We start from the raw sequence: 56981 nt of genomic DNA, 5'->3' as shown, positions 1-56981 counted from the left end.
CGCGGCGTCTGCTTCAGCTCCATCATTTCATCATCTGTAAAATAAACCTGAATGGTCAGCTTCTCCGCCCCCGTTTGTTGCGCACCAGCTTGGGGATCCCCCGATTCGCCGGTACCGTTGACCGGCCCTTGCACCTCTTGCATCTGTGTTTCACTTTGCTGCGCCCCGCTGCTTAGGGCGGTTTCCCTTAGATGCTCATTCTCCGGAGGTGAAGCCGCCGGCTTGTTTCCGCACCCTGCGGCAACCCCCAGCATAGCCACCAAAGCCAGCAATACCGCCACTTTTCTTTTCATGCCGCTCCCCTCCTTGTCGTTTCGGCCTCTCTTATCGATTATAAGCCCAGATATTCTTTAATACCCGCGACAATACCTTCTGCAACACGCTGCTGAAATTCCTCCGTGTACATTAATCCGGCATCGGTCTTATTGCTGAGATACCCCACCTCAAGCAGCACGGCCGGCATCTTCGTTTCCCGTGTTACATGCAGGCTGCTCTTTCTGACGCCGCGATCCGCCAAGCCCGTTGCCTTCACCAAATGCCGGTGCATGACATTGGCGAGCGGAATGCTCTCGTCCCGGGTGTAATACGTTTCTGAACCGCTGGGGTTGCTTGGAGGATCGATGCTGTTTCCATGGATCGATACGAACACCGAAGCCCCGCGATCGTTGGCCACCTTAACCCGGTCTTGGAGCGACATGGTGACGTCCGTCGTACGGGTCAGGATCACCTCCAACCCGGCTTCCTGCTGCAGCAGCGCCTCGACTTTCAGCGCCACAGCCAGCGTAAACTCCTTCTCCTGTTTCTTGGTGACGCTGATTGCCCCAGGCTGGCTCCCGCCATGCCCCGCATCGATCACAACCAGCGGTCGGCCGCTTCCGCCCGTGCTGGTATTCGGTACGCCTGCGGCTGCTGTCAAGTCGACGGTTACAAGGCCATCGTCAAGGTTCGTGGCCGTAAACTCAACGCTCCGGTTCAAATCGATTACAATCCGAACAGTAAACGGCGATTTGCTAAACAGCGAATAGCGGATCTGGGAGACGTCCGGATAATCGCTGACGGCAAATTGACCATTCCGGCCTGAGTCCAAAGGATGAACGTCCCCGAAGGTCGGAGCAAAGTCGGCGTTGGGAATATCTATGACGAGACGTTCGGGACCGCTCATTTTAAATACGTTCGGGGTGACGCTGCCGGAAACAGCAAACATCAAACGATTTTCGCTAAAGCTGATGCCTTGGATCAACGCGATAGGGCTCTCAGCTTGGTTCCCGGTTGAAGCTCCCGGGTCGTATGTATCGTCATCCCCCGCTATTGGCTGCCCTCCCGGAACAGAGTTCGGAGTCTCCGACCCTGGGGCTTGGCTGGCCGTACCCGGAACAACACCGGCGGCGGAACCTCCCGCAGGACTGGTTAAGTAAGCGGATTTCGTGGCATTATCCCAGCTGACCTTCATGCCCATCTGTTCACCAACGAAACGTAGCGGAACAAGCGTTGAGTCTCCCTGCAGAAAAGGAGCATTACTCAGCTTGACCAACTGACCGTCAACATAAGCGGTGTCCTGACCCAGCGTGAGCTTGAGCTCGGTGCCCTCCTGCGTGATCGTAATCGTGCCGCTCTTCTTCTCCCAAGCGACTTGATAACCCAAACCTTCGGCAACGACGCGCAGCGGCACCATCACGTTGCCCCTCACGATCCCCGCTTGGGCACCGGCAGGCTGCTCAAGCTCCTGGCCGTCCAACACGATATGTGTCCCGGATGACTCCGCCGAGGCGGCGTAGGCGTTGTTCGCCAATCCCGGAAACACGAGCAAACCAACCAACATAAACATCAATAAGCCGAGTTTCTTCATCCGTAAATCCCTACCCCACCCTCGTATTTTGCCGAATCAAGAATCTCATTGACGGATACGCCACCAGAATGGGATCCAGCGAGCATTGTAAACGCCAACATTCCTAAAACGTTGCTAATTACTTCCATAATATCAGAAAAAACACGGGGCTGATAGACTTATATTTTCATAGATTGACAAAAAAAGCCCCAGCTGCATGTCGCAGCCGGGGCTTCCCGCCAAGTTCAGACGGTTTAAGCCAAATGCGCAAATTTCTTCTTCTCGTATGCCGCAATCAAATCTTCGTGCTGGAGCGTCAAGCCGATATCGTCCAAGCCTTGCAGCAAAAACTGGCGGCGGTGCTCATCCAGATCAAAACTGATGTTCAAGCCGTACTCGTCGGTGATCGTTTTTTGCTCCAGATCCACCGTCAGTTTATATCCCTCATGGGCTGCCGTGCGTTGGAACAGCTCCTCCACTTGTTCTTCCGACAGCTTAATCGGCAGGATACCGTTCTTAAAGCAGTTGTTATAGAAAATATCCGCAAAAGACGGTGCAATCACGCAACGGAATCCATAATCCAAAATGGCCCACGGCGCATGCTCCCGCGAGGAGCCGCAACCGAAGTTGACGCGTGAAATCAGAATGGACGCACCCGCGTACCGCGGTTTATTTAATTCGAACTCCGGATTGGGGTTCCCTTCCGTGTCAAACCGCCATTCATAGAACAGAAACTGGCCAAATCCAGAACGCTCAATCCGTTTCAGAAATTGCTTAGGTATAATTGCATCGGTATCTACGTTAACACGGTCCACGGGACCTACGATTCCAGTATGTTTCACAAATGCTTCCATCGTCGATTCTCCCCTTTTCCCTCGATTAGCTCAGGACTTCACTCTTGATTTCCCATTCACGCACGTCGACGAAATGACCCTTGATCGCCGCTGCTGCCGCCATGGCTGGAGAAACCAGATGTGTTCTGCCGCCGCGCCCTTGCCGTCCTTCAAAGTTACGGTTGGAGGTCGAAGCGCACCGTTGACCCGGCTGCAAGACATCAGGGTTCATGGCCAGACACATACTGCAACCTGCGTCACGCCATTCGAATCCCGCTTCTTTGAAGATTTTGTCGAGACCTTCTTTCTCCGCTTGCAGCTTCACGCGGCCCGAGCCTGGAACGACGATCGCCGTAACTTTGTCGGAAACCTTGTAGCCTTTAGCGATTTCCGCTGCTGCACGCAGGTCTTCGATCCGGCCGTTCGTACAGGAACCGATAAAGACATAATCGATCGCGATATCCGTCATCGGTGTACCTGGTGTTAAGCCCATGTATTCCAGCGCTTTCTCAGCGGCTTTCCGTTCATTCTCATTTGCGAAGTCGGCCGGGTTCGGCACCACGCCGTTGATCCCCGTACCCATCCCAGGGCTCGTTCCCCAGGTAACTTGCGGAATCAGCGAATCCACGTCGAATTCGACGACACGGTCGTAAGTTGCACCTTCATCGGTAGCCAGCTTCTTCCACTCCTCCACCGCCTGATCGAACGCTGCACCCTGCGGCACATGCTCGCGGCCCCGCAGGTAATTAAACGTCGTTTCGTCCGGGGCAATCAAGCCTGCTCTTGCTCCAGCTTCGATCGACATGTTACAGATCGTCATCCGCTCTTCCATGGACAGCTCCCGGATCGCTTCACCCGTATACTCGATAACATAGCCGGTAGCAAAATCCGTGCCATACTTGGCGATAACGCCGAGGATCATATCCTTTGCAGTTACCCCTGGTTTACGTTTGCCGACAAAACGGACTTCCAGCGTTTTCGCTTTCGCCTGCTGCAAGCATTGAGTTGCCAGTACGTGCTCAACCTCACTCGTACCAATCCCGAAAGCAAGCGCACCAAACGCACCGTGCGTGGAGGTGTGGCTGTCGCCGCAAACGATCGTCTTGCCCGGATGTGTCAGGCCCAGCTCCGGCCCCATAACGTGCACGACGCCTTGGTCAATCGTGTCGAGGTCGTACAAGGTGATGCCAAAATCGCGGCAATTCTTGGCCAGCGTATCGATCTGCTGCTTCGAGATCGGGTCGGTAATGTTATAACGGTCTTTGGTAGGAACGTTATGGTCCATCGTAGCGAAGGTCAATTCCGGGCGGCGCACCTTGCGTCCGCTAAGGCGCAGACCTTCAAACGCCTGCGGTGAAGTCACCTCGTGAACGAGGTGCAAATCGATATAGAGAATGCTCGGCTTGCCTTCCTCTTGATAGATGACGTGGTTATCCCAAATTTTCTCGTACATTGTCTTTTTGCTGCTCATGATCAATCACCCCACAGAAGGATTCGTACACGTGATCAAGGCAAAAGTGCAGATTGCTGCTCCCTCCGGCCTTGAATGTTGAATCCAATATAACATGATCGTGTTAATTGTTCCAAGATATAATATCTATAAATGCAATAGGTTTAACTTATAAGTGGCACAAAAAAGAAGCGTCCGGTCATTGAACCAATCCGCCCCGCAGCGCCATCACAACCACCTGTGTCCGATCTTCGCAGCCGAACTTCTGCAAGATTCGGTGGACATGAGATTTTACCGTTCCTTCGGTAATAAACAACTTGGCCGCAATTTGCTCATTACGAAGCCCGTAGGCCATCTCCTGGAGAATCTCCCGTTCGCGCTCGGTCAACGGTTCCAGAAGCTTTACTGCCTGCACGTTGTGAGGAGCGGACGGCGATGCGTTGGCAATCGCTTCCTGCAGGGCGCCGGAGGCGAGTTTCGTCTTATAGATGGCTTCCCCGCGATAAGGCGGCACGGATCGCTTCGATCATGTCGCTTGCTTCCGCGTCTTTTAAACGTCGTCAAAATAACGATTTTAACCCCTGCTTGCTGCTTCATGATCCGCTTTGTCGCTTCGATACCGTCCATGAACGGCATCTGTACATCCATCAGAATGACATCCGGACGCAGTTCCTCAGCCATTTTGACCGCATCGTTCCCATTTCCCGCTTCACCAACCAACTGCAGATCGGGCTGCAAGCTGAGAATATCGCCAAAGCCTTGACGAATCATGTTCTGATCGTCGGCGAGCATCACTTTAATCCGGTATGATTCTGTCATGGGGCTCCTCCTTTCCTTCCGTATACTGGTGGTTTGGCTCCTGCTATACTTTGTCTCCCAGATCCCCGTCTGGCAGCTCGTCTTGCATCACGCAACGAATTCCGGATGAGGCTTCCAGCCGTGACAACAGGGCGTTTAAGGCCGTTTTGCCGGAGAACGAGGCGTCATCAGCCAGCGCATGGACGGAGTTGCGGATGTCTTGAAGCCCCTGGCGCGCTACGACCAACATCTCATCGATCGTTTGCTCCGCTCGTCCTGGATCCTGCCGGACCATGAACCGCAGCGCTTGGAGCTGGACGATCAAGGACGTGAGACTATGACCTATACAGAATCATGGATGTCCCTCGCGATGCGCGTACGTTCCTCCAAGACCGCAAAACGCATGGACGTCACGGAAGCCTCCTGCAGTTCATCATACGCCTTCCGCAGCTCTGCCATATAGGCGGAGATTTCGCTCATGCATTTCTTGACGCAGCATGCGCCGGCGAATGACGGAGTACAGCAGGATCGCAAGGGAGATGTAGCTGATGATACCCGTTAGGTTCAAGGCGCCGTAGTGTATGAAAAGGACCGCCGTAATAAGCAGCGTCAGGAGTGCAGGCCACAGCGGCTTCGGCAAAATCAAACGGAACAGCGCATAAAACACGACGAGGATTAGGAAATATACCAACTCCCAATCCTGATACCATACCAAATTCACTCCAGTGATCACGAGGAGCAGGCCCAATGCCGCCCGATCCGGTCATTACTGGACGAGCACGATCAACGCCGGCAGCGTCAAAAAGGAAGCGAGGGTCGTCCATACGATACATTTGGACACTAGACCAGGAGCGGCATCAAACCGCTCGGCCAGCACAACGGCATTAACCGCAACCGGCATACAGGCTTGAATGAACAGGACGGAAAACAGCAGGCCCGAAATGCCCAGCAGCTTTAATGCCGCAAGAGCCACAAACGGTGCCAATAACAAACGGATCGCCGTGCCCGTCCAAAATGCGGCTGGCCTTACCTGCTTCGCCTCAGGCCGCCCAACCTTCATCATTTGTGCGCCTAAGATCGTCAGCACCACCGGTGAATAAGCGTCCGCGACCATGGCAATACCTTGCTCCAGCCCGGCGGTCAGGTGAAGCCCAAAGCATTTTAGAAACACGGCCAGCGCCGCCGCATACACCGCCGGCAGGGTAAACACCGATTTTACTGCGTTTTGGACAGAAAACTGGGAACGTGCCGCGAAATAAACTCCTGCCGTATTTACAATGATCATTTGTGTGATGACGTATACGGAAGCTTTATCCAAACCCAGTTGGCCAAAGGCCAGCAGCACGAGCGGCAGTCCGTAATTGGCGCTATTCGTTAAGGTGGAGATCAGCGTCAGGCCGGCTTGCTCCGCCGGATCCAGCCGGGCGATCTTCCCGATCGCTTGGGCAATGCCCCACATGAGCAGCAGGTTAACGAGCGCGAAGCCGATCGTGCTGTACAGCTCATCCGAGGAAATATGAGCATTTCGCAACGTGTCGAAGATGATAGCCGGGCTCAGCACGTACAAATACAACGTGAGCAGCGGCTTCGTGTCCCAGGCGCGAAACCGGGCCAGCAATGCCCCGGCGGCAACCGGAACTGCAAGCGGCACCAGGACGCCTAGCAGCGTCGATCCAACCGATTGGAGTATAACAGCACCCCCTTCTTTGAATTGCCTCCTATTTTAACGGCCGGATAAAGCCATCGTCCAAGACTAGAAAACAATATAGTTGATAGACAAAACCTATACCTCATCCCCAATAAAAAAAGAGCAACCCGTCCGAGAAACTTCCCGGCTTCGGATTGCTCCATTACCTCTGCTTCTAAAACGAATCGATCCCCATCACATGATCAAGCGGCACCGGCCCGATGCTGCGGCTGTCGTTGCTGTTGTTCCGGTTATCCCCCATCACAAATACGTGATTCTCCGGCACATGCCATACCTGCGCCGCGCTTGGATCCATCTGCTCCTTGATGTAGGGTTCCTCCAGTTGTTGTCCATTGCGGAACACGTGTCCGTCCTTCACTTCAATCGTGTCACCGGGCAAGCCGATCACGCGTTTGACGTAAAAAACATCGTCCTCTTCCCTGCCGGAAAGCCAGGTAATGATCGGATGCTCCTTCACGTCGTCCCAGAACGTACGGTTCCGGTCTACCCGGCTGTCGATAATGACGATGTCGCCATAAGCCGGCAGTTTCTCCAGCACATGCGTAAATTTCCAAGCGTAAATGCGTTGATTGTCCGTTAAGGTTGGTTCCATCGAATGACCGTCAACTTTATAAGGTTGAATGATAAAAATGCCGATAATCATGCTAAGTACAAAGCCTAGGACGATGGAGAAGCCCCATCCGCCGAGTTCTTTCCACCATGTTTTCCGTTTCAAGCGAAAAACCTCCACACTCTTGATGTTTGTCTCTTATTATAAAGGCAAGTCACATACCAATACAAACATCTATATGATATAGTGGACTTATAGGTTATACTTATAAGATAAAGAAGGGTTATTTCTTAAAGAACCAAAGGGGTTATTTCTATGGAACTTCGTCAACTTCTATACACGTTAAAAATCGCCGAGGAAAAAAACTTCTCCCGGGCCGCCGACAAGCTTCATATCGCCCAGCCGTCACTAAGCCAGCAGCTGTCCAAGCTGGAACAGGAGCTCGGGGTGAAGCTGTTCCAACGCAATACGAGTACTGTTGAGCTAACCTACGCCGGCGCCAGCTTTATCGCGCACGCGCAAAAAATCATGGACGCCGTTGCCCAGCTCCGTCAGGAAATGGACGACATCTCTCAGCTCAGAGCAGGCCGCGTTGTGGTCGGCAGCATGCCGATTACCGGCTCTCACCTGCTCCCTTACGTGCTCCCGGCGTTTAAAGCGAGCTACCCGAACATTCAAGTGACTCTGTTGGAAGATACTTCCTTGAACCTGGAGAAACTGACGGCCGAAGGCGGCACGGATCTCAGCCTCCTGTCGCTGCCGTTGCTGGAGCCAACGCTCTCCTACGAACCGATTGGCGAAGAGATCATCGATCTGGCGGTTCCCCCGGACCATCCGCTGACGAAAACGCCCGGGGTGTTGGAGCAGGGCGTTGAGATGAAGCAACTGGAAAATGAACCGTTTATCGTGCTCAAAAAAGGCCAGGGATTCCGCAAAATGACCGCCGACTTATGCCGGGAGGCCGGGTTCGAGCCCAACGTCGTCTTTGAAAGCAACAATATCGAAACGGTGCAGTCGCTGGTTGCCGCCGGGATGGGCATTACGCTGGTGCCACGGTTTATCGCCCGGGCGAAACGCAGCGAGTTGATCCCGGCGTATTTGCCTCTCGCCGCTCCGGCCCCAAGCCGGACGCTGGTCATCGCCTACCGCAAAGGACGTTATCTGTCCAAGGCAGCGGAGGCTTTTATTGAGACGTTTAAAAAGACGATGGAGGAACGCCAAACGCTTCATCAATCGTAAGCCAGCGGACGGCGGTCATCGAAGACGGGAATACGGCGGCGGACTTGATCAACCAACGTCAAGTCAATGCTGCCGGTGACAATTTCCTCCGCTTCACCGCCCTCGGCCACAATCTCGCCCCAGGGGTCGATGATCATCGAGTGGCCGAAAAATTCATCGCCGCCGCCCTTCCCTGTCCGGTTGCAGGCGATGACATACATTTGGTTTTCGATCGCCCGCGCGATGAGCAGCGTGCGCCAGTGGTTGAGCCGCGGGAGCGGCCATTCCGCCGCCACGAACAGCAGCTTCGCTCCGCGTAACGCCAAGCTGCGGGTCAGCTCCGGGAAGCGGATGTCGTAACAGATCTCTGCCCCAGCCGGCAAGCCATCCAATTCAAACGTTACGCTCCGTTCCCCCGGTTGCAAATACTTCTCCTCTTCCATCAGTCGAAACAGATGAATTTTAGAGTAAGCAGCCACCTCTTCACCGCTGCGGTTAAATACCAGCATGGTATTGTAGACCTGACCGCTGCGATTTTCGGCAATCGAGCCGCCTATGACATGGATCCCATGACGCCGGGCGAAGGCAGCCAGCCATGCCCGGCTGTTTTGGCCCTCTGGATCGGCCAACCGGCCAATTTCCGTCAAGGCGTATCCCGTATTCCACAGCTCCGGCAGCAGGATGACGTCCGGCTTCTCCGCAGCGCGAGCTGCCCGATCCATCGCCGCCTCGAGCTTGGCCCGGTTCACTTCGGGTTGCCCTAAGACGATATCGCATTGAATCAGGGCGATCCGCCATCGGTTAGAACGAGAAGGATCTTGGTTTTGGGCTTGGTTTTGCACATGGTTTGACTCCAAATTCACCGGCATCCCACACCGCCTTTCGTACGCTTCGATTTACTAAGTCTCATCATAATGGCGACCCTGCGGATTCGCAAGACGGACGCGAATGGGAGTGGAGGATGCGATGGTTACGCCATTTCGGCGCTTTTCCCTTTGCAATGCTAGGGGACGCGTGGTATGCTTACATTAAATGAGAACCATAAACGGACTTTTTTGAGAAAACGCATTGACGGGACCAGTACGAAAGCACGCGGCGAGACAGAGAGTAAATTCCACCGGCTGAAAGAATTTACATGCTAGCCCTTTCCGAATCCTATCCCTGAGCGGCCGGCCGAACAAGCCGGACAGCGCCCCTGTTACCGGGCATTGAAGTTGGATGAGCTCGTCTCATCAATAAAGGTGGTACCGCGGAAGTCAAAACTTTCGTCCTTTGCATGCAAAGGCGAAAGTTTTTTTTATTTTATTCATCGTTTGAGGAGTGATCCCCATGCTGCGACGCATCGTCGTCAAAATTGGCAGCAGTTCGCTGACATCGTCGGAAGGAGGATTAAACCGGGAGGCGGTTGCGTATTACGCATCCGAATTGGCCGGGCTGATTCAGGCCGGTTACCAGCCATTGCTTGTGACCTCCGGCGCGGTGGCCGCCGGGTTCCGCGAAATCGGCTACCCCGAACGGCCCAAGCTGCTGTATGAGAAGCAGGCTTCGGCTGCCGTTGGTCAAGCGCTGCTGATGCAAGCTTATCGCGAAGAACTGGCCCGTCACGGAGTAACCGTGGCCCAGGTGCTGCTGACCCGGTCCGATTTTCAGAACCGCAAGCGAACGGGTAACGCCAGCATGGCGATCGAAGAGCTGCTGAAGCGAAACGTGTTGCCGATTATTAACGAGAACGACACCGTCTCGCTCGATGAGTTGAAATTCGGCGACAACGATACGTTGTCCGCCCTCGTCGCCAACCTGATTCACGCCGATCACCTGCTGATCTTGACCGATATGGACGGACTGTACACCAAGGATCCGCGCATGGATCCGCAGGCCCAGCGCATCAGCCGGGTCACGGAAATCACCGGCCAGATCTATGCCATCGCCGGCGGCGCCGGCTCATCCGTCGGCACAGGCGGCATGCGGTCGAAAATCGACGCCGCGAAAATCGCTTCGCTCGGAGGCGTTCCGGTCTTCGTCGGAAAGGTCGCCTCTCCTGGCGATCTGCTGGCCGCTTTGCACGGCGACGGGCACGGCACCTATTTCGAAGCTCATGGTGCCTCGCTGCCGCGGAAGAAGCAATGGCTGGGCTTCTTCTCCACCCCGATCGGGACGCTGACGGTGGATGCCGGTGCCGAGGAGGCTTTGATCCGCGGTGGACGAAGCCTGCTTCCGGTCGGCGTCAAAGAGGCCAGCGGACAGTTCCATACCGGCGACGTCGTAGAAGTCGTCAGCTCAGGCGGCGAGGTACTGGGACGGGGCATCGTCAATTATGATGCAGAACAGCTCCATCACATCCTCGGGCTCCCCAGCACCGAGGTCTTCAAGAAGTTGGACAGCGTCCATCGTCTGGAGGTCATCCACCGGGACGAATGGATTTCGCTAAAAGCATAATCACCCCATCCTTTTTCACTGGATTTTAAGGAGGTATACCTAAATGAGTGAAGTGAGAGAAAAAGCGAAGCTGGCCGGAACGGCCGTGTCCGTCCTAAATCGTTTGACAACGGCGCAAAAAAACGAAGCTCTGCTGGCAGTCGCCGATGCGCTGGTACGCAATAGCGACGCGATACTCGCGGCGAATGAAGAGGATCTGCAGCGGGGACGCGACAACGGGACGTCTTCCTCCATGCTGGATCGCCTGGCATTAACCCATGAGCGCATTGAAGGGATCGCTGAAGGACTGCGGCAAATCGCCGAGTTGCCCGACCCGGTTGGCGACGTGCTGGAGACGATCGACCGTCCGAACGGGCTGCATATCATCAAACGCCGTGTCCCGCTTGGCGTCATCGGGATCGTCTATGAAGCGCGGCCAAACGTGACGGTGGATGCGATGGGCTTATGCCTGAAGACAGGCAACGCCGTTGTGCTGCGCGGCGGCTCCTCCGCGCTGTCCTCCAACCGAAAAATCGTGGAGATCATCCATAGCGCACTTGCGGGAACTCAAGTTCCGGTCGATGCCGTCCAGCTGATCGAGGATCCGAACCGCTCCTCCGTTGACGAAATGCTAAAGCTAAACGGATTGCTGGACGTCGTGATTCCGCGCGGCGGCAGCTCTCTGATTCAAACGGTCGTACAAAACGCCACGGTCCCGGTCATTGAGACGGGCGCCGGCATCTGCCATACGTACTTGGATGCCTCGGCCGATCCCGTGATGGCGACGGAGATCGCTATGAATGCCAAAGTTCAGCGCCCGTCGGTCTGCAACTCGATGGAAACGCTGCTGGTGCATGAGGCATTCGCTGAACAACATTTGCTCGAGCTGGCGAACCGTTTCAAGGAAGCCGGGGTCGAGCTGCGGGGAGATGAGGCTGCAAGACAGCTAATCTCTTGGGCTGCGCCAGCGACGGATGAAGATTATGCCACGGAGTACAACGACTATATTCTCAACGTTAAAATCGTTCGCAACCTGGACGAAGCGATGGCGCATATCGCCCGCTTTGGCACGAAGCACTCCGAGTGCATCGTTACCCAGGACAGCGCGAATGCCGAACGGTTCCAGCAAGAAGTGGACGCTGCGGCGGTTTACCACAACGCCTCTACCCGCTTCACCGACGGCTTCGAGTTCGGGTTCGGCGCAGAGATCGGCATCAGTACCCAAAAGCTGCATGCCCGCGGACCGATGGGCCTAACTGCGCTCACCTCAAGTAAATATATCATCCAGGGGAACGGACAAATCCGGCAGTAACGGGGTGTCCCCCTTTTTTTCCACCATTAAAACCGGAGGTCATATGCTATGAATACCATACCCACTTTGTCCGCCTCCACCATCTGTTTCTATGGAGCGGGTTCGATGGCTGAAGCGATCGTACGCGGCTTGCTCCATAAGCAAGTTGCTGGCGCGGATCAAATTGTGATGCTGAATCGCTCGAACCGGGAACGGCTCGATTATTTAGCGCAAACCTACCAGGTACAAACAGCGGCTGAAGAGGACGCGAAACGGGTCTACTTGCGGGATGCATCGATTATCGTCCTGGCGATGAAGCCGAAGGACGCCGGCGAAGCTTTGGCTGAACTTGGACCGCTTCTGCGCGAGGGTCAGTTGATCGTCTCCCTGATCGCCGGCTTATCTATCGCGACGATTCAAGTCCTGCTTGGCAGTCCGGTCGCAGTGGCTCGCACGATGCCAAACACCTCCTGCTCCATCGGACATGGAGCTACCGGGATCTCCTTCTCTCCGGAGACCACCGAGGCGCAGCGCGCCCAAGTCTTGTCGATGTTTGAAGCCGTTGGAATGGTTAGCGTTATCCCTGAAGAACAAATGGAAATTTTGACGGGCGTATCCGGGAGCGGACCTGCATATGTTTATTATCTGATGGAAGCGATGATTGAAGCGGGCATCGAAGGCGGGCTAACACCAGAGCAATCCCGCGAGCTTACCGTGCAAACGGTGCTGGGCGCTGCCCTCATGATGTCGGAAACCGGCGAAGCGCCTACCAAGCTGCGTGCGGACATCACCTCGCCAAACGGTTCGACGCAAGCGGCGATCGGCGTGCTGGAAGCCGGCAGCTTTCAGCCGAACGTAAAGGCTGCGGTCCACCGGGCTGCCGAACGCTCGAAAGAAATGGGCGAAGCCGTGAGACAAGCGCTGTTGTAGCAGCGAAGCTGTGTGGTGCAGCGATGGCCGGCAATGCACTTAAGGCCAGTATGAAAGGGGGACGGCAGCATGAACTACGTCGATATCCCATGGGAAGAAAAACAAGCGGCGCTGGACGCCATCCAACGCCTGCGGGAGGAGTTCGCCGCCCGCGGTTGGTTCCCCGCTTCCAGCGGCAGCTTGTCGATGAGGGTCGGCCGGTATACGCCGGACCGGTTCGTGTTTGCCGTAACAGCCGACGAGACGTATAAGTCGGAGCTGTCAGCGGCACCCTCCCCTCCGGCAGGCGTGCTGTTCGTCGATTCCGCCGGCGCGCCCTGTGAGCCAACGCGGCTCAAGCCTTGCGCCGACGCACCGATACACGCGAGAATCTACCGGATGACCGGCTGCGGCGCGATCGCGCACGTACATACGACGTTCAATAATGTGCTCAGCGACTATTTCGCAGCGGATGGCGGCGTCCCACTCAAGGGAAACGAACTGCTCAAAAGCCTAGAGATATGGGAGACGCAAGCGGAGATCCGAGTGCCGATTCTGCCAAACGCCGCCGAGCTCCCTGCCATCCTCAAGCAAATCCCGGGCAGTCTGGATACAAGTGTGCCCGCGTTGTTGCTGCAAAATCACGGGATCTATGCCTGGGGGGCTAACATCACCAAGGCCAAGCGCCATCTGGAAGCGCTGGAATTTATGTTTGAAGCGCTGTACCGTTCCCTGCTGTTGCCCCCCAAAGGGCATCATGCCTAAAAAAACAACTCGCGACAAGCGATAGCGGAGTTATGCTGACCGAACATCAGCGGCTTCCGCGATTACGCTGACCGCGAGTTTCTTACTTTGCCCGAAATCTTGCTTTATCTCTCGATAAATTCCGCATACGCCTTCGCGTCCATCAAATTCGCCAGCGCGACGTTTGCGTCTTCCTTCAAACGAATGTGAACCATCCAGCCCCCGTCGTACGGCTCTTCATTCACGAGCTCCGGCGCGGTATCCAGCTCCCGGTTCACCGCCAGCACAGTCCCGCTGACCGGCGTAAACAAATCGGCGACCGTCTTAACGGATTCGATCGTTCCGATGCCTTCCTGCGCTTCGAATTCCTGCCCCGGTTCGGGCAGCTCCACGAACACGATGTCGCCCAGCCGATGTTGGGCTACGTCGGAGATGCCGATCTTCACCGTCCCATCCCCCAAATCAAGCACCCATTCATGCTCATCGCTGTACAACACGTTTTCCCTGATCTCACTAGCCAAAGCTTGCTCCTCCTCTTTCGGATGATCTAGCATACCTTACACATTGTGAATTATCTATCTTCGTATTTCCCTCGTTCAGATTATTCCAAACCTAGCTCTTATGTCAATATTATTAACACATTTGATAGAGTCTAGCAAAATGTAAGCGTAGCCTTTTCCAGTAAACGAATTTAATTAAAATTATTATGATAACTTTATTGACATCTAGGCGGTTTTTGAGTATTAATGAGATGTGTAAGCTGCGGTTGATGGCAGGGGGAGAGATTACAATTACCGTATTGTAACGCCGAAGGAGCAAGCCGCGAAGCGGTGAATCTCTCAGGCAAAAGGACCTCTGCCGGACGCAACTCTGGAGAGCATTCACGTAGAGGTGTCCTCTACGTGAATCACCCAAGGGGAAACCTGCGCGAGCTTCGAGCCTTAGCACAGGGTAACTCTCAGGTACAAGGGACAGAGCCGGGAAGAACCGTTAGGTAGGCTAGCGGGTTTTCTTTGGCCTGTCCTTTTTGCTGTTCTCAAAAATTGGCCGATCCGGCCCTTACGAGGTGATGGTAATGTCCGAATCCGCATTGCGGCGTACGCCGCTCTATCCCGGATATGCGCGTTATGAAGGAGTCCGCTGTATCGATTTCGGCGGTTGGGAGCTGCCGGTGCAGTTCAGCGGCATCCAGAAAGAGCACGAAGCCGTGCGCGAGCGCGCCGGTCTGTTTGACGTATCGCATATGGGCGAATTTTTCGTGGAGGGCCCTGAGTCGGAACGCTTTTTGCAACACATGACAACCAACGACGTGACTCTGCTTCAGCCGGGGAAAGCCCAATACACCTTGCTCTGCTATCCCGATGGCGGCGTGGTGGACGATCTGTTGATCTATCAACTGGATGAAGGCAAGTACATGCTGGTGGTCAACGCCTCGAATATTGAAAAAGACTGGGACTGGCTGCAGCAGCACCTTCCTGCTGAAGGTGTAACCATGCGGAACGCCTCCGACGAGACGGCGTTGCTTGCCGTTCAAGGGCCGCTGGCCGCCTCCCTCCTCTCCCCTCTTAGCGAAGGGGAGGATCCAGGGGCCTTGCGTCCGTTCACATTTATCCGGGAAGCGCGGATTGCCGGCATACCTGCCTTGCTGTCCAGAACCGGGTATACCGGCGAGGACGGATTTGAGTTGTATGTAGCAGCCGAGCAAGCGCAAGCGCTTTGGGACATACTGATGGAGGCCGGGGAGAGCCATGGCCTTCTCCCGGCCGGGCTGGGCGCTAGAGATACGCTGCGCTTCGAAGCTTGCCTGCCTCTGTACGGCCAGGAATTGGGACCTGAGATCACCCCGCTCGAAGCGGGCTTAAACCGATTCGTGAAGCTGGAGCAAGGCGACTTCATCGGCCGCGATGCATTGATCAAACAACGGGATGAAGGCATCCCTCGCCGCCTCGTCGGCCTGGAGATGATCGATCGCGGGATTCCGCGTACGCATTACCCGGTGTTTGCCGAAGGCTCTGAGGAACCGATCGGAGAAGTCACGACAGGCACGCAATCGCCTACCCTGAAAAAAAACCTCGGGATGGCGATCCTCACCAACCGCTATACCAAACCCGGCACGATTGTGGAGGTCGACATCCGCGGCAAGCGGCTGAAGGCCAAGGTCGTCCCGCTGCCGTTCTATCGCCGAAACCCTGCCGCCAAGCGGTGAAAGGAGAACACGAAATCAGATGCTAAAACATCGTTATTTGCCGTTAACCGAACAAGACCAAGCGGAAATGCTGCAAACGATCGGAGCAAGCTCCGTCCAAGAGCTGTTCAAGGACATTCCGGAGAGCATTCGCATTCAAGGTGAACTCCCGGTATCCCCTCGTTTAGACGAATACGCGCTGACCCGCCACTTAGCAGAACTTGCCGGTCGTAATGCCGACACCGACCGATTCACCAGCTTTCTTGGTGCCGGGATTTATGACCATCACATTCCTTCCGTCATTCAGCACGTCGTGTCCCGTTCGGAATTTTATACCGCGTACACGCCGTATCAGCCGGAAATTAGCCAAGGCGAGCTGCAGGCGATTTTCGAATTCCAGTCGTACATCTGCGAGCTGACCGGACTGAAGGTCGCCAATGCCAGCATGTACGACGGAGCTACCGCTTTAGCCGAAGCCGGCAACCTGGCCGCGGCTGCCACCAGACGCAAACAGCTTGTCGTCTCCCGCACCGTCCATCCGGAAGCACGCGAGGTGCTCGCCACCTACGCTCACGGTCTGAATCTGGAGATCGTTGAGGTTGGCTGGGAGCAAGGCGTAATTGATCGTGAGGCACTTGCTGCGGCCGTCACCAAGGACACCGCTGCCGTCTTGATCCAGAACCCGAACTTCTTTGGCTCCCTGGAGGATCTTCGTGCCATCGGCGAACTGGCCCATGCCCAAGGGAGCTTGCTGATCGTCAGCAGTAATCCGCTCGCACTTGGCTTGCTGGAAGCGCCGGGCAAGCTTGGAGCCGACATCGTCGTTGGCGACGCCCAGCCGCTGGGGCTGGCTCCTTCCTTCGGCGGACCAACCTGCGGTTTCTTCGCCGTATCGGAAGCGCATATGCGCCGGATCCCCGGCCGGATCGTCGGGCAGACCACCGATCGCAACGGCAAGCGCGGGTTCGTCTTGACACTGCAAGCCCGTGAGCAGCATATCCGCCGCGAGAAAGCAACCTCCAACATCTGCTCCAACCAGGCCCTGCTTGCCTTGGCTGCCTCTGTCTACTTATCCGTGATGGGCAAGCAAGGAATGGCCGAAGTTGCGGAGCTGAATTTGCAGAAAAGCCATTATGCCAAACAGGTGTTCACCGCCATCCCTGGCGTAAGCGCCGCTTTTGAGTCGCCGTTCTTCAACGAGTTTGTGCTTCGGCTGCCGGAGGGCACCGACCCGGCTCAGTTGCAGCGGGATCTGCTTGCCGCCGGCTTTATCGGCGGGTACGATCTGGGTCGCAGCTATCCCGAACTCGCCGGCCATCTGCTGATCGCCGTGACGGAGAAGCGCAGCAAAGCAGAAATTGACCAATTCGCCCGCGTACTGGAGGAATCAATATGCTCGAAATAAAAGAGACGACGAAATCCGATGAACTGTTGATTTTTGAGCGCAGCCGCCCTGGGCGGATCGGCTATTCTCTGCCGGAATGCGACGTTCCGACCGTCCCGAAGGAAGATCTCGTGCCGCAGGGCATGCTGCGGAGCGAAGGCCTCGCTTTTCCCGAAGTTTACGAGGTGGACGTGATTCGGCATTATACCGCGTTGTCCCGCCGGAATTTCGGGGTGGACAACGGCTTTTATCCGCTGGGCTCCTGTACGATGAAGTACAATCCGAAGGTCAATGAGGACGTCGCGCGTTACCCCGGTTTGGCGAAAATCCATCCTTACCAGCCGGAGGAAAGCGTACAAGGGGCACTCGAGCTGATGTACCGCCTGCAGCAGGATTTGGCCGGACTCACCGGCATGGACGCGGTGACGCTGCAGCCGGCGGCTGGAGCCCATGGTGAATGGACCGGCTTGATGATGATCCGCGCCTACCACGAAAGCCGCGGCGAGAAACGCACCAAGGTGATCGTGCCGGACTCTTCGCACGGCACGAACCCGGCCAGCGCCTCGGTCGCCAGCTTCGAGACGGTGACCATCCCTTCCACCAAGCGCGGCATGGTGGACCTGGACGCGCTGCGCGCTGCCGTTGGCGAGGACACGGCTGCGCTGATGCTCACCAACCCGAACACGCTGGGCTTGTTCGAGGAACAGATCCTGGAGATCGCCGACATCGTGCACGAAGCCGGCGGATTGCTGTATTATGACGGCGCAAACTCCAACGCCATCATGGGGATCGCCCGCCCCGGCGACATGGGCTTTGACGTGGTGCACCTCAACCTGCACAAAACGATGAGCACCCCGCATGGCGGCGGTGGTCCGGGAGCCGGTCCAGTTGGCGTCAAGGAGCGGCTGATTCCGTTTCTGCCTGAACCGAGGATCGTCAAAGACGAATCCGGACGGTATACCATCCGCGGCGCACGTTCCGAAGAGGCAGCAGGTGGCGCCACGAGCGGATCGGCCAGCTCGATTGGCCGGGTGAAAGCTTTTTACGGCAACTTTGGTATCCTCGTCCGCGCGTATGCGTACATCCGCAGCTTAGGTCCCGATGGACTCCGCCAAGTCTCGGAAAATGCCGTGTTAAACGCCAACTATATGATGAAGCGTTTAGCGCCTTATTACGAGCTGCCGTACCCGGATCAACTGTGCAAGCACGAATTCGTGATGTCCGGCAGCGGGCTGGCGAAATACGGCATCCGCACGCTGGACGTCGCCAAGCGGCTGCTGGATTTCGGCTATCATCCGCCAACCATCTACTTCCCGCTGAACGTAGAGGAATGCATTATGATTGAGCCGACGGAAACCGAAAGCAAGGAAACGCTGGACGGCTTTATCGACGTCATGATCGCCATCGCGAAGGAAGCCGAAACGAATCCGGAAATGCTGCGGAGCGCCCCGCACACCACCCCGGTGACGCGCCTGGACGAAACCGGCGCCGCCCGGAAGCCGGTGCTGAACTGTGCTTGCGGCTAAGCCCAAACAAACATAATTGTTTTTTGCATACAACTTAGAAATAAACAACCCAGATCACAAGCGCCAGCAAAATGCGGTACACCGCAAACGGCACCAGCTTGATGCGGTCGATCAGCTTCAGGAAAAACCGGATCGCCAACAACGCAAACACGAAGGCGCTGATAAAACCGACTACAAAGAACGGCAGCGCATCGATCGTAAAGTATTCCAGGTTCTTCACCAGTGAAATCAAGCTGGCCCCGGCCATGATGGGAACAGCCATGATAAAGGTGAAATCGGCCGCCGCCCGGTGGCTCAAACCTAGCAGCACCCCGCCGGAAATCGTCGAACCCGAACGGGAGAAGCCCGGCCAGATCGACAGACATTGGAACAACCCAATGCCGAGCGCCTGCTTGTACGTAATTTGGTCAACAGTATCCACGCTTGCGCGCTTTGGCGCGAACCGGTCGGCGGCGATCATCAGCAGCGCCCCAATCACCAGTCCAATCAACACCGTTGCGGTGGAAAACAGGTGCTCATCGATAAAATCCTCAAACAACACGCCAAGAATTCCGGCAGGAATCAACCCAACAATCACCTGCATCAGCTTCAACCGTGGTCCGCCCTGTCCGGCTGTTGCTGCCCCTTTGGCCCTCCCCGGCATCCAGCGCGACAGCCCCAGCAAATCGATAAATCGGTTGCGGAACACGACCAGGACGGCTAAAATCGAGCCGAGTTGAATCACGACTTTAAACGTGTTCGCCACATACTTTGAACCGAGCAACTCCCCGGTTTTCAGCCACATATCATCCACAATGATCATATGCCCTGTGGAGGACACCGGCGCAAACTCCGTGAGTCCCTCCACCAGGCCAAGAATAATCGCTTTTATGAGTTCCAACAAGTTCATTTCCTAGGTTTCTCCTTATCTCTCTATTTTGATGTTGCCGCTTTGCTCCTTTTTTCTCCGGCGCAGCCAGAGAAAGCCCACCAACAGCACACCTAAAGCAATAACCGCATAGGCGATGTGGGAATACACGTCCATAAAGGCGACGATTTCTGACCAGGAACCCCCTACCGCTGCACCAAGCAAGACAAGCGCCACGTTCCAAATGAGCGTCCCGATCGTGGTGAACAGCAAGAACAGGCCAAATTTCATTTTCGACATGCCGGCAGGGATGGAGATCAAGCTGCGAATCAGCGGGACCATCCGGCAGAACAGCACCGTCCGATAGCCATACCGATCAAACCAGGCATCCGCGCGGCGGACGTCTTCTTTTTTCAGGCGCAAGAACCTGCCGTAACGATCGATCCACCCTTCCAATCGGTCAACGTTCACCAAATATCCGATCCCGTACAGGATCACAGCGCCAAACACCGAACCCAGCGTCGAGAAGACGACAACCCCTGCCGGCGTTAAGCTCGTATAGGTGGTCATAAATCCGCCAAATGTTAAGATCACCTCTGACGGAATCGGGGGAAATACGTTTTCCAGGGCAATCAGCAGGAAGACGCCAAAATAGCCAAACCTCTCCATAAAGTCTGTAATCCAGTTCTCCACGTTGTACCTCCAGTATTTTAGCGAATCGCTTTTTTGACGTTGCGTAAGTATCGGGACCGAATAAAGAAGAAGTAGACCACTTGCACCAGCAAAAAGCTAGCCAAGATCAACACCGTCTGCCAAGCGACAGAGAAGTTAAACAAGTTTTGCATGGCCTTAAACGCAAACAGGCTATGAATAATGGCCAGCGCCATCGGCACGAAGAACAACAGTCCCGCCTGGCGGGAAATGATCCGCGCAAGTTCGCCAGACCGCGGGTGATCTCCGGAGCATCCACGTAAAACCCGGTGAACCGGTCCATACGCACCCCTCCGCCCTCCTCCGCCGAAGCCGCCATGCGCCGTTCCAACAAGGCATCACTGACCACCATCCCGGAGAACGAACCCTCCCGATCGCCGGCGGTGATCGTTAAGATTCTCGGGGATGGCGACATGCTGTGTAACGCCGATCTCGCGGACCTTCAGCTGCCATCACCTGGTCCATCTTCCCTTCACGTGCCGACAAGAACACGATTGGACAGGTCGATAAGTTGCGGATCTGGCGACACCAATAGTAGCCGTCGTATTTCGGCAGGTTGACATCCAGCAGCTCTACTAGCGGCTTGTCGTCTTCCGCAATATAGATTTTGAACATAACGTTTCTCCTTATTCTAGCAATCCCACTCCTAGCATTGTAGCAAATATCGCCCCCAGAAATAAAATAGAGAGGCTTAGCCGTGAAGCTGTCACCTCTCATATCGTCATCTAAGTGTTAGATTTCCTCGTCGCTCCAAAGCATATTCCGCCGTTTCGGCCGGGCGAGCAGTTTGATTCCCCCGCCGATCAGCAGGACGGCGACGATCGTGGGCCGGAGGTATTTTTCAATTCGAGAATAGATGTGAAGCTCAGGGAAATGGGTATCCAGTATCGGAACGATCAGTTCCATCCCAACGAAATAGATTCCTAGCAGAATAAGCGCAATGCCAAGCCAATGCTGGTATTCGCCGCGGGTTTCCATGAGCGGCCGATCCTCCATCGGCAAGATACCGTACCGGCTCGTCTGCTGCAGGCCGTCAAAGAAGCAATAGAACCAGATGATCGGGATGATGAATAAAAACACCGATAACCGCAGCACGTCAATGACGTAAAAGCTGCCCAGAAACAGAGCCATCATCTGCAGTCCGCGTTTCTGCAGCCCGAGGTACATTTGACCTGCCCCAGGAAATGCAGACAGCATCGTCGCCAGCACCTTGCTGCGCCGCCCCTCAATTCGGCCGGCCTCCCAATCGTCAAAGGGGGTTCGGTCAACAAGCGGCTCCCCCGCCAATTTTCGGTGCACCAGCTGCACTGCGTCGAACATGCTGTACAGCCAAATGATCGGCAACAAACCAAGGAACAGTAAAAATACCGATTCATGCGTAATTCCAGTCACAAAGAACATCATCGTGATCAAGCCGAAAAAGGCGATCAAAAATGAAAGCCCCCGCTGCATGAGTCCCAGCTGAAAATGGCCCAAGCCTGGCACAAACGACAGCAGAATGGTAAAGAATTTCTCCGACTCTCTTCCTTCGCCGGTCATCTGCCGAACATGCTCCCGGTAAGCCCGTTCCTCCGGCGTTTCTCGAAGCATGATGATCAGTAGATCAAACATCGAGAACAGCCATAAGATGGCGGCGGCGATCAGCGTGAGTATGGCGAGGTCATCGCTATGCGCGGCGATTGAAACGGCGAATCCAAAAAATATCCCGCCGAAGAACAGGATCGGGTACGTGATTCCCCTTCCTTTTTTGCCCCAGTAGAGATGCCCCACACCGGGGATGAAGTTTAACAGTAAAGCTAACAGTCGATTTCGCTCATACGGCATATGCTATCTTCCTTTCCTCTATCATCACTTCATGACATTTCCATAGAAAATGAATTTGTTATCGTTGCCAGCTGTCAAACCAACTGGTTGTTGCCTTCATCATCCGCTCGCTCAGAGAGGATGAATTCGGACGTTGGATCAGTTGATTGCTTTTTAACGCGATATGATCAAAAACACCGCTTCCCAGCAGCAATGCGGTCAAAGTTGCCGCGATTACATAGTGCAGCAGCGGATGACGACTCCAGGTTCTGCGGCTGCTGGTTCGCGCCTTACTCTCCCTTGCATGCGGAAGCTGCTCTATGATCGATTGCCGATAGGCTTCTTCATCCTTTGGTCCCGGAAGCTCGCTTTCCAAGGAGGATAGTGCAGCAGCATAAGCGGTAAAGGCCGCCTCATCCCCTTGCAGCAAGGCTTCCAAGCGCGACTCCGTGTTCGCATCCAGTTCGCCGCATATATAACTGCGCCATAACGCCAAATTCTCTGGGTTTTGTTGGCTCATCCCCAATCCTCCCTTGACCAGTGCTCGCGAATATAGGCCCTTGCCCGGTACAGCTTCGATTCCACCGTTTTCACCGCCACTCCTAACTCTGCGGCGATTTGCTCATGACTTTTGCCTTCCAGGTAAAATTTCGTGACGATCTGGCGATGCCCCGCCGGAAGCGCAGCAATTCTTTGACGGACCTCCACCGTCCGCTCGGCATCGATTAACCCAAACAAGTTGCCTTCATCCGAATCCGTTGCGTGCAGGTCCAGATCCGCCGGGTCCCAATGCTCTTCCTTGCGCCGGTCCCTCTTCCGCTTGATGTCGATCGACTTGTTGACGGCGATCCGGGTCATCCAGGTCTTGAGACCTTGAGAGCGATACTCCGGGAGAGATTTATAGATTTGCAGGAAGGTTTCCTGCGCAGCATCCTCCGCTTCCTTCGCATCATGTAGCACCGAATAGGCTACCCGGTACACATAGGTCCCATATTCCTGGACCAGCCACGGAAAGACGCTGCGATCTCCCTGCTGAAATCTTAGAACAAACGATCTTTCATCAATAACTCTCCCCTCCTCCCAACATATTGACGACGGTTGTCCGCCCTGCCCCTGCACACTATTTGAAAAAACGTTTGAACCCGCAAAAGTGCTACAAACTACCGAAAATGAAATCAATGTCATAAAATATTACATTGAATTTGGATATTTTAAATATTTTAAAACAACTGTCGTGATCAACATAGAAAGTGTAAATGCTTGATATTCATAGGTTTAAGCGTTTTATTCGCCTTTCAACTCGTTTGTCAATATACATGACATCAAACTATAATTTCTCTCAAGTTAACGAATTTTGCGTCAGGTTTAATTACATATCGTTAACTAAAAAAACATCTTGGAGGTTGATGGAATGAAGAAGTGGACATCTCGAAATTTGAAGACCTTATTAGTCACCGGCCTCGCCGTGACCGCACTGCTCCCCAATTTATATCTCTCTCCAGCTTCTGCAGCCGAAACGGTTACAGGTACCGTTACCGCGACCGAAGTTGTAAAGAAGCTGCCGAAAGTACAGGTCATCGCCACCGGCGGCACGCTTGCCGGGCAATCCACGGATGAAACGAGCTTCCAAACCTATCGAGCCGGCTCGCTGCCGATTGCCGATCTGGTAGCCTCCCTCCCAAATAAAGATCAAATCGCTGAAGTTTCTACTTATCAATTCGGTAACTCTGGTTCCAGCGCCTATACGATCGAGCAATTATATGATCTTTCTTTGAAAGTAGATGAAGCACTCAAAACGCAAGATGGGGTAGTGGTTACAACCGGTACGGATACGATGGAAGAAATCGCCTACTTCCTAGATCTGACCGTACGCAGTCCAAAACCGGTCGTTGTCACAGGTTCTATGCGGCCTTGGACAGTGATCGGGACGGATGCTCCAGCCAACCTCTATAATGCGATTAAGTTGGCGGCGAGCGGCAAGACGAAATATTTCGGCACCGTCGTCATGCTGAACGACGAATTCCATGCCGCCCGCGAAGTTACGAAAACGAACTCCTACCGTACCGATACGTTCGTGACTCCGGAAATTGGGGCTCTTGGATATATCGACGAAAAAACAATCCGCGTTTACCGCGCACCATTCCGCGCTCTGAAATCCGCTGCAGATTGGGCAACTCCGTTTGATCTGAGCAAAATCAGCAAAAAGGACTTGGCGAAGGTCGAAATCGCCTACTCCTATCAAGATGCAGGTGCAGGTGCGATCAGCGGATTTGTCGCCAATGGAGCCAAAGGCATCGTTACGGCTGGCACCGGGGCAGGCGGCATCTCGAAGGCCATGACCGAGGAGCGTAAAGCCGCCATCGAGAAAGGCGTCGTGTTCGTTACGACGACCCGGACCGGCTCGGGCAGCAACTATTCCAGCGGTGAAGGTATTATCGCCGGCGACAACCTGAATGCGGCTCATGCCCGAATTCTCCTGCTCTTGTGCTTGTCCTTCTCCAATGACTTCGATACGGTCAAGGATTGGTTCACCACGGTTGGGTACGGCCAAATTGAGCTTCCGGCCAAATAAGTAGGGCTACCTCCATAAAACAAGCTGCGCGTTCACTATGAACACGCTGCTTGTTTTTTCGCCCGATTGACGAGCTTGTGGGGAATCGGTAAGATTTGGGTGGAGGTGTTGATCCAAAATGACTTTACTGCTTACTTTGGGCGGAATCATGATGTTCCTCGCAGTCGCACTCGGTGCCTTCGGCGCCCATGCCCTAAAAAACCGCTTGACCGAGGATCGGCAGAAAACATACCAGACCGGCATCCAATACCATATCGCCCACGGAATCGGGTTAATTCTGCTGGGTCTTACCGCAGCACAGCTCGAGAGCGAAGGTCTAATCGTCCTCGCCGGTTGGCTCCTGCTTGTCGGGATCATTCTGTTCTCCGGCAGTTTGTATGCCTTGAGCTTGACCGGCATCCGCAAGCTGGGCGCCATCACGCCCCTAGGCGGTGTTAGTTTCCTCGCGGGCTGGGTAATCTTTGTCATCGCTGTGATTCAGGGCTAAAAGATCCCCACAAAAAAGAGTGCCCTCTCCTCTTGGAGAAGGCACTCTATTACTTCGCCCTATGATCGCAACCCTCCGCGGAAGCGTTGCGTATAAGCTTTGACGTCCTCCGCTGTACGCACGCGGTTGCGGCTCCATTCCAGCAATATCCGGTCAATGTACCGGAAATGGACCTTTCCGGCGAATACCGCTTCCTTCAGCGCCAAACGGATCAGTTCTTCCGGATAACGGTCCTGGTCCACCCAGCTGGAAATCGTCTCGCATTCCATCGGCGAAAGCGGACGGGCAAATTCTTTTTCGAAGATGACAAATAGATTCCGTTCCGGCTCCTCACGAACTTCAGGATCGGATTTTACCGGCTTGTGGCCGGACGCGGCCGGTTGCTGCGCAGCCAGCCACTCGCCCAACCGCTCGTACATTCCGTGCAAATTATAATGCTCCGAATGGATGCCGGTTGCTTCATCAACCGTCTCGTCGATGCTGATCCAGCCTTCCTTCAATAAACCGCGAATGACCGGGGCAAGCGTTCCGGGTGCCATGTCCATCCGTGATTCCAGCTGTTCAATCGACGGGAAATCGTTACGCTCGATTTGCTGGAAAGCCAGTAGCTGGATCAGCAACATCGCTTCCGTATCGCTTAAACGGAGCTTCCGGTAATGGGCGAGCAGCGGGTAAGGGACGTTCACCATCCCCGCCTCCATCCCAAAAGCCATTCCCTTCGCCCAAGCGTTGTTGCCTTCTTTCATGGCCATAGCAAGCTCACCTTTCACTAGTTGCCTTATGGATACAACCGGTACAGCATCCGCGGGAACGGAATCGTCTCACGTACGTGATCCAGACCGCAGATCCAAGCAACGGTCCGCTCCAATCCGAGGCCGAAGCCGGAATGCGGCACCGAGCCGTATTTACGCAGGTCCAGGTACCATTGGTACGTTTCCGGCGACAGGTTATGCTCCTTGAAGCGTTCCTCCATCAGAACCGGATCGTCGATCCGTTGCGAGCCGCCGATAATTTCCCCATAGCCTTCCGGAGCAATCATATCGGCGCACAGCACGACCTCCGGACGATTCGGATCCGGCTTCATATAGAACGCCTTGATTCCCGCCGGATAATGGGTGATAAATACCGGCTTGTCGTAACGTTCGGCAATCGCCGTTTCATGCGGCGCCCCGAAATCCTCACCCCAAGGAATATCAAAGCCTTGCGAATGCAGGTATTCGATCGCTTCGTCATACGTGATCCGCGGGAACGGCGCTTGGATTGCTTCCAGCTTGGACACGTCGCGGCCTACCGCTTCCAGCTCAGCCCGGCAGTTTTTCAATACCGATTGCACCACATGAGTGATGAAGTTCTCCTGAATCTTCAAGCTTTCCTCATGATCCGTGAAGGCCATTTCCGGCTCGATCATCCAGAACTCGATTAAATGGCGGCGCGTCTTGGATTTCTCAGCACGGAACGTCGGTCCGAAGGAGTACACTTTCCCTAACGCCATCGCAGCAGCTTCCATGTAGAGCTGGCCGCTTTGCGTCAGATAGGCGTCTTCGTCAAAATATTTCGTATGGAACAGGTTCGTGGTTCCTTCCGCTGAAGTTGGCGTGAGGATTGGCGGATCCACCAAAGTAAACCCGTTTTGATCGAAAAACTCTTGCACGGCGCGAATAATTTCAGCCCGAATGACCATAATCGCCCGCTGCTTCGAGGAACGAAGCCACAGATGACGATGGTCCATCAAGAAATCGACCCCGTGTTCTTTAGGCGTAATCGGATAGTTTTCGGTCAATTGGATGATTTCAATGTCGGAAACCGTCATTTCATAACCGGACTTGCTTCGCGGCTCCTCACGAATCACACCCGTTACGTACATCGAGGATTCCTGGGTCAAGCTCTTCGCCTTGTTCCAAGTTTCCTCGGACACTTCGTTCTTTACAACAACGGCTTGGATGTAACCCGTGCCATCCCGAAGCTGCAAAAATTGAATTTTACCGCTGGAGCGTTTGTTATTGAGCCAGCTGCCGATGACGACCTGTTCCCCGACATGCTCATTCACTTGACGAATCACAGTTTTGACCGCCATGCTTATATCTCTCCTCTAACGATAACGATATTTAAAACCCATAGGTTTAAATTCGCCGTATTTTACTTCGATTCCTGCACGATCCGCAGCGTATCGCGAGCAATCATCAGCTCTTCGTTGGTCGGGATGACCAAAACCTCAACCTTGGAGTTCGGAGTCGAGATCCGGCGTGGTTCCCCGGAACGAACCTTGTTCAGTTCTTTGTCCAGCTCAACGCCCAAATAGCTGAGGTTTTCACAGGTTTTCTCGCGGACGATTGCCGAGTTTTCGCCGACGCCGGCCGTAAAGACGATGACGTCAACCCCGTTCATTGCCGCAGCATACGCACCGATGTATTTGCGCAGGCGATATTCGTACATTTCAAAGGCCAGCGTTTCATTGGGTTTGCCGGCTTCCCAGCCGTCTGTAATGTCCCGCATGTCGCTGCTGCTGCCGGAGATGGCGAGCAGACCGCTATGCTTGTTCAGCATCGAGTTCACTTCGCTGATGGACAGCTCTTCCTTATTCATCACAAAGGTAACGACCGTTGGATCCAAGTCACCGCTGCGCGTACCCATCATCAAGCCTTCCAAAGGCGTCAGACCCATGGAGGTATCCACCGATACTCCGCCTTTAACCGCAGTCAAGCTGGCTCCATTCCCGATGTGGCAGGTGATGATCTTCAGCTCTTCGATCGGACGGTTCAAAAATTCCGCTGCCACACGGCTGACATATTGGTGCGAAGTGCCGTGCGCGCCATAACGGCGGATGCGATGCTTCTTGTACAATACCTTCGGAATCGGGTACAAGTACACCTTCTCTTCCATCGTTTGATGGAAGGCCGTATCAAAGGCCACTACGTTTGGAACGCCTGGCATATTCGCCTCAGACGCATTGATCCCCATGATCGCCGGCGGGTTATGAAGCGGCGCCAGATCAAACAAGCGGCGGATTTCAGCTTTAACTTCCGGCGTAACGAGGGCAGAACCTTTAAACGCTTCGCCGCCATGCACGACGCGGTGACCTACCGCTTGAATCTCATCAACCGAGGACAGAACGCCATGCTCTTTGTCGGTCAATTTCTCAAGCACTTTACGGATCGCCGTCGTATGCTCCAGAATTTCACTGACCTCCGTCACTTCTTCTTTACCCGTTGGTTTGTGGGTCAGGATCGAGGAATCCATGCCAATCCGTTCGACCAGGCCTTTGGCCAAAACGGACTCATTCGTCATATCGTACAGCTGATATTTCAAAGAGGAGCTTCCTGCATTAATAACTAGCACTTTCACAGCCGATCACCGTCCTTATCGTATTTAAAGAAGCCTTCGCCCGTTTTAACACCCAAATTGCCGGCGCGGACCATTTTCTTGAGCACGAAGGAAGGACGGTATTTCAGTTCACCAAATTCGCGGAACATCCGTTCCAAAGCGGCCAGCACCGAATCCAGACCAAAGCGGTCGGCCATTTCCAGCGGACCGTATTGGAATTGGTAACCCATGCGCATCGCTTCATCGATTTCTTCTGCGGAAGCAACGCCTTCGCCCAGTACATGCAGCGCTTCATTGATCATAACGCAAATAATCCGGGATGTTACAAAGCCCGGAGATTCGTATACCATGATGCCGCGTTTCTCCACGACCTCTTCAACGAACCGCTTCGTCTCTTCAAACGTCGTATCCGAAGTTTTCAGACCGCGGATGATTTCCACCAGATTGATTTTGGCAACAGGATAAATAAAGTGCATGCCGATGACGCGCTCCGGATATTTCGTTCCGCCGGCAATCTCGGTCAAACTCAGCGTGGATGTATTACTTGCTAAAATAATGTTGCTTGGACAAACTTGGTCCAGTTGCTTGAATACCTCTTTTTTGGCATTCAAATCTTCCGAAATGGTCTCGATCACCATATCGCAGGTACCGAGTTCGGCAAAGTGTGTAACTTTATGAATACGGGATAAGATCAATTTCTTCTCCGCTTTTGTGATCGCCCATTTCTCGAGCTGTTTCTCCAAACTCGTCTCGATCATGTTATATGCATGATCCAATTTATCGGCTGTCTCCTCCACGAGCAACACGTCCAGCCCTTTAGCAGCCAGCATTTCACTGATGCCTTGACCCATTGTGCCGCCGCCGATGACACCAATTCGTTTGTAATTCATGGTCCTCTCGCTCCATCCTTTCATCATCTGTACATAATATGGTTTTCCAGATGTCGAAACATACATCTTTTAACACCCAACATATAATAATATCTTAGCACGAAGAAAAAGTAAAAAAAAATAACCGGCATCATGAATTATGCCGGTAAATGGGCGCTGTCACGAAATTGACAACGAAATTGCTCGCCGGAGAGACGTTCTTCTTTTAACAATATCTCTAAGGATTTGTCGAAAACTGCTGAATGCTGTTCGAGCAACCGCTTTGTTCTGGCGGCAAGATCCTCCAAAATTCGCGTATTTTCGTTCATCAGCACCTCGGTCGTCACCATGTCCATATTCACGATTCCAAGCTCGGTCAGCCCCGACGTCATCATCGTATGCACGATCTTTAACGCCTGCTCGAAATCGTTGCTTGACCCGGTGCTGCGCCCGCCGTAGTAAATTTCTTCTGCGGCTGCCCCGGCCAAGGCGATCATAATTTGACCTTCCAAATACGATTTGGTGTACAAGTACTTCTCGTCCTGCGGATTGTGCCGGACATACCCCAGCGCTCTTCCGCGCGGGCTTAATGCAACCTGACTGACGCTGCCTGGGGCAACAACCTCCGCGGCAATCGCATGGCCCAATTCGTGGATGGCCACGCGGCGCTTCTCCTCCTCGGCGGCCTGCCGGTCGGTCTGCTCACCCATCAGCACTTTATCGATTGCAACCGACAAATGTTCCTGAGTGATTTGATCCACGCCATCCCGCATCGCATAGATCGCCGCTTCATTCATCACACTTTCCAGTTGAGCACCGGAGAAGCCAAACGATTCTTCGGCGATTTTGTCCAAATCAACGTCCTCCCGCAGCGGTTTGTTGGCTGCATGCAGTTCGAGGATATGACGGCGTCCCTTCTTGTCTGGCAAATCAACCTGGATATGCCGGTCAAAACGGCCCGGCCGCAGCAACGCGCTGTCCAGCATCTCCTTGCGGTTGGTCGCCGCGATCAGCAAGATCCGCGGCGTGTCGGACGTATAGATGCCGTCCATTTCCGTTAGCAACTGGTTGAGCGTTTGATCGTATTCACGCTGCTGTCCGCCTTCCCGCTTACCGCCGATCACTTCGATTTCATCAATGAAAATAATCGCGTTTTCTTTGTTTTCCTTAACCGCGCGGGTTCTGGCTTCCTTAAACAGATCACGAATCCGGCTTGCCCCCACGCCGACATACATTTCAACGAATTCACTGCCGGAAGCGGCCACAAACACCGCGTTCGTATAATGCGCCGCCGCTTTGGCCAGCAATGTTTTCCCGGTTCCGGGAGGCCCGGTCAGCAAAATCCCTTTGATCGGCCGGATACCAAACTTGCTGATTTCCTCATGGCGCACCATGAAGTCCAGCGCTTCGCGAAGCTCCTGCTTGGCGCTCTCCTGACCGCCGATCTGCTCGAAGGTTAGCTTCGCCGGCCCGCGCTTTTTGCGTTTCCGTTCCTGGGCAGCTCCAATCGTGATGCCGCCACGTAGTTTGAGCATTGTAAATACTGCGCCGAACAACACGATGGCCGTAACGAGCGGAATCACGTTAACGCCGATCACTGCCAGAAACACGATCAGTACGAGAATAAAGCCAAGCGCGGCTTCAATCATCCATTTACGCATTTGGCCATACCCCCATCCGTTCCGGCGAACGAGGCAAAATGATAAATTTGCTGTATTGTCCGTCCGTTAAGGTGATATACACGTTCTTCTCATCCATCTCTGCCGTAGCTTTCAGCTTGCTGTTTTCTTGCTCCATCTGTTTCAATGCAGCTGTAATTTGTGTATATTGCTTATTTTCCATAGCCTGAGCAACGGTAAACATGGCGTTTTCCCACAGCTGGTCAAGTTCCGGCGAAGAATGATCCTCGATATCCAGCTTCAAAGTTCGGCTACCGATTTGCTTCTCCCCGTTCTTCTCAATTTGACGCACCAGAGCACCAAGATCCGTCCCCGGCTTTAAATTCAGCTTAAGCTCCAGCTCGTCCGCTTTCACGTTCATATCGACATGATTTACTCCATCTACACTCTTCACAATATTCTCCAGCGGACGCTCAATCGCCCACTGCCGATATAGGAACCATCCACCAAATAATACAAGGGCGGAAATAGCAATGCTTGCAGCAATTGGTCCAATACGCAGTTTCACGTGATGCCCCCCTTATCTATATAAACTATCAACTCTGTGATATATATTCCCGTATATCAAAACTACAAATATGAGTATATCACATCGTATATCAAATTTCGAAGAAAAGTGTGAAGATATTTAAAAATGAACGCTAGTAGTTCTACCCCGAAATGCTACTTTTTCTCAAGCCAAAAAATAAAACGGTTCCGCGATTCAGGCTCTTCGCCTAAACAACGAAACCGTTTATTTATGATTGATCCATAGCCCCCCTGTCAGCGGTTCGGCAGGGTGAACACTTCCGGCAAAGCTTCGCCGGTCGTGAAACTGAAAAACCGATAATAATGGTGGTCCTTCTCTTTATAGAACAGCTGCCACACCAATTGGTTATTGTATATGCCTGGCAGCAGCCGAACCACCCGGATCCCCGGCAACGATTGTTTGATGATCTCACGCATTTGGCTCTCGGACTTGCCATCGGACAGCAAGCGTACCTCTGGATCATGTCCTTCCCTTAACCAGACCATCATTTGGCGGCCGGATGCATCCTCCCCTTGCACGACCCAGGTAACTTCATCCCATACCGACTTCCAAACCTTGTCGCCCCGGACGAGATCCGTCTCCTGCTTCGCCTGCTGGATAGCGGCTCTTTCGGCTTTCCACGTATCCTCATGAATGTATAGATAAAACCGGTGGAGACCCAGGAGCACGATCAACAGAATCACGAGGGACAGCAGGATCCATTTCGTTCGCTTCCTCAAGCTACTCTTCCTTTCCCTTCCTAAGCAAGCAGCCTCCTTCAGGAAACCGCGCGCCGCTCATTATCGTGCCAACAGTCCCTCAAACGCCGCTTGCGCCTCGTAGCGGATGCGTTCTTCATCCAGTGTCAGACAAGCACCGTGCTTGACTACCTGCTTACCGTTGACCCAGACATGCTCTACATCTTTGGCGCCAGCGGAATAAACGGTATGGGAGATATAATCCGTTCTCGGCAGGAAATGGGCTTGCTCCGTATTTAAGGCGATGATATCCGCCTTCATGCCAGCAGCCAGCTTGCCTGTATTTTGCAAGAAGACCGATTTCGCGCCGTATTCCGTCCCCATTTTCAGAGCTTCCAGCGCAGGAACCGCCGTTGGATCGCCGGATACGCCTTTATGAATCAGCGCAGCCAAACGAATCTCCTCCAGCATATCCAGGTTATTATTGCTCGCCGGACCGTCAGTACCCAGCGATACAACTACGCCCTTCTTCAGGAGTTCCGGTACGCGGGCGACCCCGCTGGCCAGCTTCAGGTTACTGCCTGGGTTATGCGAGATGGTAACGCCGTGCGCTGCCAAGATGTCGATTTCCTCGTCCGTCAAATGCACAGCGTGGGCAAGCAGGGTCGGGCGGGAGAACATCCCCAGCTTCAGCAAATGTTCTACCGGGCGGACGCCGTAATCGTTAACGTTCTGCTCTACCTCGGCGCGCGTCTCCGACATATGCGTGTGCATCGGCAAATCGAGATCATGGGCAGCTTGCACAAATTTCTCGATAAAGGCTGGCGGGCAGGTGTATGGTGCATGCGGCGACATCATCGTGGTGATGCGGCCTTCTGCCTTGCCGTGCCAGTTCTGAGCAAACGCGATCGCTTCTTTGAGCTTCTGATCTTGCTCTTCCGGGGAGCACAACCCGATGGCCCCGCGCATCAACACGGCGCGAATACCCGATTCCTCCACGACTTTGGCCACTTCGTCCATGTGATCGTACATATCCAGGAACGTCGTCGTCCCGCCCTTGAGCATTTCCAACACAGATAACGCCGTACCGGCATACACATCCGCCGCAGTAAATTTGGCTTCCATCGGCCACATTTTCTCCTGCAGCCAGGTTTGCAGCACCATATCATCCCCATAGCCGCGCAGCAGCGACATCGCCGCATGGCCATGGGTATTGATCAGGCCCGGCAGGAACAACAACCCTTTGCCGTCCAACGTTTCGGCGCCTTCCACGCCTTCCGGGCGCTCTTCGCCAATATAGCTGATCGTATCGCCCTCAACGAGCATATATCCGTGAATTACAGGACGGTCCGCATTTAAGACGGCAAACGTCCCGTTCTTAATTAACCATTTACGACTCATACGTTGCTTGTTTCCTTTCCGTCTTCCAAGTAGTAAGCCAAGCTCAGCAAATCAGTAGTGAAGTCAGCCGCATGGATCCGAACTTCCGGCGGAACCTTCAGAATCGTTGGCGCGAAGTTCAGAATCGCACCGATTCCGGCGGCAACCAGCTCATCCGCTACGCGTTGCGCCTCCGTATCCGGCACGGTGATGATGCCGATGCGGATATTTTTCGCCCGGACGGTTTCCGCCAGCTCTTCGATCGGCTGAATCGTGATGTTGTTGATCTGCTTGCCGATCTTAGCCGGTGAAGCGTCGAACACCGCAACAATCTTCATATTATCCTTCAAATACGCATTATAATTCGAAAGGGCTTGCCCCAGATTCCCGGCACCCACCAGCGCGACGTTAATCTGTTGGTCCAGATTGAGAATTTGTTGAATTTTTTCAATCAAATAAGCGACATCGTAGCCGATCCCCTTCCGGCCAAAATCGCCGAAATAAGCCAAATCCTTACGGATTTGCGCCGGATTGAGATCCAGCTTCTGTCCGAGCTCCTGGGAGGACACCGTTGGCACCTCCCGTCGGCTGAGTTCATTTAAGAAACGCAGGTAAACCGGCAGTCTGCGGACGACAGCGTCCGAAATTTTATCTGACTTCATGCTTGTTCCCCCTATTCTTCAATGCGATCTATGAAGCGGCTTAGGCTTCGGGATTTAACCATTCCGAGATGCGCGGAACCATCTGAGTTAATGGCATATGCTCCATCTTCGGTCCGGGCAAAGAGTATAAGAAATATTTTCCATAATAAGATTCCAGGATCCGGGTATCATAAACGATCACGATGCCGCGGTCCTGCGACGAGCGGACAAGTCGTCCGAATCCTTGCTTAAAGCGGATAACCGCTTGCGGGACGGACAGTTTCATGAATGGATTCTTCTTCTCCCGCTGCAGGCGTTCGCTCTTCGCTTCCATCAGCGGGTGGTTTGGCGGCTGGAACGGCAAGCGTACGATCGCTAAACTGGTCAGCGCCTCGCCAGGAATATCCACCCCTTCCCAAAAGCTGCTTGTCCCGAGCAGCACCGATGCGCTGTTCCCTTGGAACCGTCGGGTCAGCTTGGTGCGGCTGCCGCTGTCCATCCCTTGCCCGATCACCGTGATTCCCTCCGCTGCGAGCAGTTCCTTCAGCGGGTCATACACCTGCCTGAGCATCCGATAGGATGTAAACAGCACCAGCATGCGACCTTGCGTCGCCACCGCGGCATCCGCCAGCGATTGCACCAGCGTATGAATGAAATGGTCATCCCCCACGCTGCCCTTCACACTTGGAAAATCGCGCGGGATCACCAGCAACGCCTGATCGCGGTAGTTAAACGGCGAGGGCAGCATCGCTGTGATCAACCGATCCTCTTCCGCCGCCTCAGTCAAGCCAAGCTGCTCGATCATATATTGGAACGATTTATCCACCGATAAAGTCGCGGACGTCATAACGACACTCTTCTTCCGGTCGAAGAAAAATTGCTTCAATTGAGCGCTGACGTCAATCGGCACCGCATACATCTGGAGCGACCGGCTACGGAAGTTCCCGTTCGCCTCCATCCAATAGACGGTGTCCTCGCTCTCCAACTTCATGAAGAAGCGCAGCGCTTCCCGTTCCCCGGCTAAATCTTTAAACAAGCCGCTGATATCGGTGATCAGGCTCTCCGCTGCATAATCGTCCTGCTCTTCTCGGATTTCGGACAGGAGGCGCTCCCCTTTCCGAAGCACGTCGCCAAGACCTACGTAAATTTGATTTTCGAGCGCGGTCAGCGTCTCCCAATCCTTTGGTTTTCGATTCGGCAACAGCCGGTACACGAATTGCCCGGGATCGCCAGGGGCGGCGTCGCTGCGGTCAGGCATCAAGCTGAACAGCAGCTCGCTGAGCTTGTCCCAGCTCTCCTTCACGTCCACCAGCGTTGGATAGATTCCGTCGATGACTGAGCACCATTCTGAGGCTTTCTCCGCGCCCGACGCTTCAAGCGAGCTGCGAAGGTTGGCCAGCTGCCCCGTCTTGCTGTCTTTAAATAACCGGGTCAGCGTATGCACGACCGTAAAATACTTCATATGAATCCCCAAATGCTTGCCGGCCACATCCTCTAAATGATGCGCTTCATCGATAACCAGCCGCTCGTAACCCGGCAGCAGCTGATGCCCCGCCTGGATGTCCGTAAACAGCTTAGAGTGGTTCGTAATGACCACGTCCGCGACACCGGCTTCGTGTTTTGCGCGATGATAGAAGCATTTGCGGAACCAAGGACAGGATCGGCCTAAGCAGGATTCCGACTCACTGGCCACCGTCTCCCATAAATCACCGCCGCGATTGCCGAGATTCAGCTCTTCGTCATCGCCGCTTTCCGTTTGGGTAAGCCATACGACCATTTGCGCGGCCGTCATCACCTCTTCTTTAGGTGTTGAGAAGTCTTTTCTATTTATTTTATGTTCAAATTTGCGCAAGCACAAATAATGCTGCCTACCTTTAAAAACGGCTGCACGAAACGGAAAAGGCACGACCTCCGTCAACAACGGCACATCGCGCTCCCTAAGCTGCTCCTGCAGGTTGATGGTGTGCGTGCTGACCATGACCTTCTCTTCGTTCTTGACGCTGTGGTAAATGGCCGGCAGCAGATATCCTAAGGATTTGCCCGTTCCCGTTCCAGCTTCAACAAGCAAATGCTTGTCTTCCTCAAAAGCCCGCATGACCTCATTCAGCATCATGTTCTGGGCTTCCCGCTCCTCATACTGCGGCAAACGCTCCCGCAATCGTTCCCGGACCTGCTCCATAAACTGCTCGAAGGTCACGCCCGCCAGCGGATTGCGCTCCGTGCTGTCCCTTGGCGCTTCAATGTCAAGCCAATCTTCAACCTGCAAGGCGAATTGGCGGTAGTATACAAAGCCGTCTTCGCTTGGCAGCGCTTCGCGCTCCTTCTCCTGCACCATGGCATCAAAAAACCACCCGAGATCGCTGTCCTCACCTGCAAACAGATCGGCCAAACGCTGTAAGGTCAGCAGCGGCAGTCGGTCACATTCCTCCAAGCATTTGAGGAAAATCAGCGCCGTCGCCAGCGCGTCACTGTCCGCCTGGTGCGGACGCTCATGCTCCACCTCGAACTCCGCCGCCACCATCCCCAGCTGGTAAGAAGTCAGCGAAGGGAACAGGATTTTCAAGAAATCCATTGTGTCCAGGATCCGTCCGGTGAACGGCAAGTAGCCCGTTTTGTCCAAGGCGCTCTGCAGATAATTAAAATCAAATGCTACGTTGTGCCCAACCAACACGACGTCGTTCAGGAGTGGAACCATCTCCATCATCACTTCGTCCAGCTCCGGCGCATCCTTCACATCCTCATCGGTGATGCCCGTTAACCCCGTAATAAACGGTGGGATCGGAACGCCTGGCTTGACGAAGGAACGATACACCTGAGAAATCGATCGATCCGGCTCTATAATGGCAAGTCCCACTTGAATAATATCATCGGAGGACTGGTTACCCGTCGTTTCAAAATCAAGCACAGCATATTTCATTGCAATTAGTTGTCCCTTCATTCCAGTCTCTTTACAGCATAACAGAAGATAGCCAATTTGAAAATTAATACAAACCATATCTGTAATAAAAATCACAAAACAAAACAAGCGATGCGCCGCCATGAGCGGTGTTCGCATCGCTTCCAAAAACATGCCGTAAATAAGTGCGTGACCTGCAGTTAATGAATCATAAATCCTACAATAGCGAAGTCAACTCGGGACCGTAATGCAGTTTACCTGTACTGTTCGCACAAGCCTCCAAATTGGCCAACGGCTCGGGCAAGGACGGATCGCTGTGATGAGCCAACTTGAAGTACTCTTTTGCCTTCTCAAATACGCCCTTGTGCGCCTCGATACACCCCAGCGCGTTGTATATAATGGAACGCAGCCGCTTGTTCGCAGCCTTTTCCAGCACGATCCAGAAATGCTTGGCGGCTTTGTCAAATTGCTCGAGGTGCAGATGGCACATCCCTAGATAAGTCCGAGCCAACACGCTGTCCGTAAATTGCTTCACCACCTGCTCAAATTGAGCAGAAGCCTGGGGAAACATCAGCAGCTTGTAATACCCTTGGCCTTTCACAAAGGCGGGGTCATCCAATTCAGGAAGATCGGGGGTCTCTCTGGACTCCAGGCTCCGGAACGCATGGCGTAAATATCCCATTTTCTCCTCAAAGCTCAGCCATTCCTCGATAATGCCGTCGCTCATATGCTGAAGCAGGCTCCATTTCTTCGCGAGCTCCTGCTTCTGGGCATGGCCGGCCAATGGGTATTTCCTCGTGATTTCGTCCAACATCTCATTCATTTCCGCAAACACATGCTGAAACATCATTCGCATCCCCCTAACGAAAATGAAATCAGTCCGAGCCTTACGTACATTTTTTGTTTCGGGGGACGATTTCATTCCGGCAGGGAGGAATTACACTTTTTGATGGCCCGTTTCTCTGATTGGATGTGAAAAATCGAATACATTTCAGCGTTTGTTGCGATTTACAGCTCATTGTATTCGAAATTTCATACAAAATTGTGGGTTGAGCGGGCAATTTCCCAAATTCTATATGAAAAATCGAATAGATTGGGGGTAATGCGAACTACAGCCCAATTATATGCGAAAAATCGAATACAATTCGGCGGCATGAATAGTGTAGCGCGGCCGCATCATAATTAAACATACGAAGGGCCCGGCTGACGCCGAGCCCCTTCCCCCATGGCCTCCTCGTGATCCGAAGATGCTTTTTGAACAACCTTATTAACGGATCATGGCATGGAGTTCTTGATGCGCCTTATCCACCGGCTTGTTGTTTTCGTCAACGAACACGACGGTTGGTTTATGGCTGCGGACTTCTTCCGGCGACATTTGGGCATAAGAAATAATGATGACACTGTCGCCCGGCTGCACAAGTCGTGCCGCCGCACCGTTCAAACAAATCACGCCGCTGCCGCGAGGTCCCGGAATCACATACGTTTCCAGGCGGGCGCCGTTATTGTTGTTGACGACTTGCACCTGCTCGTTCTCCAGCAGATCGGAAGCCTCCATCAGATCCTCGTCGATCGTAATGCTGCCCACATAGTTCAGGTTAGCTTCCGTCACGGTTGCGCGGTGAATTTTCGATTTCATCATCGTTCTATACATTAATGGTTCACCTTCTTCGTTAAAATGACGTTATCGATCAGCCGCGTCGTGCCAAATTTCACGGCAACGGCGATCAACACACCTTTTTGGCGGCCAGCGGCATCAACACATTCATCGTCCGCTAAAGGCGACAATTCCGGAAAATCCGAAATTTCCACATAATCGATATTCGCCAGCGGTTCAGCGCTGATTGTGTCGCGGATTTCCGCCCGCAGCTCCCCTGCGGTCACCGGACGTTCTCCCTCTGCTTTAGCTCTTGCGCGCTCGAGACTGCGGGACAAGACAAGTGCAGCCTGCCGTTCTTCCGCACTCAAGTACACATTTCGAGAGCTGAGCGCCAGTCCATCGGCCTCACGAACAATCGGGCAAGGAATGACTTCGACATCGAAGTTCAAATCCTCTACCATGCGCGTGATTACCGCCACCTGTTGGGCATCCTTTTGCCCGAAATAAGCGCGGTCCGGCTGCACGATATGAAACAGCTTACCGACAACGGTGGTTACCCCGTCGAAATGGCCCGGTCGCGAAGCACCGCACAGCACGTCCGTCAAACCAGCGACCTTAATATGGGTGCGGGTCGGTTGGGGATACATTTCTTCAACGCTAGGCAAAAAGACGAAATCCACGCCCTCACGCTCGGCCAAGGCCAGGTCTTTTTCCGGATCGCGGGGATAGCGCTCAAAATCCTCGTTGGGCCCGAACTGAATCGGGTTTACGAAAATGCTCAGCACTATCAGATCGTTCTCCGCCCGTGCTTTACGCAACAAGCTTGCATGCCCCTCGTGCAGATATCCCATCGTTGGCACGAGCGCAACTTTGATTGATTTTCCTTCTTTCGCTGCTGTGAACCGTGCATCCTTCAACTGTTCACGGAGCGGGACAATCTTGTTAAAGGTCTTCATGACCGGACTTCCACCTTTCCTTTGCCATACAAAGTTCCCAGTGATTCCTGCACGCCTTGATCCGCGCGGAACACATGCTCTTCTGCCGGGAACGAGCGGTTTTTGACATCCGTAACGTATTCTAAAATCCCTTGGCGGATCTGCGCGCCAATATCGGCGTAGGTTTTCACAAACCGTTTATCCCGGTAATCCGCCGTATATTTCAACACGTCATGGTACACCAGCACTTGACCGTCGCAGCCGCGTCCCGCGCCAATGCCGATGGTCGGAATACTCAACTCGCGGGAGATCGCCGTTGCCACTTCTTCCGTTACCAGCTCCAGCACAATACCAAAGGCACCGGCGCATTCCAACGCCTTGGCATCCTCCATGAGCCGCTTCGCATCAGCAGCGTCTTTGCCCTGCACCCGGTAACCGCCGATCTGGTTAACAGATTGAGGCGTCAATCCGATGTGCCCCAGCACCGGCACCCCGGCTTGCACGATGGCTTGGACGGCGGGAGCGATCTCCGCACCGCCTTCCATTTTGACGGCATGGGCACGACCTTCTTGCATCAAACGGCGGACGTTCCGCAACGTTTCGTCAATACTTCCGTGATATGTCATAAACGGCATGTCAACCACGATGAAGGTATGCTGCGCCCCGCGCGCAACGGAACGGGCATGGTATACCATATCGTCCAATGTTACGGGGATCGTCGAATCATACCCGAGAACAACGTTGCCCAGCGAGTCTCCGACGAGCAGCAAATCCGCACCCGCTTCCTCGGCCAGTTGGGCCGACGGATAGTCGTAGGCGGTAATCATCGCGAGCGGAATGCCGTCTTGCTTCATTTTTTTCATTTTCACAATGTTTAAAGCTTGTTTCCCTGCCATTTGATCCATCTCCTTCGGTTTGACTTTGTGCGAGTCCTCCAAAAACGCGCACAACAAAAAAACCTTTTAGTTTGGCACTAAAAAGGTCCGAAGTCCAAAGAAGAGTGAGTTATATCCTCGTTCTTCTGTCTCGGTCCTCTTTCGGCTCAGAGCAGAATCCAACGCAACTTGATTTGTGGTCGTTCAAAAAGTCGGCCGACGGTTTGAACTTTCACCACATTCATACCTCCGACAAGCAACCGGAGTGCAGTTCAGAACGATGCCGATACCGCCTCCTGTGCTCAGTATAACAAATTACGTTATTTTTTTCATCCGCCAAGTTGTACTTCTCCAGAGAATATCGTGAAATGTTTGCCATTCTGATCCAAAAGGAATAATGCGCCGCTCGAATCCAATCCGGTTGCTGTGCCTTGGAGCACCCCGTTTGGCGTATGCACGGTGATCTCTCGGCCCAACGTGACCGACAGCGCCTCCCACAAGTGGCCGATCGGTGCAAAACCTTCCTGGATATAAAGCTCGTAAAGCTGCTCCAGCTCCTTGATCACCGCGCCGATCAAGCTTGTCCGATCAATCCGCCGCCCGCTTTCAATACATAATGAGGTCGCGATGGTCTCCAGCTCCGGCGGAATGTCAGCAGCCGTCAGATTGACATCAATGCCAATCCCGGCGACGGCGTACCGGATCAGCTCGTCCTCCGCCGCAGACTCCACGATAATGCCGCACAGCTTACGGCCGCGGGCTAAAATATCATTTGGCCATTTGATACCGGCATCTACGCCGGTGACTTTCCGTATGGCGCGGCAAACCGCCACTGCGGTCAGCAAGGTCAACTGCGGCGCAATCGACAGCGGTTGGCGGTCGGGACGCAGTAATAGGCTCATCCACACGCCTTTGCCCGGCGGTGAATACCAGCGGCGACCTTGGCGCCCGCGCCCCGCCGTCTGCTCTTCGGCGAGCACAAGGGTGCCGTGAGGCGCGCCTTCCTCCGCCAGCTTGCGGACTTCTTCCTGCGTGGAGGACGTGCTGTCCAGCAGCTTCAGCCGTTGTCCAAACGTCTTCGTCCCCTGCAAGGCATGCAGCAAACCGGCATGACTCAGCTTGTCGGGCTGCCGAGTCAACCGGTATCCCCTGCGCGGGGCGGACTCAAATTCGTAGCCTTCTTCGCGCAGCTTGGCGATTTGCTTCCATACCGCCGTCCGGCTGATCGACAGCCGGCGGCTGAGCTCCTCGCCAGATATATATTGCCCCGGATGCTCCAGCAGCATGTCAAGCAATCGGTTTGCTTCCATCATTCTTCACCACCGTTTCCACATGTTTCAGGAGAGTTAGCCGGTCGTTGGGCAGCTCACCTGCGGCAACTGCGATCAGCAGTTGCTTCAGCAGTTCGCTAAGCCAAGGGCCGCCTTTGCGGCCGGCCGTTTGCAGCACTTCGCCGCCGCTGATGGCCAGCTCCTTCAGCGTATGTACTTGCACCTCGCGGTGCCACTGGCCCGCGCGTGCCAGGATGGCCTGGTCGGCCTGCCGCTTGGCGTCGTCGCCTATGGCCGCTTGCACCACCGCCTGCTGGCGGTGCAGCCACCGCCCGGCGGTCTCGCGGCCAAACGCGACCTGCAGGCCGATCCAGCCGCGCCGCTGCTCGCGCTCACCTGGCGCCTCGGCCAGGATGGCTTCCCACGCTTCGTCAAAGCGGACGATCCCAGCCGCCTCTTGGGCGGTCTGGTTCGAGAACGTCCAGCTTTTGAGCAGCGGGGAAGCCGCCTCGCCCGGGGCGCCAAGCGCCTGCAGCAGCAGCGACCAGCGCAGCGCCGGCGGCGCAGGCGCCAGCAGCGGCAGCGCCGCCAGCAGCGCGCGGCGCGGCGGCTCGCGGTGCAGCAGGCGCCGCGACAGCGCGGCGATGGCGCCTGGCGTGGCTGCAGCGCCTGGCGTTGCCTCAGCGGCGCCCGCCCCCGCCTCGGCGCCATGCGCCTCCGCCGCAGCGGGCTCCTGCGCTGCCTTCGCGTACCGCAGCAGCCCGCTGCGTTCCAGCAGGGCCAGCCCGCGCAGCGGATCCGGGCCCAGCACTATTTTTTCCAGCTCCATCCGCACGCGCTCCTTCGCAATGTAGCCTAGCTTGTCCCGGCCTGCAAGGAGCGCCTTCCACAAGCTTAAAACCGGGCGGAACCCAAAGGTCGAAGCGAACCGGACCGCCCGCATCATGCGCAGGGCATCTTCCGCAAACCGTTCTTTGGCATCGCCCACGCAGCGGATCAGCCCGCGCTCAATATCCATCCGGCCGCCAAACGGGTCAATCAGCTCGCCTTCCAGCCCCCGGGCGATCGCATTCATCGTAAAATCCCGCCGCCGCAAATCCTCTGTCACCGCATCGACGAACTCCACCGAAGTCGGACGGCGAAAATCGGCGTAATCCGACTCCTTGCGGAACGTCGTCACCTCAAACGCATGATCCCCCATCATCACCGTTACCGTCCCGTGCTGAATTCCCGTTGGGATCGTGCGTTCAAACAACCGAACCACCTCATCCGGCTTCGCTGAAGTAGCAATATCCATGTCGTGGACCGGGCGCCCCATGAGTTCATCACGCACACAACCCCCGACAAAAAAAGCCTGGTGCCCGCCATCTCGCAAAATACGCAGCACACGTTCCCCCTGAGCTAGCATAAGGGGGTCAACTTGACTCCAATGATGTTTTTCGATTGCGGACACCTCCCTTCCAATCAATACAAGCATAGACAAAAAATCGGCACAGCAAGCGCAGGGCTCTCCAGCCCTGCGCCGTTAACATGCTGCGAATTCGCTTAATCATCGTCCGGTCCCATCAACCGCACGCCGGATTTAACGTTGGCATTGGAACATTTAGCACACGGTAATAAATTTCTTCGTATGCTGCCATCATTTTATCGCTGCTGAACTCGGTTTTGGCCCGGGTTAAACAGGCTTCACGCATCCGCTCAGCCAGCTCCGGGTTCTTCAGCAGCGAGATGCAGTACTCTGCCATCTGCTTCGTATCGCCGATCGGCGCCAGGAAACCGGTCTCCCCGTGCTTCACCAGCTCCGGAATCCCGCCTGCAATTGAGCCGATGGTCGGCACTCCGCAAGCCATCGCCTCCAGGGCGACCAGGCCAAAGCTTTCCTTCTCCGAAGGCAGCAGCAAGACGTCCGCCATGGAAATCACATGAGCGATATCGTCCTGTTTTCCGAGGAAATGCACCCGGTCGGCCAGGCCCAGCTCCTTGATTTTGCATTGGATCTTGGGCAATTCCGGTCCTTCACCGACAAACAACAGTTTCGACGAAACTTCCCGGTTGACTTGATGGAAAATATCCACCACATCACTCACCCGCTTCACCGGCCGGAAGTTGGAGATATGCATCAGCACTTTCTCGCCGGGAGCGGCAAAATTCATCCGGCAGCTCTTGGCGTCGCGCGGGTAATACACCCGCTCGTCAACAAAGTTATACGTCAAGTCGATATCCCGCGTGATGTCGAGGACCTCGCGGGTTTCCCGCATCAAATCGCGGGACACCGAGGTTACAGCGTCACTTTCATTAATCGCCAACCGAATCAAGTCCTTGAGCGATTCGTCCTGCGCCAATACGGTGATATCGGTCCCATGCAGCGTTGTCACGACCTTAAGCGAGTCTCCCACCATCTGCTTGGCGAGAAACGCGCAAACCGCGTGTGGCACCGCATAATGAACATGCAGAATATCCAGTCCTTGCTCTTTGGCTACCGTAGCCATTTTGGTGGCTAAGGACAAATCATAAGGCGGATACCGGAACACGTAGTAATCGCTGACTTCAACTTCGTGGTAAAAAATGTTTTTATGGTAACTCCCTAAGCGAAAAGGAACGCTATGCGAAATAAAATGGACTTCGTGGCCCTTCTCCGCCAGCAGCTTCCCGAGCTCGGTGGCCACAACCCCCGAACCGCCCAAGGATGGATAACATGTGATGCCAATTTTCAAAAATGGTTCCATATGGTGGGGGCCTCCTTTGTTGTTTGTTCCCTCTTTCAGCTTATGTGCGATGGGAGCCAAATAGATTAACCTGATATGCGGTTTTCGTCATAAACCCTTCTGCGAAAGGAATCAAGGCACGCTGACCAATCAGCGAGTCGCGGGCTTTGACCCGTTCCACATATCCCTGATTCAGCGGGGTTAAGGCAATGTCTTCGCCCGGCGAACCGGCCTCGAATTGAGAACGGTAGCACCGGAGCGCCCGCTCCTTCTGCTCGTAGGTTGCGCTCACATCGACGATCAGATCAGGCGTCACCCAATCATTAATGAAATAAAAATAAAGCTCAGGCGCAGCGACCGCCGGCTTGTCCGGCATGTACCGACGCAGCTTGGCGTTGAAGACCGCAGCCTCCACCAACTTGCTGCAATCGATATGATCGGGGTGGCGATCCTCCCAATACGGGGCAAAAACCACCCGCGGTGCATACTGACGAATCACCTCGGTTACCGCAGCCAGCTGCTCCGCCGACCCGGTTAACCCACGGTCAGGAAGCCCCAAATTGATGCGAGCGGCTAATCCGAGCACATCGGCTGCCGCCTCGGCTTCCTGCTTACGCAGCACCGGATTGCCATTGGAGGACAGCTCGGCTTCGGTCAAATCGCAAATGCCCACGCGGTACCCCGCGGCAATATGCTTGGCGATCGTGCCGGCCATGCCGATTTCGGCATCGTCCGCATGTGCCCCAAAGATTAAGATATCCAGTAAGCCGTTCATTTTGTCAACCCCGGTTTATTCTGTTCCACCAGTTCGCGCCAACCGAAGTCGCCGCGATCCAAGGCACGTACCAAAATTTCGGCGGTGGCCATATTCGTTGCTACTGGAATCCCGTGTACGTCGCACAAGCGCAGCAGTGCGGTGATGTCCGGTTCATGGGGCTGTGCCATCAACGGGTCGCGCAGGAAGATGACCAGATCCATCTCGTTCTGGGCAATTAACGCACCGATTTGCTGATCCCCGCCGAGCGGTCCCGACAGGAACCGGTGTATTTTTAGCGAAGTATTTTCCATGATTTGCCTTCCGGTCGTCCCCGTGGAATAAAGCCGCTTATCTTTGAATACATGCTCGTAGGCGATGACGAAATTAACGATATCTTCTTTCTTACGGTCATGAGCTATAAATGCGATGTTTAACATATGCCTTATCCCCTTTATTCATCCATGAAATGGTCGAACCCGTAAATCATGCCCTTGCAGTCAATCACTTTCTTAATGGCCAAATTCACGCCCGGCATGTAACCGGCACGCTCATACGAATCATGACGAATCTTCAGCGTCTGGCCAAAACCGCCAAACACAACTTCCTGCTGTGCAAATACGCCCGGTAACCGGACGCTATGTATCCGAAAACCGTTATAATAACCGCCGCGTGCGCCTTCAATCGTCTCTTCCTCATTCGGGTTGCCCTGACGAAGCTCCTTCCGGTTCTGCGCGATCAGCTCAGCCGTCTTCACCGCTGTCCCTGAAGGGGCATCCAGCTTCTGGTCGCCGTGGTATTCGATGATTTCCAGATGCGGAAAATATTTCGCCGCCTGTGCCGCAAAACGCATCATCAGAATCGCCCCGATGGAGAAGTTCGGAGCGATCAAACCACCGATCCCCTGGGCGTGGCACAGCTTGTCCAGTTCTTCGATTTGCTCCGGCGTAAACCCGGTCGTCCCTACAACCGGCGAAACGCCGTACCGAATCGCGAGTTCGGTGTTCGTATAAGCATACTGCGGTGTCGTAAAGTCTACAAGCACTCGCGGGCTCGTCTCCCGCAGCGCCTCTTCTAAATTCGTGGTTATCGGCACGCCGCAAGCCGGAAGGCCAACCAGCGTTCCGGCATCGATGCCTTCATTTGATAAATTCACAGCGGCAACCAGCTGAAGCTCCGGGTCCTGGAGCACCATTTTTACGACTTCTCTGCCCATTCTGCCTGCGGCGCCCGCCACGGCGACTTTAATCGGTTCCGACATCTCGATCTCCTCACATTCTCTACTAGGATGATTGCTTCATTTGCTGCTTCAATCGCTGCTCCAGCTCTTTCAGCTGACCTGCTGCACCGGCGTCCAAAGGAAGGGCCGATGCATTGCGAACCGCCTGCAGCGCAAGGTCGTAGCATTCCAGCTCGCCGTAGGCGATCGCCAGCCAAACCTGCGCATCCAACGACAACGGATCAAGCTCGACCGCACGCTTTAACATGCGGGCTGCCGGCTCGGCTGCCGCTTTCCGCTTGGCGCCGGTCGCCTCCAGCTGCCGTCTGGCCATTTGCGTCAGTTCCATGGACTGCAAACGATCGCAATGCAGCTTATATTCGTCCTGCTCAGGCTCCAAGGCCGCAGCCAGACGCGCGTGTTGCAGCGCCTTATCCAGCTGCCCGCTCCGGGCGCAGGTAATCGAGTAGCGATAATGGATGTCCGCGTGATCCGGCTGGACGTCCAGCGCTCGCTCGAACCAGTGCATCGCCTGCGCAAAGTCGTTTTCATAGATGCTGCGGTAAGCTCGTTGTAAATAATCCTCCGCCTTCATATGCTATCCCCCTTTACTGTAGGGATGATCATGCTAACAGCATATGAAGGATGACCCTATTCGGTGTCCTTTTTCGTCCATCGATCCGCATCCCGGGTCGCAAACTTATGCATCACCTTATCATGGGCCTCGGTGAGATTAATCCCAAGCGAATTGGCAAAGCATATGGTAATAAACAGGATATCGCCCAATTCCAGCTCGATCGAATTTTCCGGTTCATCCTTCTTCTTTGGCTTCTCACCAAAGGTATGGTTCACCTCGCGGGCCAGCTCGCCTACTTCCTCCGCCATTCGAGCGAGCATCGTCAGCGGGCTGAAATAGCCTTCTTTAAACTGCGAAATATAACGGTCTACTTCGCGCTGCATTTCCGCGAGAGATTTCTCATTGTTCCTATCCAAGTGCCAATCCCTCCGCTTTATGTCCCGTTTTCCCCTATGTTATCGTAAGTAGGTGACGAAAACAAATCCTTTTTTAATCGGCGCGGAAAAAGGTATACTAGGATAGGAAGATCTATCCAATTGGCGGTAGTAAGCTACATAACATAAATTACGCTGGGGACAGGTGAGGTTTTTTCATGGCTTTGAGCAAATTAACCGGATTTCTAAAAACGCTGCTGCCCATCATGCTGGGTACGGCGATTTATGCGTTTGGCCTTCTTTATTTTATCCTGCCCAACCAACTGATGGAAGGCGGGGTTACAGGCGTGACGCTGCTGCTGAACTATGCGTTTGGCATTTCACCTTCGCTGTCCAACCTCATGCTAAATATCCCTTTGTTTCTGATCGGCTGGAAGATCCTCGGCGGACGGTCCATTCTTTGGACCGGAGTCGGCATCGGCTCATTAACGCTCTTCCTGTGGCTGTTTGAACGGATGATTGATGAGGGCTGGATTTTGCCGTTCGAAACGCAGACGGACTATATCCTCGTCTCGTTGTATGCAGGGGTGACGCTGGGGGCAGGACTTGGCATCGTCTTCCGTTTCGGCGGCACAACCGGAGGATCGGATATCGTGGCGCGGATTCTTGGCCGCAAGTACGGGTTTAGTATGGGGCAGGTCATCCTGACGCTGGACATCATCATTATCGGGTTATCGCTCTTCTATATTAGGAAGGAAAATATTTTGTACACGCTTGTGGCCGTATTTATCGCCTCGAAAGTGATCGATTTTATTCAAGAGGGTGCGTACTCCGCCAAGGCGTTTACGATCATCAGCGACCATGCCCCCGCGATTGCCGATATCATTACGAAGGAGATGGATCGTGGCGTCACACTGATTCCGGCCATTGGGGCTTACTCCAAGCAAGCGAAGCATATGGCCTACTGCGTCGTGTCGAGGCAGGAAAGTCGGCGGTTGCAATCGATCGCCAAATCCGTGGATCCGCGGGCATTTATTATCATCAATGACGTCCACGATGTACACGGGGAAGGGTTCAAGGAAGATTAAAGGCACATAAACATAAAAGCTTAAGAGGGTTAAGGTCATCCCTGCCTCTTAAGCTTTTTGTGTGATTCACGGCTTAAAGCCGGTACCGATTCATCTCTTCCGCCCGGCGCTGCGCTCGTACGGCAGTTACGGCTTGGTCAGCGCGATACTTCCGGATTCCCGTATAGGTCAAGGCAAGCACGATCCAAAGCCCGATCAGAGCGCTCCAATACCACGGGCTGTCTACGCCGGTGACCGGCAGGAATACGGGCTCGTCTCCCCGGCGGCCAAACAGTGCTTTTAATGCGCCTTCTCCTTGCTCGATGGCCCCTTTCAGAGCCGTTTCATCCCAGGATGGTGCACTGCTTAGCCCTCCCGTATACGACAGCCACGACTCAAAGCGGTTGATCTCCGAGGCCGGGCGACGAATCACTGCGGCCGGGCGGACGACATCGTAATGATCCTGTAACGCTTGGAACGCCTTACGAAGCTCCGCTGGTTTTCCGCCTGCGCGCGCCTGTTTCATCTGCTGCAAATTATCGGACATGACTTTATAATATTGCTGCCATAAGGCCTTATCTGGATGCAGCAGGCTATTGACCGCCAGCCGCAGTCGGGCCGAGGATTGCGCCCACGCTTCAGGCTGAATATCTACCTTAACTAACGTCTCTTTGGTGTCCATAATCGTTTCCGCCAAGGCATGGATGCCCTCCACCGAGGTTAACCCCTTAAAGGATACCCCCTCCAGCGCGTTAATTAACGCCTCCATGTCAGCCAATGCTTCTTGGGTACTTCCCTGCTGCATATGCTCATATAGCCGTTCCGATGCCAACTCAAGCTGCTTTAGCCGCTCGCTGCGTTCCTGTTCGGACATCGCTGGCGCCACCGCCTTCAACGTTGCTGGCGTGCTCTCAGTCCCGTTCTTCTCCGGCTGAGCGAATACCACCGAATTCCATAGCAGCATGGCGGCAAGCAAAGCAAGTACGGCTACCGCTCCTTTCAACCAAGTTCTTCTCACGGACATCCCCTCCCTACCATCATGGTATGGCAGGCTGTCCTACGTTAGAACCCCGCTCTCAGGCGCGTTTGGCCTGCTTCAGCGCCAGCCAGCCGGCGGCAATGCTCGCCACCGTCAAGAGGACGGTAAAGACCGCCACTTCGGGCACGTCATCCCACAACGTCTCCGGTAACCAGGGATAGACCTCATAGGTATAATCCACCGTATCGTTTAGCAGGGTCCAGGCACCGGCCCCAAGCAGCATCAACGTCCCAAACTTATACAATCGGACAAACAGCATCGCCTCTACGGCCATCGCCAAATGGGAGGCGACCAGCATCCAGTCCTGCCACACCAGCTCCCCGCCCTGATACGCCCCGGCAAAAATCATCGTCACGGCCCACACCCCGTATTTCACACTCGTCACGACCGCCAGCCCCTCGATCAGGGTTCGGAGGCGGTAATATTTAGCCAATGTCGCCGGGAACAACAAAAACAGCAAGCTTAACGTAAAGAATAAGCTGGCCGTCGGGCTGTCCGGAACGAACACGATTTGCCAATGCGGATGGTTCCGCCAGGTGTCTAGCAGCTGCGCATCATACCAAATATAGCCGTAAACCGTCCCCAATAGATTACATACGAACAATGCCCAAAGAATGAAGCGGGAAGATAAAAAAGACTTGCTCCACAGATCCGATAGTTTCAAGCGCGATCTCCCTCTTTTTCCACGAAAATAGCACCACAGCTTAAAAAAACCTGATCGCAATACGATCAGGTTTTTAGATTACTACTTATTTTACTGTTCTGCTTTTTGTTTCGCAAGCCATTCAGCCAAGTGGTCGATGTCTTGATCCGTCAAGCCTGCGCTAATCGCAGTATCATACATTGCAGGCATCTTGCCATTGTATCCTTCTTTAATAATCGAAAGGATTGCTTCCTTATCATGCTTGTCACCAACGCCGCGAAGCGATGGTCCAGCCGCTCCTTTCAGGTCAGCCCCATGGCACGATACGCAGGTCGCTTTCTTGTATACTTCCATGGCTGGGTCGTCCTTATCCACGATCGCGACCTCTTCCTGACGGTTCGCATTCGACGTGGGCAAGCCCTTCTCCCGATTCTCGCGAGCTTGTTCTTCCCGCTGAATATGTTCCGGTACTTGACCTGTCGCTTGAAGTTCTTTCTGGTAATGCGTCCAAGCAAAGTTGGTCAAATAAACGACAGCCGCGATCGAAAGAAACATCAGCGCCGATGCGATCGGACGCTTATAGAAGCGGCGCTCCTTGCCCCGATCCAAGAACGGCGCGAGCAGCAAGCCGCCGAACATCACTGCCGGAATCCCCATCGTACCCAGCACGACGTAATCGCCGGAGGCATAGGGATATTTCAGATATTGATACAGGAACAGGAAGTACCAGTCCGGCATCGGGATAACCGAAGCCGTCGGATTGGCCGGGAAGCCCAGCGGAGCCGGTTCCGAAATCGTCAGCACCAGGAATCCAACGAGCACAACGACGCCAACCATCCATTCCTTCAGCAAAAAGTTAGGAATGAACGCTTCCGACTTGCCGGGATACGCCGTATAATCCGGAGGCGTAATAAAGCCCTTGCCCTTACGGACGCGGGAATCGCCGACGTATACGACCTTTTCCTTCGAATTGTCATGATGAGCCATGTCCTTTTTGCCCCCCCTTCTCTTATAGAGGTCATTCGAAACTTAATTTAATTCATTAGAATCAGCTTTGCCCCACGCTTCTTATAGAGGACCGGAAATCCCTTGTCTGCGGATCATGATAAAGTGACCCACCAAGAGGATCAGCAATACTGCAGGCAGGAAGAACACGTGAATGGCAAAGAAGCGAGTTAACGTTTCTGCCCCTACAATCGATCCACCTTGCAGCAGTTCCTTAATAACCGGACCCAACACCGGTACGGAGTTGGCGATTTCCAACGTTACCTTTGTTGCGAAATAAGCTTTGTTATCCCATGGCAGCAGGTAACCCGTCAAACCGAGACCGATCATGACGAAGAAAATCAGCATGCCGACTACCCAGTTCATTTCGCGTGGTGCCTTGTAGGAACCGGTAAAGAAAACGCGAAGCGTATGTAGAAACATCATAACGATAACCAAGCTTGCTCCCCAGTGGTGCATCCCGCGGACAATCTGGCCAAAAGCGACCTGGGTCTGCAGGTATTCTACACTGGCATAAGCGTTAATAATATCGGGAACGTAATACATGGTCAGGAACATCCCCGATAAGATCTGGATCACCGTAATAAAAAACGTCAAGCCGCCGAAGCAATACACAAACGCGGAGAAGTGATGCGCTGGGTTCACGTGCTCCGGAACCTCGTGATCGGCCACATCGCGCCAAATCGGCGTGATATCAAGACGTTCGTCAATCCAGTTGTATACATTTTTAAACATCCGAATCTACGCCTCCTTATTTCACGATGGTGTTCGGGATGATATCCCCCAGATAAACCCAGTCGTCCTTAATCATAACCTTGTACTCATCCAGCGGCTTCGACGCCACCGCCAACTGCTTGCCTTCCTTGGTGTAATGCGCACCGTGGCAAGGGCAATGGTATTCATTCGGGAAATTCTTGTCGTTATTCCAACCGACCGTACATCCCAAATGTTTACAGATCGGTGAAAGCGCATAAATTTTGCCGCTTTCGTCTTTGCGAATCCAAGCCGTCAGGGAAGCTGTACTTAAGTACCAACCGTCTTGCTGCTTGAGCTCGAACGAAAATTCCTGTGGTTCGCTGGTAATCTTACTCACTTCCACAACTTTAACGAAGGTACCTTCGCCTTTCTTGTGCAAAATCGGATCAACCGCAAAACGAACCATAGGAAGCGTCACCCCACCCACCATGAATGCTGTGGCGCCCCCTAGCGTATATGTAAGAAATTGCCGACGGGACATCTCTTTGCGAATAGGCGGTTTGTGCGAGGATTCCTGCTGGTCATGCTGATTGCTCATATGTCTTCAACCCCCCTTGTCAAGCAATTGTTTCCGTGCGTTTCAATGATAATTATCACAACATCGCGTAAGACATATTAATAATATATTAGCGTTTTAAGAGCGTCAAGAATTTGACACATTTTTTTGACCCGCAAAAAGCTTGTCCCACTTGAAATTGTCGATATTTTGTCACAATCATCATCGCTATTTGCCTTGCCACATTTCTTGTACTGCCGCCTTCACTCGTGCCGCAGCTCCCTCCTTGGAATCCGCTGCAAAACGGCCTGGCGTCACGATTAAATCTGCCTCTGGAAGCTGCTCATCTCCCCACTCAAAATCTGCAGAGATGACCACGGCATACGCAAATCCACTGCCCTTGACATTTCGGCACAAATCATTTAGGGTCTGCGCCATATCCGGCGTCTGGTATTGGTATGACGGGTACGTAACGACCCTTCCCTTGAAAGGGATTTCCACCCAATCGAGGACATCTCTCAGCCTTTCCAACTTTTTGGTGACTTCATACGGGCGTTCTTGTCCGGATAATCCCGTTACCGGAATCAAGCAGGTATCCAGGTATGGGCGCAGCTCTTCCCAGGCGGAAGCTTCAATTTCACTAAATTTCATGTTGCATCCCCTTCTTCGATCAATGTCTTCCCATTATAAACAGGGATCCTTGACAAATCCATCCTTCATCTCCTCACAAAAAAACCGTCCCATCCGTTCGTATTCTTGTGAACAGATAGGGCGGTTTGCTTTTAGCGTTCTTCTAGTGTTTTCAGTTCATCCGTCAGGAGCCGGAAGGCAACCTCGTCGCCATTCGCCAAGGCGGTGTCAATCTCGTTGTAGATCTGTTCCGAGCGATGCTTCCGGAGCGCTTCGTCCCATATCATTTCCGCCGCCAATCCAAGCATTGCTTCATAAGTAACCTTCATCTGATCCATAGGATGCACCTCCAAACCATCGTTACATAGATATTCTTTTCCATACCGTCACACATCTCGTAGATTCCGTCACTTCACAACCTGCTCATACTTAAAGATATTCACCGATATCTTCGCCGATATGGGAGACGTTTGCCCCCATTCTCATGAATATGTCTGTGCCTAGCGGCATTCGCGGATCCCGGCCTAGCCCTTATGGATTTGCTGAACCGCTTGTTTCCCGAACGGGGAAGCCTGCACATATCGTTCGCGCTGCTCGTCTTCTCCGAAGCGCACCATCCCGAGATGAAGCATCATCTGCAGGATCCGCTCTTCAAAAATCGAAGCCGGAGAGTCGTAGAAGAACGGCTTGATCAGCGGCTCTACTCGTTCGAACAGCGAGGAGACCGTCACCCATTCTTTCGAACAGCAGACAATCCAGTAGACGAGAGACAGCAAATTGGGTATAGGTCCTTTATATAATCTTAACCAAAAGCGGACGAACTGGATCATCGGCTCCTTGCGTTCCTCCGTCAGGTAGACCACTCCCGTATCCGTCAATTCCAGTCGATGGTTGTTCTCTTGAATGAGACGGAAATGATAGGCATAGTCGTAGAGCAGCGCAAACCGGTTGGGATAATCCTTAAAACGGCGGCCATACCCGAAACGCCACCCTTTGCCAACCAGCCCCTCGGAGACGTGCAGCGATTCCATGATCTGCGACTGGTTTCTCCGATACATGACCCCTTCGCTATTCAGCGGGATGTCATGCCGGGAAACGTATTGCAGGAAGAGCAGCAGGTCGGCGGACAACATCTCCGGCTCCTCCCGGTACATCGGCGGTTCGGCGGCGGCCGCCTTCACCTCGGCAAGAAACCGGCGTTCCAGTGCTTCGCGGAAACGCTGCTTCAAGTCCTCCGGAACCTCAAACAGATAGCGAGTTTGCTGGGTGGTGCCATTAAACAGCCAACCCTGCTGGCGAAAGCGGGTGATCATCTCCCGCGGACTTTCCCGTTCCTTCGCATCTTCCGTAAACCGCGAGCCCTGTGCACAGGCAACCAATTCCTCCAGGCTGAACTGACGACGACCATCAAACAGCAGGGTGTTCAGGAAGCGCAAATCCTCCATACTCATGCTGCCGATATAGCGCTCGATAAAATCGCGGCGCCCTACTGTCTGCAGGATGGATTGAATCAGTTCATGCTTCGAGTGCCCGTTGCATTCACAGCGGTAATGATCCGCTATTCTGCTAAGTTGTCCGATATCGGCATAAGTGAGCATATCCGCAAGATTCATAGTTTTACCGCCTCGCCGTTTTAATCCCATTATGGGAAGGTTTTCCGGCGTTTATTCCCTGAAAGCAAAATTATTCCATGAAATAGGCAAAAAAAGAAACCGGCCTAAGCCGATTTACTTTGGTTCCTGGACGCTTTCCTGCAGATGACGCGTACAATTATAAAGCCGCAGGTCCCAGGATTGCTCGTTTTTCTCCAGAATGGTGAGCGATAAGTTGCCGATGCGCTCCTGGCATCTCTCCTGATACAAGGCAATGTATAACTGAGCCAACAGGCCGCCGTGGGTAACGACCAGGATGTTATTCGACGGGTAACGCTCCGCCAAATCGGTCATAAAAGACAAGGCCCGCTGACGAATCTCCTCATCCTTCTCCTGCCCGAGTTCATGGCGATCCCAATCTTTTCCCCATAAGGCTTCCCTTTCTGTTAGCGTCAGCCCCTCAACCTTGCCAAACGACCGTTCCATCAACCGTGGATCCGGATCGTATAGCGGAATCCCGAGCGCATCGGCGATGATCGAACCGGTCTCCCGCGCCCGTGACAACGTGCTCGTCAGGACGAAATCCCAGCGGTATTCGTTTTCCTCCTTCAATCTTCTGCCCAGCAGCTCGGCTTGACGCCGTCCCTCATCGTTTAACGGAATATCGCTTTGTCCTTGAATTCTTCCGATTGCGTTCCAATCGGTAAGTCCATGGCGAATCAACCCAACGAGCATAATCATCCCCCTTTAGATGTAAAAACGCCCCGCCCGCTCCGAAAGCGGGAGAAGCGTTAGGACCCAAGTTTATCTTTTGGTTCGGCGCAGCCCTTTCCAGGAAAAGAGTGCCAGCAGCATACCGCCCATGGACAGGTACATCCAATATTGCGGATAGGCCGGACCCATTTGTACCGCAAAAGGCTCTACAATCCCACGCGAGACGCTAGTTAAGGCGATCGAGAAATCCTCATACGTATCCGACTCCGATCCCGCTACCACAACGGCGGCCGGGAGAATCCCGGTCGTCGGCTCGGCACTTTTCTGGTCCGTCGTAAAATGATCCATCAGCAGGAATCCAAAACTAAAGACGAAGATCGCAAGGAAGCTGGCGGCCCAAATCACCACCCGCCGCCGAATACGACGGGTCACGCCGCGCTTCACATCGGGAGCCAGCCAAGGCGATTCGGCATAAATCCGGTCCATCACTCGCCGGTTGACCGCTTCCGCTTGCTCTTCTGTCACTTCGATCGGTATGTACTGCAGCATGTCCAGGCATTCTTCCCATTGTTGGTATTCGCCCGCGCAAGACTCGCAGCCCAAAAGATGCTGTTCCAGCATTAGCCGCTGTGGGTGTTGTTCGGGCAAGTCCCGTAACAATCCGAACAATTCTTGGGCCTCTTTACAATTCATCTGCTTTTCATCCCTTCGTAATGCTCGTAGATGGGTTCATAAAAGTAGGGTTCAAGCTGACTCTTTACACTGCTGCGCGCCCGGAACAATAGCGACTTCACGGCGCTGACGCTTTGTCCCAGTATGTTTGCGATCTCCTGGTAATCCAATTGATCGTATTCACGCAAGATCAAAGCTGACCTTTGCTTCTCCGGCAAATTGTTGATTGCTTCTCTCACCATGCCCACTTTCTCGTTCCGCAATACCGCTTGCTCCGGGGCGACTTCGCTTGGGGCTACGGGAATAATCCCGCTTTCCTCCAAGGGGACGTTACCGTTTCGTTGCTTGCGGAGCTCGCTGAGCACCGTGTTACGGGCAATCGTATACAACCAGGTTGAGAAAGAAGCATCCAGCTCTCTAAAGGAATGCAAGCTGCGAAATGCTTTATAGAACGTTTCCGAGCATAAATCTTCAGCAAGCAGCTCTAAATGAGCGCTCTTTAACATGTGATACACGAAAGCTAGAATCTTCCGCTGATACCTTCGCATCAGCTCCGAGTACAGTTCCGTGTTACCTTCCTTAATTTCGCGAATCATTTGGGAATCCGTCATTTAGGTGCGATCCTCCTCGCGCTTCCATGGGCCATCTTCCCGTTCGATTCTTTCCTAAATTATTACCGAACAGGGGCGAAAAAGTTGCGGTGATCTATGTAACATAAACTAAAAAATATCATACCAACAAGACAGCAAATTAACAGCATTGCCAAACATTGAGGATATTATACCATAGGAGTAGGAATTAAAAAAATATGC

60 protein-coding genes, 2 pseudogenes and 2 riboswitches (1 of these 64 running past the window's edge) are annotated in these 56981 nt (G+C 53.9%); of the genes and pseudogenes, 11 read left to right on the top strand and 51 right to left on the bottom strand.

Going from position 1 to position 56981, the window contains the following annotated elements; all coding sequences use genetic code 11:
* From M3G15_RS10315 to lepB, 9 genes and pseudogenes are all read right to left on the bottom strand, one after another.
* Nucleotides 1-293: the beginning of a GerMN domain-containing protein gene (locus tag M3G15_RS10315; protein ID WP_260070818.1), read on the bottom strand. The gene continues 325 nt to the left of window position 1, outside the view; the window shows 293 of its 618 coding nt (coding positions 1-293); it begins with the start codon at nt 291-293; its stop codon lies beyond the left edge, outside the window.
* Between the two features lie 38 nt (nt 294-331).
* Nucleotides 332-1846 carry an N-acetylmuramoyl-L-alanine amidase family protein gene (locus M3G15_RS10310; protein WP_260070817.1) on the bottom strand — a complete coding sequence of 505 codons (1515 nt, stop codon included), beginning with the start codon at nt 1844-1846 and terminating at the stop codon, nt 332-334.
* Between the two features lie 233 nt (nt 1847-2079).
* The gene (leuD, locus tag M3G15_RS10305) at nt 2080-2679 is read right to left on the bottom strand and encodes a 3-isopropylmalate dehydratase small subunit (RefSeq protein WP_009225922.1); all 600 of its coding nucleotides are present in this window, start codon (nt 2677-2679) and stop codon (nt 2080-2082) included.
* Between the two features lie 25 nt (nt 2680-2704).
* Entirely contained in the window at nt 2705-4129 is a 1425-nt protein-coding gene (gene leuC / locus M3G15_RS10300; RefSeq protein WP_036645872.1) for a 3-isopropylmalate dehydratase large subunit, read from the bottom strand.
* 178 nt (nt 4130-4307) lie between these two features.
* Nucleotides 4308-4927: pseudogene (locus M3G15_RS10295) on the bottom strand (LuxR C-terminal-related transcriptional regulator).
* A gap of 43 nt (nt 4928-4970) precedes the next feature.
* Nucleotides 4971-5252, bottom strand: coding sequence for a histidine kinase dimerization/phosphoacceptor domain-containing protein (locus tag M3G15_RS10290; RefSeq protein ID WP_260070838.1), 282 nt, complete (start codon nt 5250-5252; stop codon nt 4971-4973).
* Nucleotides 5253-5339: 87 nt separating this feature from the next.
* Nucleotides 5340-5627 carry a hypothetical protein gene (locus M3G15_RS10285; RefSeq protein ID WP_260070816.1) on the bottom strand — a complete coding sequence of 96 codons (288 nt, stop codon included), beginning with the start codon at nt 5625-5627 and terminating at the stop codon, nt 5340-5342.
* A gap of 45 nt (nt 5628-5672) precedes the next feature.
* Entirely contained in the window at nt 5673-6596 is a 924-nt protein-coding gene (locus M3G15_RS10280; RefSeq protein WP_009225917.1) for an AEC family transporter, read from the bottom strand.
* A 172-nt stretch (nt 6597-6768) separates the two neighbouring features.
* Nucleotides 6769-7329: a signal peptidase I gene (lepB, locus tag M3G15_RS10275; protein WP_260070815.1), complete on the bottom strand. Its 561-nt coding sequence runs from the start codon at nt 7327-7329 to the stop codon at nt 6769-6771.
* Nucleotides 7330-7479: 150 nt separating this feature from the next.
* Between lepB and M3G15_RS10270 the strand changes: the two genes are divergently transcribed.
* A complete protein-coding gene (locus M3G15_RS10270; protein WP_009225915.1) occupies nt 7480-8403 on the top strand; it encodes a LysR family transcriptional regulator in 924 nt (307 codons plus the stop codon).
* Here M3G15_RS10270 and M3G15_RS10265 read toward each other — a convergent pair.
* On the bottom strand, nt 8394-9251 hold the full coding sequence (locus tag M3G15_RS10265) for a carbon-nitrogen family hydrolase (protein ID WP_009225914.1): 858 nt from the start codon (nt 9249-9251) through the stop codon (nt 8394-8396). The genes M3G15_RS10270 and M3G15_RS10265 overlap by 10 nt on opposite strands.
* A gap of 460 nt (nt 9252-9711) precedes the next feature.
* On the opposite strand from M3G15_RS10265, the gene proB reads away from it, so the two are divergent.
* The 4 genes from proB to mtnB all read left to right on the top strand — a co-directional run bounded on the left by proB (nt 9712) and on the right by mtnB (nt 13762).
* A complete protein-coding gene (gene proB, locus M3G15_RS10260) occupies nt 9712-10818 on the top strand; it encodes a glutamate 5-kinase (RefSeq protein ID WP_260070814.1) in 1107 nt (368 codons plus the stop codon).
* A gap of 43 nt (nt 10819-10861) precedes the next feature.
* Entirely contained in the window at nt 10862-12109 is a 1248-nt protein-coding gene (locus tag M3G15_RS10255; RefSeq protein ID WP_009225912.1) for a glutamate-5-semialdehyde dehydrogenase, read from the top strand.
* Nucleotides 12110-12157: 48 nt separating this feature from the next.
* Nucleotides 12158-13018 carry a pyrroline-5-carboxylate reductase gene (gene proC / locus M3G15_RS10250; protein WP_260070813.1) on the top strand — a complete coding sequence of 287 codons (861 nt, stop codon included), beginning with the start codon at nt 12158-12160 and terminating at the stop codon, nt 13016-13018.
* Nucleotides 13019-13087: 69 nt separating this feature from the next.
* Complete coding sequence (gene mtnB, locus M3G15_RS10245) at nt 13088-13762, top strand: methylthioribulose 1-phosphate dehydratase (RefSeq protein WP_260070812.1); 675 nt, start codon at nt 13088-13090, stop codon at nt 13760-13762.
* 104 nt (nt 13763-13866) lie between these two features.
* Here the strand turns inward: mtnB and gcvH are convergent, their stop codons facing one another.
* Nucleotides 13867-14295: a glycine cleavage system protein GcvH gene (gene gcvH, locus M3G15_RS10240; RefSeq protein WP_050769789.1), complete on the bottom strand. Its 429-nt coding sequence runs from the start codon at nt 14293-14295 to the stop codon at nt 13867-13869.
* Nucleotides 14296-14507: 212 nt separating this feature from the next.
* A riboswitch (glycine riboswitch) is annotated at nt 14508-14606 on the top strand.
* Nucleotides 14607-14726: riboswitch (glycine riboswitch) on the top strand. It abuts the riboswitch before it with no gap.
* 90 nt (nt 14727-14816) lie between these two features.
* Between gcvH and gcvT the strand changes: the two genes are divergently transcribed.
* Genes gcvT through gcvPB form a run of 3 tightly spaced genes read left to right on the top strand, consistent with a single transcriptional unit; the run spans nt 14817 to nt 18836 of the window.
* Complete coding sequence (gcvT, locus tag M3G15_RS10235; protein WP_260070811.1) at nt 14817-15947, top strand: glycine cleavage system aminomethyltransferase GcvT; 1131 nt, start codon at nt 14817-14819, stop codon at nt 15945-15947.
* A gap of 19 nt (nt 15948-15966) precedes the next feature.
* The gene (gene gcvPA, locus M3G15_RS10230; RefSeq protein ID WP_260070810.1) at nt 15967-17331 is read left to right on the top strand and encodes an aminomethyl-transferring glycine dehydrogenase subunit GcvPA; all 1365 of its coding nucleotides are present in this window, start codon (nt 15967-15969) and stop codon (nt 17329-17331) included.
* Nucleotides 17319-18836, top strand: a complete 1518-nt coding sequence (gcvPB, locus tag M3G15_RS10225) for an aminomethyl-transferring glycine dehydrogenase subunit GcvPB (RefSeq protein WP_260070809.1) — start codon at nt 17319-17321, stop codon at nt 18834-18836. The genes gcvPA and gcvPB overlap by 13 nt, the downstream gene beginning before the upstream one ends.
* A 34-nt stretch (nt 18837-18870) precedes the next feature.
* On the opposite strand, the gene M3G15_RS10220 is transcribed toward gcvPB, so the two are convergent.
* From M3G15_RS10220 to M3G15_RS10190, 7 genes and pseudogenes are all read right to left on the bottom strand, one after another.
* Entirely contained in the window at nt 18871-19725 is an 855-nt protein-coding gene (locus tag M3G15_RS10220; RefSeq protein WP_260070808.1) for an undecaprenyl-diphosphate phosphatase, read from the bottom strand.
* Between the two features lie 15 nt (nt 19726-19740).
* A complete protein-coding gene (locus M3G15_RS10215) occupies nt 19741-20376 on the bottom strand; it encodes a DedA family protein (RefSeq protein WP_009225904.1) in 636 nt (211 codons plus the stop codon).
* A gap of 17 nt (nt 20377-20393) precedes the next feature.
* Nucleotides 20394-20576, bottom strand: a complete 183-nt coding sequence (locus M3G15_RS10210) for an ABC transporter permease (RefSeq protein WP_397376608.1) — start codon at nt 20574-20576, stop codon at nt 20394-20396.
* Nucleotides 20577-20823: 247 nt separating this feature from the next.
* Nucleotides 20824-21009: pseudogene (locus M3G15_RS10205) on the bottom strand (response regulator); the annotation flags it as partial.
* A 117-nt stretch (nt 21010-21126) separates the two neighbouring features.
* Complete coding sequence (locus M3G15_RS10200) at nt 21127-22218, bottom strand: membrane protein (protein WP_009225901.1); 1092 nt, start codon at nt 22216-22218, stop codon at nt 21127-21129.
* A gap of 58 nt (nt 22219-22276) precedes the next feature.
* Entirely contained in the window at nt 22277-22717 is a 441-nt protein-coding gene (locus tag M3G15_RS10195; protein WP_260070807.1) for a hypothetical protein, read from the bottom strand.
* Nucleotides 22714-23178 carry an RNA polymerase sigma factor gene (locus M3G15_RS10190; RefSeq protein ID WP_036645861.1) on the bottom strand — a complete coding sequence of 155 codons (465 nt, stop codon included), beginning with the start codon at nt 23176-23178 and terminating at the stop codon, nt 22714-22716. Before M3G15_RS10190 ends, M3G15_RS10195 begins: the two co-directional genes overlap by 4 nt.
* A gap of 430 nt (nt 23179-23608) precedes the next feature.
* Here M3G15_RS10190 and M3G15_RS10185 point away from each other — a divergent pair, with 430 nt between their 5' ends.
* Together M3G15_RS10185 and M3G15_RS10180 are read left to right on the top strand one after the other, a co-directional pair.
* Complete coding sequence (locus tag M3G15_RS10185) at nt 23609-24769, top strand: asparaginase (RefSeq protein WP_260070806.1); 1161 nt, start codon at nt 23609-23611, stop codon at nt 24767-24769.
* Nucleotides 24770-24887: 118 nt separating this feature from the next.
* Nucleotides 24888-25256: a DUF423 domain-containing protein gene (locus tag M3G15_RS10180; RefSeq protein WP_009226963.1), complete on the top strand. Its 369-nt coding sequence runs from the start codon at nt 24888-24890 to the stop codon at nt 25254-25256.
* 59 nt (nt 25257-25315) lie between these two features.
* Here the strand turns inward: M3G15_RS10180 and M3G15_RS10175 are convergent, their stop codons facing one another.
* From M3G15_RS10175 to M3G15_RS10070, 22 genes are all read right to left on the bottom strand, one after another.
* Nucleotides 25316-26008 (bottom strand): DnaD domain-containing protein, encoded by a 693-nt coding sequence (locus M3G15_RS10175; protein ID WP_009226964.1) that lies wholly within the window; start codon nt 26006-26008, stop codon nt 25316-25318.
* Between the two features lie 26 nt (nt 26009-26034).
* Nucleotides 26035-27330, bottom strand: coding sequence for an asparagine--tRNA ligase (asnS, locus tag M3G15_RS10170; RefSeq protein WP_009226965.1), 1296 nt, complete (start codon nt 27328-27330; stop codon nt 26035-26037).
* A gap of 62 nt (nt 27331-27392) precedes the next feature.
* The gene (locus M3G15_RS10165; protein WP_009226966.1) at nt 27393-28598 is read right to left on the bottom strand and encodes an acetate/propionate family kinase; all 1206 of its coding nucleotides are present in this window, start codon (nt 28596-28598) and stop codon (nt 27393-27395) included.
* Nucleotides 28595-29467, bottom strand: coding sequence for a 3-hydroxyacyl-CoA dehydrogenase family protein (locus M3G15_RS10160; RefSeq protein ID WP_260070805.1), 873 nt, complete (start codon nt 29465-29467; stop codon nt 28595-28597). The genes M3G15_RS10165 and M3G15_RS10160 overlap by 4 nt, the downstream gene beginning before the upstream one ends.
* A gap of 137 nt (nt 29468-29604) precedes the next feature.
* Nucleotides 29605-31107: an AAA family ATPase gene (locus tag M3G15_RS10155; RefSeq protein ID WP_260070804.1), complete on the bottom strand. Its 1503-nt coding sequence runs from the start codon at nt 31105-31107 to the stop codon at nt 29605-29607.
* Nucleotides 31100-31633: a hypothetical protein gene (locus M3G15_RS10150; RefSeq protein WP_009226969.1), complete on the bottom strand. Its 534-nt coding sequence runs from the start codon at nt 31631-31633 to the stop codon at nt 31100-31102. Before M3G15_RS10150 ends, M3G15_RS10155 begins: the two co-directional genes overlap by 8 nt.
* A gap of 254 nt (nt 31634-31887) precedes the next feature.
* A complete protein-coding gene (locus M3G15_RS10145) occupies nt 31888-32373 on the bottom strand; it encodes a cell wall elongation regulator TseB-like domain-containing protein (RefSeq protein WP_009226970.1) in 486 nt (161 codons plus the stop codon).
* Nucleotides 32374-32433: 60 nt separating this feature from the next.
* Complete coding sequence (locus M3G15_RS10140) at nt 32434-33732, bottom strand: amidohydrolase (protein WP_260070803.1); 1299 nt, start codon at nt 33730-33732, stop codon at nt 32434-32436.
* Nucleotides 33729-34373: a redox-sensing transcriptional repressor Rex gene (locus tag M3G15_RS10135; RefSeq protein WP_009226972.1), complete on the bottom strand. Its 645-nt coding sequence runs from the start codon at nt 34371-34373 to the stop codon at nt 33729-33731. The genes M3G15_RS10140 and M3G15_RS10135 overlap by 4 nt, the downstream gene beginning before the upstream one ends.
* A gap of 40 nt (nt 34374-34413) precedes the next feature.
* Complete coding sequence (dinG, locus tag M3G15_RS10130) at nt 34414-37269, bottom strand: ATP-dependent DNA helicase DinG (protein WP_260070837.1); 2856 nt, start codon at nt 37267-37269, stop codon at nt 34414-34416.
* 196 nt (nt 37270-37465) lie between these two features.
* The gene (locus M3G15_RS10125) at nt 37466-38095 is read right to left on the bottom strand and encodes a tetratricopeptide repeat protein (RefSeq protein ID WP_260070836.1); all 630 of its coding nucleotides are present in this window, start codon (nt 38093-38095) and stop codon (nt 37466-37468) included.
* 420 nt (nt 38096-38515) lie between these two features.
* Nucleotides 38516-38899: an aspartate 1-decarboxylase gene (gene panD, locus M3G15_RS10120; RefSeq protein WP_009226975.1), complete on the bottom strand. Its 384-nt coding sequence runs from the start codon at nt 38897-38899 to the stop codon at nt 38516-38518.
* Complete coding sequence (panC, locus tag M3G15_RS10115) at nt 38899-39801, bottom strand: pantoate--beta-alanine ligase (protein WP_260070802.1); 903 nt, start codon at nt 39799-39801, stop codon at nt 38899-38901. Before panC ends, panD begins: the two co-directional genes overlap by 1 nt.
* Nucleotides 39798-40676 (bottom strand): 3-methyl-2-oxobutanoate hydroxymethyltransferase, encoded by an 879-nt coding sequence (gene panB / locus M3G15_RS10110; protein WP_260070801.1) that lies wholly within the window; start codon nt 40674-40676, stop codon nt 39798-39800. Before panB ends, panC begins: the two co-directional genes overlap by 4 nt.
* 308 nt (nt 40677-40984) lie before the next feature.
* Nucleotides 40985-41968, bottom strand: coding sequence for a biotin--[acetyl-CoA-carboxylase] ligase (locus M3G15_RS10105; protein ID WP_009226978.1), 984 nt, complete (start codon nt 41966-41968; stop codon nt 40985-40987).
* Complete coding sequence (locus M3G15_RS10100) at nt 41943-43313, bottom strand: CCA tRNA nucleotidyltransferase (protein WP_397376607.1); 1371 nt, start codon at nt 43311-43313, stop codon at nt 41943-41945. The genes M3G15_RS10105 and M3G15_RS10100 overlap by 26 nt, the downstream gene beginning before the upstream one ends.
* Before the next feature lie 178 nt (nt 43314-43491).
* The gene (gene bshA, locus M3G15_RS10095) at nt 43492-44652 is read right to left on the bottom strand and encodes an N-acetyl-alpha-D-glucosaminyl L-malate synthase BshA (protein WP_009226981.1); all 1161 of its coding nucleotides are present in this window, start codon (nt 44650-44652) and stop codon (nt 43492-43494) included.
* Nucleotides 44653-44692: 40 nt separating this feature from the next.
* Nucleotides 44693-45406: a bacillithiol biosynthesis deacetylase BshB1 gene (gene bshB1 / locus M3G15_RS10090; RefSeq protein ID WP_009226982.1), complete on the bottom strand. Its 714-nt coding sequence runs from the start codon at nt 45404-45406 to the stop codon at nt 44693-44695.
* Entirely contained in the window at nt 45403-45825 is a 423-nt protein-coding gene (gene mgsA / locus M3G15_RS10085; RefSeq protein ID WP_009226983.1) for a methylglyoxal synthase, read from the bottom strand. The genes bshB1 and mgsA overlap by 4 nt, the downstream gene beginning before the upstream one ends.
* A gap of 14 nt (nt 45826-45839) precedes the next feature.
* Nucleotides 45840-46646, bottom strand: coding sequence for a 4-hydroxy-tetrahydrodipicolinate reductase (gene dapB / locus M3G15_RS10080; protein WP_009226984.1), 807 nt, complete (start codon nt 46644-46646; stop codon nt 45840-45842).
* A gap of 22 nt (nt 46647-46668) precedes the next feature.
* Entirely contained in the window at nt 46669-47199 is a 531-nt protein-coding gene (locus M3G15_RS10075; RefSeq protein WP_009226985.1) for a tetratricopeptide repeat protein, read from the bottom strand.
* Nucleotides 47200-47255: 56 nt separating this feature from the next.
* Complete coding sequence (locus tag M3G15_RS10070) at nt 47256-47564, bottom strand: nucleotide pyrophosphohydrolase (RefSeq protein ID WP_036646645.1); 309 nt, start codon at nt 47562-47564, stop codon at nt 47256-47258.
* Nucleotides 47565-47773: 209 nt separating this feature from the next.
* Between M3G15_RS10070 and M3G15_RS10065 the strand changes: the two genes are divergently transcribed.
* Entirely contained in the window at nt 47774-48643 is an 870-nt protein-coding gene (locus M3G15_RS10065) for a YitT family protein (protein WP_009226987.1), read from the top strand.
* A 73-nt stretch (nt 48644-48716) separates the two neighbouring features.
* Here the strand turns inward: M3G15_RS10065 and M3G15_RS10060 are convergent, their stop codons facing one another.
* From M3G15_RS10060 to M3G15_RS10010, 11 genes are all read right to left on the bottom strand, one after another.
* A complete protein-coding gene (locus M3G15_RS10060) occupies nt 48717-49640 on the bottom strand; it encodes a sporulation protein YpjB (protein WP_260070799.1) in 924 nt (307 codons plus the stop codon).
* Between the two features lie 58 nt (nt 49641-49698).
* Complete coding sequence (locus M3G15_RS10055) at nt 49699-50325, bottom strand: DUF1405 domain-containing protein (protein WP_260070798.1); 627 nt, start codon at nt 50323-50325, stop codon at nt 49699-49701.
* 90 nt (nt 50326-50415) lie between these two features.
* Nucleotides 50416-51291 (bottom strand): menaquinol-cytochrome c reductase cytochrome b/c subunit, encoded by an 876-nt coding sequence (locus M3G15_RS10050; RefSeq protein WP_009226990.1) that lies wholly within the window; start codon nt 51289-51291, stop codon nt 50416-50418.
* A gap of 81 nt (nt 51292-51372) precedes the next feature.
* Nucleotides 51373-52044: a menaquinol-cytochrome c reductase cytochrome b subunit gene (gene qcrB / locus M3G15_RS10045; RefSeq protein WP_009226991.1), complete on the bottom strand. Its 672-nt coding sequence runs from the start codon at nt 52042-52044 to the stop codon at nt 51373-51375.
* A gap of 16 nt (nt 52045-52060) precedes the next feature.
* A complete protein-coding gene (locus M3G15_RS10040) occupies nt 52061-52603 on the bottom strand; it encodes a Rieske (2Fe-2S) protein (protein WP_009226992.1) in 543 nt (180 codons plus the stop codon).
* 186 nt (nt 52604-52789) lie between these two features.
* The gene (locus M3G15_RS10035; protein WP_260070797.1) at nt 52790-53212 is read right to left on the bottom strand and encodes a YpiF family protein; all 423 of its coding nucleotides are present in this window, start codon (nt 53210-53212) and stop codon (nt 52790-52792) included.
* Nucleotides 53213-53343: 131 nt separating this feature from the next.
* Nucleotides 53344-53529 carry an IDEAL domain-containing protein gene (locus M3G15_RS10030; RefSeq protein WP_009226994.1) on the bottom strand — a complete coding sequence of 62 codons (186 nt, stop codon included), beginning with the start codon at nt 53527-53529 and terminating at the stop codon, nt 53344-53346.
* 186 nt (nt 53530-53715) lie between these two features.
* Nucleotides 53716-54804 (bottom strand): hypothetical protein, encoded by a 1089-nt coding sequence (locus M3G15_RS10025; protein ID WP_260070796.1) that lies wholly within the window; start codon nt 54802-54804, stop codon nt 53716-53718.
* 114 nt (nt 54805-54918) lie between these two features.
* On the bottom strand, nt 54919-55518 hold the full coding sequence (locus M3G15_RS10020; RefSeq protein ID WP_009226996.1) for a histidine phosphatase family protein: 600 nt from the start codon (nt 55516-55518) through the stop codon (nt 54919-54921).
* A gap of 69 nt (nt 55519-55587) precedes the next feature.
* Nucleotides 55588-56190, bottom strand: coding sequence for an anti-sigma factor family protein (locus M3G15_RS10015; RefSeq protein ID WP_009226997.1), 603 nt, complete (start codon nt 56188-56190; stop codon nt 55588-55590).
* Entirely contained in the window at nt 56187-56780 is a 594-nt protein-coding gene (locus M3G15_RS10010) for an RNA polymerase sigma factor (protein WP_009226998.1), read from the bottom strand. The genes M3G15_RS10015 and M3G15_RS10010 overlap by 4 nt, the downstream gene beginning before the upstream one ends.
* Nucleotides 56781-56981 lie beyond the last annotated feature (201 nt).

Source organism: Paenibacillus sp. p3-SID1389, assembly GCF_025151705.1.
GTDB classification, from domain to species: domain Bacteria; phylum Bacillota; class Bacilli; order Paenibacillales; family Paenibacillaceae; genus Fontibacillus; species Fontibacillus phoenicis.
This window is presented reverse-complemented; position numbering and strand designations above follow the sequence as displayed.

What these genes read in the sequence shown, in the direction of transcription:
- M3G15_RS10030 (WP_009226994.1), bottom strand. Translation starts at nt 53,529, where the DNA reads ATGGATCAGATGAAGGTTACTTATGAAGCAATGCTTGGATTGGCGGCG.
- M3G15_RS10140 (WP_260070803.1), bottom strand. Translation starts at nt 33,732, where the DNA reads ATGAGTCGTAAATGGTTAATTAAGAACGGGACGTTTGCCGTCTTAAAT.
- M3G15_RS10025 (WP_260070796.1), bottom strand. Translation starts at nt 54,804, where the DNA reads ATGAATCTTGCGGATATGCTCACTTATGCCGATATCGGACAACTTAGC.
- leuD (WP_009225922.1), bottom strand. Translation starts at nt 2,679, where the DNA reads ATGGAAGCATTTGTGAAACATACTGGAATCGTAGGTCCCGTGGACCGT.
- M3G15_RS10010 (WP_009226998.1), bottom strand. Translation starts at nt 56,780, where the DNA reads ATGACGGATTCCCAAATGATTCGCGAAATTAAGGAAGGTAACACGGAA.
- panD (WP_009226975.1), bottom strand. Translation starts at nt 38,899, where the DNA reads ATGTATAGAACGATGATGAAATCGAAAATTCACCGCGCAACCGTGACG.
- proC (WP_260070813.1), top strand. Translation starts at nt 12,158, where the DNA reads ATGAATACCATACCCACTTTGTCCGCCTCCACCATCTGTTTCTATGGA.
- M3G15_RS10255 (WP_009225912.1), top strand. Translation starts at nt 10,862, where the DNA reads ATGAGTGAAGTGAGAGAAAAAGCGAAGCTGGCCGGAACGGCCGTGTCC.
- M3G15_RS10075 (WP_009226985.1), bottom strand. Translation starts at nt 47,199, where the DNA reads ATGAAGGCGGAGGATTATTTACAACGAGCTTACCGCAGCATCTATGAA.
- gcvPB (WP_260070809.1), top strand. Translation starts at nt 17,319, where the DNA reads ATGCTCGAAATAAAAGAGACGACGAAATCCGATGAACTGTTGATTTTT.
- M3G15_RS10040 (WP_009226992.1), bottom strand. Translation starts at nt 52,603, where the DNA reads ATGAGCAATCAGCATGACCAGCAGGAATCCTCGCACAAACCGCCTATT.
- gcvPA (WP_260070810.1), top strand. Translation starts at nt 15,967, where the DNA reads ATGCTAAAACATCGTTATTTGCCGTTAACCGAACAAGACCAAGCGGAA.
- M3G15_RS10220 (WP_260070808.1), bottom strand. Translation starts at nt 19,725, where the DNA reads ATGAACTTGTTGGAACTCATAAAAGCGATTATTCTTGGCCTGGTGGAG.
- M3G15_RS10070 (WP_036646645.1), bottom strand. Translation starts at nt 47,564, where the DNA reads ATGCAGCGCGAAGTAGACCGTTATATTTCGCAGTTTAAAGAAGGCTAT.
- gcvT (WP_260070811.1), top strand. Translation starts at nt 14,817, where the DNA reads ATGTCCGAATCCGCATTGCGGCGTACGCCGCTCTATCCCGGATATGCG.
- M3G15_RS10185 (WP_260070806.1), top strand. Translation starts at nt 23,609, where the DNA reads ATGAAGAAGTGGACATCTCGAAATTTGAAGACCTTATTAGTCACCGGC.
- M3G15_RS10135 (WP_009226972.1), bottom strand. Translation starts at nt 34,373, where the DNA reads ATGAAGTCAGATAAAATTTCGGACGCTGTCGTCCGCAGACTGCCGGTT.
- asnS (WP_009226965.1), bottom strand. Translation starts at nt 27,330, where the DNA reads ATGGCGGTCAAAACTGTGATTCGTCAAGTGAATGAGCATGTCGGGGAA.
- proB (WP_260070814.1), top strand. Translation starts at nt 9,712, where the DNA reads ATGCTGCGACGCATCGTCGTCAAAATTGGCAGCAGTTCGCTGACATCG.
- gcvH (WP_050769789.1), bottom strand. Translation starts at nt 14,295, where the DNA reads ATGCTAGATCATCCGAAAGAGGAGGAGCAAGCTTTGGCTAGTGAGATC.
- M3G15_RS10200 (WP_009225901.1), bottom strand. Translation starts at nt 22,218, where the DNA reads ATGCCGTATGAGCGAAATCGACTGTTAGCTTTACTGTTAAACTTCATC.
- M3G15_RS10125 (WP_260070836.1), bottom strand. Translation starts at nt 38,095, where the DNA reads ATGTTTCAGCATGTGTTTGCGGAAATGAATGAGATGTTGGACGAAATC.
- M3G15_RS10065 (WP_009226987.1), top strand. Translation starts at nt 47,774, where the DNA reads ATGGCTTTGAGCAAATTAACCGGATTTCTAAAAACGCTGCTGCCCATC.
- M3G15_RS10180 (WP_009226963.1), top strand. Translation starts at nt 24,888, where the DNA reads ATGACTTTACTGCTTACTTTGGGCGGAATCATGATGTTCCTCGCAGTC.
- bshB1 (WP_009226982.1), bottom strand. Translation starts at nt 45,406, where the DNA reads ATGAACGGCTTACTGGATATCTTAATCTTTGGGGCACATGCGGACGAT.
- M3G15_RS10195 (WP_260070807.1), bottom strand. Translation starts at nt 22,717, where the DNA reads ATGAGCCAACAAAACCCAGAGAATTTGGCGTTATGGCGCAGTTATATA.
- qcrB (WP_009226991.1), bottom strand. Translation starts at nt 52,044, where the DNA reads ATGTTTAAAAATGTATACAACTGGATTGACGAACGTCTTGATATCACG.
- leuC (WP_036645872.1), bottom strand. Translation starts at nt 4,129, where the DNA reads ATGAGCAGCAAAAAGACAATGTACGAGAAAATTTGGGATAACCACGTC.
- M3G15_RS10020 (WP_009226996.1), bottom strand. Translation starts at nt 55,518, where the DNA reads ATGCTCGTTGGGTTGATTCGCCATGGACTTACCGATTGGAACGCAATC.
- M3G15_RS10265 (WP_009225914.1), bottom strand. Translation starts at nt 9,251, where the DNA reads ATGCCGGTGAATTTGGAGTCAAACCATGTGCAAAACCAAGCCCAAAAC.
- M3G15_RS10105 (WP_009226978.1), bottom strand. Translation starts at nt 41,968, where the DNA reads ATGATGGAAGCAAACCGATTGCTTGACATGCTGCTGGAGCATCCGGGG.
- M3G15_RS10270 (WP_009225915.1), top strand. Translation starts at nt 7,480, where the DNA reads ATGGAACTTCGTCAACTTCTATACACGTTAAAAATCGCCGAGGAAAAA.
- bshA (WP_009226981.1), bottom strand. Translation starts at nt 44,652, where the DNA reads ATGGAACCATTTTTGAAAATTGGCATCACATGTTATCCATCCTTGGGC.
- dinG (WP_260070837.1), bottom strand. Translation starts at nt 37,269, where the DNA reads ATGAAATATGCTGTGCTTGATTTTGAAACGACGGGTAACCAGTCCTCC.
- panC (WP_260070802.1), bottom strand. Translation starts at nt 39,801, where the DNA reads ATGAAGACCTTTAACAAGATTGTCCCGCTCCGTGAACAGTTGAAGGAT.
- M3G15_RS10160 (WP_260070805.1), bottom strand. Translation starts at nt 29,467, where the DNA reads ATGAATTACAAACGAATTGGTGTCATCGGCGGCGGCACAATGGGTCAA.
- M3G15_RS10155 (WP_260070804.1), bottom strand. Translation starts at nt 31,107, where the DNA reads ATGCGTAAATGGATGATTGAAGCCGCGCTTGGCTTTATTCTCGTACTG.
- M3G15_RS10035 (WP_260070797.1), bottom strand. Translation starts at nt 53,212, where the DNA reads ATGAAATTTAGTGAAATTGAAGCTTCCGCCTGGGAAGAGCTGCGCCCA.
- dapB (WP_009226984.1), bottom strand. Translation starts at nt 46,646, where the DNA reads ATGTCGGAACCGATTAAAGTCGCCGTGGCGGGCGCCGCAGGCAGAATG.
- M3G15_RS10310 (WP_260070817.1), bottom strand. Translation starts at nt 1,846, where the DNA reads ATGAAGAAACTCGGCTTATTGATGTTTATGTTGGTTGGTTTGCTCGTG.
- M3G15_RS10015 (WP_009226997.1), bottom strand. Translation starts at nt 56,190, where the DNA reads ATGAATTGTAAAGAGGCCCAAGAATTGTTCGGATTGTTACGGGACTTG.
- mgsA (WP_009226983.1), bottom strand. Translation starts at nt 45,825, where the DNA reads ATGTTAAACATCGCATTTATAGCTCATGACCGTAAGAAAGAAGATATC.
- panB (WP_260070801.1), bottom strand. Translation starts at nt 40,676, where the DNA reads ATGGCAGGGAAACAAGCTTTAAACATTGTGAAAATGAAAAAAATGAAG.
- mtnB (WP_260070812.1), top strand. Translation starts at nt 13,088, where the DNA reads ATGAACTACGTCGATATCCCATGGGAAGAAAAACAAGCGGCGCTGGAC.
- M3G15_RS10175 (WP_009226964.1), bottom strand. Translation starts at nt 26,008, where the DNA reads ATGGCCATGAAAGAAGGCAACAACGCTTGGGCGAAGGGAATGGCTTTT.
- M3G15_RS10050 (WP_009226990.1), bottom strand. Translation starts at nt 51,291, where the DNA reads ATGGCTCATCATGACAATTCGAAGGAAAAGGTCGTATACGTCGGCGAT.